Below are 54,008 nucleotides of genomic sequence, written 5' to 3'. Positions count from 1 at the left end.
GTTCGGGGCGCCGTTCTCGCGGATCCAGGCGGTGAGCGCCCGGGTGTCGATACCCGACAGACCAATAATGCCGCGCGCTGCCAGCCAGTCGTTGAGATGGCGGCCTGCACGGTAGTTCGAGGGATCGGTGATGTCGGCCTTGAAGATGACGCCGACCGCGCCGCGGCGGGCCGCCGGCGTCAGGTCCTCGATGTCTTCCTCATTGGTGCCGATATTGCCGATATGCGGGAAGGTGAAGGTCACGATCTGGCCGAGATAGGAGGGATCGGTCAGGATCTCCTCGTAACCGGTAAGCGCCGTGTTGAAGCAGACTTCTGCCGTTACCTTGCCCGTGGCGCCGATCCCGTGGCCTTCGATGACCGTTCCGTCGGCAAGGACAAGAACGGCGGTCGGCTTGCGGGTGGTCCAGGGTGCTGTCTCAGTCATGTCGGTTCGTCTCCGCCCTTTGCCCGTCCGCTTGAAGCGGCGGGATGCCGGGGCCATGTATGGTCGCAGAAAAGGAGGCGGCGAGATCGATCCCGCGCCTGTGTCCTGGTTAATTCTCGTGCAGGTGCCGGAAAATAACGGAAGCGACCCGGCGGGTCAATTGCAAGCCCTTGCGCAGGGGGAATTATCCCGCTCTGATGATCAGGGCCTTTTCGCGCCGATTGATCCGACCTGCCGGCTGGTCTAAGAGGGCGGCACAAAAGCTGATGGAAATGCGATAGTCCGTTCGGCGGACTTTGCCCGCGGCTTTCCCAAGGAGAACAATAAATATGATGCGCGACAAGCTTGCCAATGCGATGAAGGAAGCCATGAAGGCCAAGGAGGCCCGCCGGCTGTCCACCGTCCGTCTGATCCAGACGGCGATCAAGGATCGCGACATCGCCAATCGCGGCGTCGGCAAGGATGCTGTCAGCGATGACGACATCCTGCAGATCCTGCAGAAGATGATCAAGCAGCGCGAGGAATCGGCCAAGATCTATGACGAAGGCGGCCGCAGCGAACTCGCCGATCAGGAGCGTGAGGAAATCGCGATCATTCGTGGCTTCATGCCCGAGCAGATGAGTGACGAACAGGTGGTCGAGGCCTGCAAGGCGGTGATCGCCGAGATCGGCGCCCAGGGCCTGCGCGACATGGGCAAGTGCATCAGCCTGTTGAAGGAGCGCTATGCCGGCCAGATGGATTTCGCCCGCGCCTCCGCAATCGTGAAGGATCTCCTGAAGTAATCGGCATTCCATCTTCGGTCGAGTTTCGGGCGGCTGGCGCGGATCGCGTTTCAGCCGCCTTTGCGTTTCTGCTCGCTGACGAATGCGTGCTGGCGCATGGATGCTGGGTCGGATGGGTCATGTGAGGGTGCCCCTAAAACCAAGCGAGGCAGGACTGGGGGAAGTCCTGCCTCTGACGCCTGGACATTGCACGGCATCCGGGGGGAGGATGCCAGTGCCAGGGATGCGGTATGGGGGGGCGCATCCCCGTGCGTGTCGCTTCCTGTTAGAGAGAGTGGGACGTCAGGAAGCGACGATGAACACATACGCCCGCTGCGGACCCGGTTTCAAATTACAAAGACTTAATTTTTGGGGCTCGGCTGCTGCCTTAGTTTTGACGCAACGCAGCACGCTTGTTCACGGTTTTAGCCGGGACTCGCCCTGTGAATTGCGGGTGTGACGGGCGCGTGTGATGGTGTTTGCAGGCCAAGATGCCTATATGGACTGAGGTCCGTGAGGTGATGATGCGCTTTTCCAATACATTTCTCGATGAGATACGCGATCGCGTGCCGATTTCGGCCGTCATCGGCCGTCGGGTGACGTGGGATCGCAAGAAGACCAATGTCTCGCGTGGCGACTACTGGGCCTGTTGCCCCTTCCACGGGGAAAAGAGCCCGAGCTTCCATTGCGAGGATCGCAAGGGACGCTACCACTGCTTCGGCTGCGGCGTGTCCGGCGACCATTTCCGTTTCATGCAGGAAATCGAGGGGCTGAGCTTTCCGGAGGCCGTGCAGCAGCTGGCCGACATGGCGGGCGTTGCCATGCCGCAGCCGGATGTGCAGGCCGAGCGACGCGAGAAGGAACGCGCCACGCTGCTCGACGTCATGGAAATGGCAACCCAGTTCTTTCAGGACCAGTTGCAAAGTGCAGCGGGCGCGAAGGCGCGCGCCTACCTGCGCGACCGTGGCCTGACCGGCCGCACCATCGAAACCTTTCGTCTTGGCTATGCGCCGGAAAGCCGCAATGCGCTGAAGGAGCATCTGGCGGCCAAGGGCGTGCTGAAGGAGCAGATGGAGGCCTGCGGTCTGGTGGTGCACGAGAACGTGCCCGTCTCCTACGACCGGTTTCGCGACCGCATCATGTTTCCGATTCTCTCGTCACGCGACAAGGTGATTGCCTTCGGCGGCCGCGCCATGTCGCCGGATGCCATGGCGAAATATCTGAATTCGAACGAGACGGAACTCTTCCACAAGGGCAATGTGCTCTACAACTTCTCCCGCGCGCGGCGTGCCGTGCAGGCGCAGGCGAAAAGTCGCGATGGCGAGGACGCGACGGTGATTGCCGTCGAGGGCTACATGGATGTGATCGCCCTCTATCAGGCCGGCGTCGAGAATGCGGTGGCGCCGCTCGGCACTGCGCTGACCGAAAACCAGCTGGAACTTTTGTGGCGCATGTCGCCGCAGCCGGTGCTGTGCTTCGATGGCGACGGGGCGGGTCTGCGCGCCGCCAACCGTGCGGCCGATCTGGCATTGCCGCACATCAAGCCCGGGCGCTCCGTCAGCTTTGCGCTTTTGCCCGATGGCAAGGATCCGGATGATCTGGTGCGCCATGAGGGACGCGCGCCCTTCGACACGGTGATGGCGCAGGCCCGGCCGCTCGCCGAGATGATCTGGATGCGCGAGGCCGCCAATGGTTCCTTCGAGACGCCGGAGAAGCGCGCGGAGCTGGAGGCGCGGCTGAAGCAGATTGTTTCCGTCATTGCCGACGAGAATGTGCGCCGCCATTACCAGCAGGACGTGCGCGAGCGCCTCAATGCCTTCTTTTCCCCGCAGCGAGGCGGACGCGAGCCGCGCGCCGGCTTTCAGGCCAACAGCCGCGGGCCGGGTGGCATGGCAGGCCGCGGGCGCGGCGGCGGGCAGGGGGCCGGCTTTGCCGGCACTGCCGGCCGCGGCAGCCTTGGCGTCTCCGATCGGTTGGCCCGTTCCGGGCTCGTGCGTGGCCATCAGGAGTTGCCGGCTCTGCGCGAGGTGGTGCTGGCGATCACCATCGTCAACCACCCGCAGCTGCTGCTCGAGGATTATGACGAGATCGCCGCGATCGATTTCGAGAATCGCGATCTTCAGCGGCTCTGGTCGGCCGTGCTGCCGGCGGCTGCCACGGCCGGCGCCAATCTCTCGCGGGAGTATCTGGTGGGGCGGCTGTTTGCGGAAGGCTTCGAACCGCTCGTGACGGCGCTTGATCAGCAGGTGCGCAATGCCCGCCTGTGGACGGCAACCGAAAAGGCGGCTGCGGAAGATGCCCGCGAAGGTTACCGGCAGGCCTTGTCACTGCACAAGCGCACCAAGGCACTGCGCATTCAGAAGATGGAACTGGAGCGGGAAATCTCGGCCGCCACCGAGGAGGGCGACGGCGATACGGTTCAGCCGCTTCTGCGGGCCTTGTCCGAAGTGCAGGATGAAATCGTGCGGATGGAAAACCAGGAGGCGATCATCGATGGCTTCGGCGTGATGTCGGGCCGCGTGAAGGGCATTGCGGCGGGCCATGGCAGCTGATCAGCCAAGGGTTGTGCCAGGATGCGGGATGGAGAAGGCAAGGACGGTCTTTCCGGTCATTTCCGCTCTTGTCATGGCGGCGCGGCTTCCTAAATAACAGGCAGCCGACGCGACCAGGGCGTGGTGAGCCCGCGATACTCCTCTTTTTCCACGTTATATCTGCTCTTTGCCTCTGGAAAGGCTTGACGGGGAGTAAAATTGTGGGAATCACCGTTCCAGGCGGAACAGGGCGAAGTGGGACATGGCGGCTGCGAGAACGGATCTCGTGTGCCGAGGGCGAAACGATGCTTGCAGGGCCGGAACACTTTCTTGGTTAAGCGAGATTTAATGTCCAGCCAGTACGTGATTGAGTGCGATTCGGATCGCGTCCGCTCTGCAGGGTGCGGGTGCCGATCAGCAGAACGCCGCGGATGACGTCCAAGGAAAGACGAATAGATGGCAACTAAAGTCAAAGAAAACGAAGAAGCTGAAAACGAACGCGACGGCGCTACGGACGGTCCGCTTCTCGATCTTTCCGACGACGCGGTCAAGAAGATGATCAAGCTCGCCAAGAAGCGTGGCTATGTCACGATGGACGAGCTGAATGCGGTGCTGCCTTCCGAAGAAGTGACCTCCGAGCAGATCGAGGACACGATGGCCATGTTGTCCGACATGGGCATCAATGTCGTCGAGGACGAGGAAGTCGAGGAGCAGGCGGCCGAAGACGACGGCGACGACGAGGCCGAGAGCGAGGGTGGCGAACTGGCGCCTGCCGCCGGCACGGCTGTCGCGACCGCCAAGAAGAAGGAACCGACCGACCGCACGGACGACCCGGTGCGCATGTATCTGCGCGAAATGGGGTCCGTCGAGCTTTTGTCGCGCGAAGGCGAAATCGCGATTGCCAAGCGCATCGAGGCCGGCCGCGAAACGATGATCGCGGGTCTGTGTGAAAGCCCGCTGACCTTCCAGGCGCTGATCATCTGGCGCGACGAACTGAACGAAGGCACGACGCTGCTGCGCGAGATCATCGATCTCGAAACCACCTATTCCGGTCCGGAAGCCAAGGCTGCCCCGCAGTTCCAGAGCCCGGAAAAGATCGAGGCCGACCGCAAGGCGGCCGAGGAAAAGGAAAAGTCGCGCAAGCCGCGGGCGGCTGCCGGCGAGGACGACATCACCAATGTCGGTGGCGACCTGCCGCCCATGGAAGAGGAAGAGGAGGACGATGACGAATCGAGCCTGTCTCTCGCCGCAATGGAAGCGGAACTGCGCCCGCAGGTGATGGAGACGCTCGACACCATTGCCGATACCTACAAGAAGCTGCGCAAGCTGCAGGACCAGCAGGTGGAGGCGCGCCTCTCCTGCACCGGCACGCTGTCGTCCGGCCAGGAGCGCCGCTACAAGGAGCTGAAGGACCAGCTGATCACGGCGGTGAAGTCGCTGTCGCTCAATCAGAACCGTATCGACAGTCTTGTCGAGCAGCTCTACGACATCAACAAGCGCCTCGTGCAGAACGAAGGGCGCCTGCTGCGTCTGGCCGAATCCTATGGCGTGAAGCGCGACAGCTTCCTGGAGCAGTATCAGGGCGCCGAGCTTGATCCGCACTGGATGAAATCGATCTCCAACCTCGCCGCCCGCGGCTGGAAGGAATTTGCGCGCGCCGAGAACCAGACGATCCGCGACATCCGTCAGGAGATCCAGAATCTCGCAACGGAAACCGGCATTTCGGTCACCGAGTTCCGCCGCATCGTGCACATGGTGCAGAAGGGCGAGCGCGAGGCGCGCATCGCCAAGAAGGAAATGGTCGAGGCCAACCTGCGTCTCGTCATCTCGATCGCTAAGAAGTACACCAACCGCGGCCTGCAGTTCCTCGATCTCATCCAGGAAGGCAATATCGGCCTGATGAAGGCGGTCGACAAGTTCGAGTATCGCCGCGGCTACAAGTTCTCGACCTATGCCACCTGGTGGATCCGCCAAGCGATCACCCGCTCGATCGCCGACCAGGCCCGCACGATCCGCATTCCGGTGCACATGATCGAGACGATCAACAAGATCGTGCGCACCTCGCGCCAGATGCTGCACGAAATCGGCCGCGAGCCGACGCCGGAAGAACTGGCCGAAAAGCTGGCCATGCCGCTCGAAAAGGTCCGCAAGGTCCTGAAGATCGCCAAGGAGCCGATCTCGCTCGAAACGCCGGTCGGCGACGAGGAAGACAGCCACCTCGGCGATTTCATCGAGGACAAGAACGCGCTTCTGCCGATCGACGCCGCCATTCAGGCGAACCTGCGCGAGACGACCACCCGCGTGCTCGCCTCGCTGACGCCGCGTGAAGAACGTGTTCTTCGCATGCGCTTCGGCATCGGCATGAACACGGACCATACGCTGGAAGAAGTCGGCCAGCAGTTTTCCGTTACGCGCGAACGTATCCGCCAGATCGAGGCGAAGGCGCTCAGAAAGCTGAAGCATCCGAGCCGCAGCCGCAAGCTGCGCAGCTTCCTGGATAGCTGAGGCGATCAGGCATCGAAGACAATCAGAACCCGGCGGAAGCAGTTCCGCCGGGTTTTTTGTTTAGGGGCAGGGCCGCGTCCCTCATGCTCGCTCGACGAGCGAAAGCACGATGCGCCGTGCCAGCGGCAGGGCCAGGAGCAGGGTGGGAAACGCGATCAGCCAGGAGAGTCCCCAGGCAGACATCCATTTGCCGAGGAAGCCGGGAGCCGGCCCCATATTCGTCATCGTGGCAACGGCCGAGACGACGAAGGTCATCAGGATGGACAGGATGAACGGCATGAGTAGACTTGCCGTCCGGGCGGGAAGACGCTTGATCTTCATGGATTTTCTCTTTGGGAGAAGGAGCGGCACGGAACACAACATGGGCACCTCGCATCATTGTGCGTGACACCTTCGCCCCGTGACGGTCCGAAGGGTGGTGCGTTGCTTCTCGTGAGACGCTTACGGCCGATGACGATCGACATCCGTGTTGATAGCGGACAAGCCGGCACCTGGCAAGCCTTCGATGGGCTTCCGCCGGGCCGCTTTCCTTCCGGCTCCCTTCGGGTGTCGGCAGTTTTTTGCCGGTTCATGGCTTGCGCCTCTCGATCCCGCCGCCATTCCCGCCTACATCGGAACCATGCAGGATGATGCCGCACCGCAAGAGATGACAGAGGAAGGGGTGACAGGAGAGGCGCCGCTGGCAAGGCCGGCCCGCGCGTCACGTCGCGGCTGGATCGTCGCGGCCTCCCTTCTTCTGCATTTTGCCATCCTTCTCCCCTTCCTCATTCAGTTGCCGTCCAGCCCACCGCAGACGCCGCCGGAAGAGAGCGTTTCGGTTGAGATCGTGCCGCCGCCCGAACCACCGGAACCTGAACCGCCGAAGCCTGAACCCCCGAAGCCCGATCCGCCGCAGCCGGAACCACCCAAACCCGAGCCGCCGCCCGAGACAAAGCCGGAGGCGCAGCAGCCCGTATCACCACCGGTGCCCACCTTGCGGCCCGTGTTCCGGTTCGGGGAGGAAGCCGCCGGCCCGCAGCAATCGGTGGAAGGCAACAGCGCCGATGGCGACAAGGCGCCCGCTGAGGAGGCGCCGAAGCCCGAGACGCAGGCGAAGCCGGAACCGGCCCCGCAGCCGGCGGAGGCAGAGGCGACGCCGCCGATGCCCGAGCCGGAGCCTGCACCCGACGCCGCCCAGCCGCCGGCCCCGCCCGTGCTGTCTGCCCAGGCGAATGCGGAAGAGGGGGCCGCTCCGGAGGAGGATGGCGCACCGCAGATCACGCTACCGTCAAAGGTCGCGGTGCCGCAGCCGCGCCCGGTTGCCCCCACGCAAACCGCCACGGCCGAGCCAAAACCGGTCAAGCGGCTCTATTCCACGGAAAAGACCGGCAATGCCAAGGCCTCCACCGCCATGGCCGGAATTCCGCGTGGCGACCGTGCCGGCCAGCTCTGCGCCTCCGAACTGCAGGCGCAGCTGCTGCACGGTTCGCCCTCCTATCTGCCGGAACTGCTGCCGGCCTTCCGCTTGCCGGCCGGCACCAATGTGATGAACGTGCCGCGCGGCGCGTTCCGGGCGCAGGGCGCCTGGTACAATGTCAGTTTTCTCTGCACGCTGAATGCCGATGCCACGGAGGTGGAGGCTTTTTCCTATGCTGTGGGTGGGCGCATTCCCCGCAGCGAATGGCGCGAACGCGGCTTTCCCAGTTTCTGACACTCTGCTTGGTCCCAGAAAGGAGCCGGCCATGCCACAGACCGTGATTTCCATCCCGACGCGCGGCCAGGGACTTTATGCGTTCAGCGATCAGGCTGCCGCCTTCGTGCATGCCGCAGGCCAGGCGGAGGGGCTGCTGACCATCTTCGTGCGTCACACCTCCTGCTCGCTGCTGATCCAGGAAAATGCCGATCCCGACGTTCAGCGTGATCTCGGCGAATTCTTCCGTCGCCTCGTGCCACCGAGCAATGAGCCTTCCATGCGCTGGATGGTGCATACCACCGAAGGGCCGGATGACATGCCGGCGCATGTAAAGGCGGCCCTGACGGCCACCTCCATCGGCATTCCCGTGATGGGTGGTCGCCTGGCGCTTGGCACATGGCAGGGTATCTATCTGTTCGAGCACCGCGACCGGCCGCACCGGCGCGAGGTGGTGCTGCACCTTTCGCCCTGACGCGTGCACCAGCCTGAACGATGCCTGAACGAAAGGTTCGGCTAACATTCAGATCCGCGACATTAGGTTTTGCTTCAACGCCCGCAAAGGCGGGATGAAAGACGAGGAAGGAAAACCATGACGCAGTTCCTTGCGAAGGCCGCTCTGGCCACTCTGATCGCGGCATCCAGCCTGATGGGATCCCTGCCCGCTGCTTCGGCAGCCGAAGGGCCGGTGGTGAACGTGCAGTGGCGCGATGACGGTCGTTGGGATGGCCCGCGCCACCATCGTCCACCGCCGCGGGAAGGTTGCTCTCCCTGGTTTGCCCAGGAAAAGGCCTCCCGCATGGGCCTTCGCCGGGCCCGCGTGGTGGATGTGAACCGCCGTGTCGTGGTGGTGGCAGGTTTTGATCGCGGTGGCCGCGATCGCGTGGTCTTTGCCAATGTGCGCGGCTGCCCCGTCATTCGCCGCTGATCTGTCGCACCCGTGACGAAAGACGGACCCGCAGAGAGGGGAGCCCCTGCACATGGCTCCCGCTCATCTCTTCGGTGGCGTGCCTGATGACATCGCGCCGGAACGGGTGAGGGCCCGCACCGGCCTTGACGCGGCCTTGCAGCCGTTGCCGCCAATCCTGCAGGTCTGCCGGCCACGGACGGAACCTGCGCCATGGTCCGCTCCATCGCCCAATGGACGGAAGAGGCCGTCGCTCACGCCCCCCTAGCTTGTGAGCGGCGGCTTTTGTCGTTTGAAGCAGGCAAGAGCGGGCGCATTTGTGCGGCTTCGCTCCCCCGAGGGAACGCCTCCCGCCTCGGGCGGGAGGCGAGGGGGTCAGGGGGCCAGTTCGAACCGCATGAAGACGTTGACCGTATAGGTGTTCTCGCCGCCGGAGACGGGGACGGAATCGGCCTCCTTTGCCATCGCCATGCGCATCATCGGCGCCGGCCGGATCGGCATCGGGAGATCTGCATTTTCCTCCAGCGAGACAATGCGGCCCAGCTTGACGCCGGCTGCCTCCGCCAGTGTGCGCGCCTTTTCCACGGCATCCTCTACCGCGCGACGGCGCGCTTGCGTGAGCGGCACCTTCGTGTCGTCATTGGTGAAGCTGATCTGGCCGCCCTGGTTGACACCAAGCTTGACCGAGCGATCCAGCAGGCCGCCCAACTTCTGCAGGTCGCGGACCTTCACCGTCAATGTATTGGTGACCTGATAGCCGGTGGTCTTCGGTGGTGACGGTTCGTTGCTGCTGTCGCTGCTCTGCGGGCTGTAATGTGGATAGATGGAAAAGTCGCTGGTCTGGATATCCCGCTCGGCAATGCCGTCCGCCTTCAGTGCCGCCATCACCTCGCGCATGGCGGCATTGTTGGCCGCGAGTGCCGCATCAGCCGTTTCCGCCAGCCGCGTGACCGACAGCGACACGACCGCCATATCCGGTGCGACCTGTGCCATGCCCTGACCGGTCACGCTGATGACGGCGGGCTGCGGTGGGCCGTGCGGTGGACCGGGGGGAGGGGGCGGTGCCTGTGACAGTGCCACCGCCGGCGCCACCAGACTTCCGGCAAGAACCAGGCCGAGGGCCATGCCCTTGCGCCGCCTTGAGATGTTCATCATGCTCATCCTCCGCATCTTTTCGTCCGCGCGCACGCAGCGCATGACGGGACATTTCTGGTTGCAGCCCCTTGCTGCCTGCAGAATATGAAGCCAATGCGGCGGTGGCTTGTCGGCTGGCTCTTTTTGCGTTAGAGCCCACCCTTATGGCAGCGATGAACCATTGCATCCTTCCAACCTTCCTGACGGGAAGGCCGGGCCTGTAGCTCAATGGTTAGAGCCGGCGGCTCATAACCGCTTGGTTGGGGGTTCGAGTCCCTCCGGGCCCACCAAATTTCTTTAAAATCAATGTAGCTTGACGCGGATTTCCGGAATTTTGACACCTAAAGCCGGAATTTCGAATTTTCAGAATCGGAGCCGTTTCAATCGGGCTCCTCACCCAATTCCATGAGAAGATCGTGGACATTCTGAACCTCGGGCGCGAGGTCATCCAACGAAATGATCTCGTCATGATGAATACGAATAATCCTGGGCGCCCTCACAGAAGGCAATCTGAGCCGACGCGTTTCAGCAGTCTCAAAATCACAACTTAGATCCGCCAACTCCACGAATGCACCTTCGCGGTCGCCCACGGCATAGGCGTGATGGATGATAGAAAGCAGTACGCGTATTGTGTGGTCATCAAGCCGGCTACGGCGTGGGTATGGATACTGAAATATCAGTTCCTCTTCTCTTACGAGTTCCACTTGAAGCCCAATGGCGGCTTGACGACTCCGGCCCAGCGCCAAGTGCCTAGGTTCGTGATCGTAAGCGAGATAACCGCGCGGCCGGATTAGGTCGTAGAGAGTTAAGGCTGCTTCGACGTTCTTTGCCTCATCAATCCCGTTGCATGCAGCGCCGACATACTTCTTCAGTTCTTCCCTTCCGACCGGGGGAGATGGATCCAGCCCGCGTTTCACGCCGTAAATTGTTGGGATTGCATTTCTGAAGTAGCGGTAGCTTGGGAACTTTCCGCCTTTAAGCGCTCGTTGCAGATAAGCGCGCAACCATTCTCTTCGAGCCACCGGAGATTGGGTGACTGCTTGAGCAAGGTCGATGAATTGGATGCGGTTGAGAAGACCGACGGCCTTCTTCTTCTTAACGCCCAAACCAAACCTCTAAGCGGTAATGAACCCTTCGAAATAAGATACGATAAGTTCGTTTTTGATTCGCATGCCCACGTTAACACGGGTCAATGCTGCTTCCATAGTTCTCGACCATGGCGTGCCCGGCTTGTGGGTAATATCCACAAGAGTAAATGCTGGAATTTCTAGGTATTTTCCTAGGTGTTGTTCAATCGTGGAAATCGCGGCGTTGTCGGACAGGCGCGGAAATGGGCAGTGAGTTCTGCGAATTGGATCGAATTTTTGCGCTAATTCGGTGATAGGCTGGTCACCGAACCTTTTGAAGTCGTCGTAGACGGTCCGCTGCACTGGGCCGTATTCCCAAGCCTCAAACTCGGATTTCACGAGTGGCTTGCCATGTTCTAGAAGGTGGTGGCCATGGAGAAAATAGAGAATCTTCTGTATGTCGATCTGAGTCAATTCGAGCTCATCCTGCCAAGCGCGTAGCAGGATCTCATTCGCTATCATCCGAGCGTCAAACATTTTCACTATCTCCGACAGGCCGCGCTGGCGACGGCCGCCAACTGCCGAGCGTCCCACGCCGTCTTATTTTCAGCGCTCGAACCCTGTGGCAGAGGATATCTTGCATTGCGGATCCGAAGGTCATGCGCTGCGGTCTTCAAACAGGCATTTACTCCTAACATCCCTTATTGTGGTTTCTGAAGTCTTAAGTTGAGCGCCGCTTCGTTTGCCGTCGCGGAGTGCTGAAATGCAGCACTTTGCGGCGATAGACCGATCGTAGCCGCTGGGCAGTTGGCGCGTGCGGCTCGGTTTGCCAATGCGAACAGGCGGCACAAGCCCTCATGCCTCAATGACGCGTCGTTGGCGGCCCCAGCAAACGCGTCTGCTCTTCTGCTTCAAGAATGGCCATTGCAATGAGATAGACCAGAAGCGGCTGTTCGGCTTTCTCGGCGCGGGCTTTTGCCGCTTCGAGTTGCGCGAGGATCTCCTTCAGGTCGTTCATAGGCGCCCCCCATTCACCCGAACCAACGCCGCGACGGTAGCGTGAAAGCCGCCATATGAACAAGATCGAAGGGGCTTCGAAACGGTCTCAAAGCCCCTTCAAACACCCTTCAAAGGATGGCCTGTTCCTCTGCCGGGATGAAGCCATAGACGGCAAGATGGTCGACCGCCCTGGTCAGCAGTTCCAGCCCCATCGGCGCCAGTGCTCGTCGCCAGAGATCGGCCGGCGTTTCGTTCTCCTGGATGAAGCACCAGTCCTGAAACGCCACCGGACCACCGTCCATCTCGTCGGTCAGATGATAGACGGTGCCGCCGGTGATGCGCTCACCGGCTGCGATCACGTCGGCCACGGCGGTTCTGCCCCGGTGGAGCGGCAGAAGCGACGGATGAAACCCGATCGTATCGCGTGCCTGTTGCCGGACCCATGCCGGCACGAACACGAAGGCATTGGCACAGATGAGGAGATCGACGGAGATGCCCGCAAGTGCATCGAGCCCCGTCGATCCATAGAGGATGGCCGGCACATCGGCTGCCATGGCGAGGGCATAGAGGCGGTCGCTGGCGCGCGGCACGGCAACGAAGGCCATGTCGTGGTGATCGTTGAGGGCCTTGAACACTTCGGCCGCCAGCCATTTCTGACCAATCAGCCCGATCTTCATGCGCGCACCTCCGCGCCTTCGATATAGCGGAAGCCCTGAACGGCCCGGAAGTGGCCGCCGTATCGGCCCTTGACGCCGACGCTGCTCCTGCCGCCATGCAAGGTGCTTGACACCTGTGCCCAGAGCTTGTCCCGCCGGAGCGCTGCTGCGAGACCGGGATGGGAGGTATGGAACAGGGTCGGCATCGGCTTGCCGTAGCGGTTCTTCCCCCGGCGCCAGGCGCCGCAGACCGCATTCAGGAACCGTAAGCCCACGCCGGCGCCCTGCCATTCCGGCATGACGACCAGGCGGCAGGCACGGGCCTCGACAAGGCCCGGCCGGGTCGAGACGGCCACATGCGCCACCGGTTCTCCCTCGACAAAGGCGACGTAGCAGGTGGCGGCGATCATGTGCGGGAGCTTCAGATAGTGATGCGGCTCAAAATAGCGCCACCATCGCCAGCCGGTTTCGCGGATCTCCAGGGTGATCGGCGGCCGTCGTCGAAGATACCTCCCGGAATACTGCCCCGTCGCGGTGTCGTAGATCCAGTCCGGGTCGAGCCAGTCGATGATGTCGTAATGGCAGGAGAGCATGACCGCCTTGCCGCTGCCCCGCCGCCACGCCTTGCCGAAGGCGAGCGCGCCGATGCGGGCAATCTGCCGGTCCACCACGCTGGTGAACTCGTCGATCACCACCTCGGCCGGCCGTTCGCAGATGAGCCGGGCGAGATCGGCGCGGAAGCGCTCGCCATTCGAGAGGACCGAGTAGGGCCGAAGCCAGGAGGGCACCGAGCCCAGGCCGACCGAGGCAAGGGCTGCCGTCACATCGTCGAAACGCCCATCGGGTGCAATGGCGTCGATGATCGGCCGATCGTCTGGCCATGTCGCCGAGGCAATCCTGTCCTCGCCAAAAATCCGGCGGCCGAGCGAGGTCTTGCCGGAACCGGACGGACCGACGATCAGGCCGATCTGCCAGGCGTCGTCCTCGATCGGCAGGTCGGCTACTTTCTCGAACCGGCTGCCGTCCTCGACATTGAACAGGGATTTCACGCGGGCCGCACGGTAGCTGTCGAAGTCCGCGCAGGCGTTCTGGACCACGATCTTCATGTGCAGACCACCTTGATCTTGCAGGCCTTCAGCGCCTGCAAGGCCTCGAACAGTTGCTGTTGGGCCTGCTCGTCCGAGCAGACGAGAATGACGCCGTGTTGCTGACGGTGGACGTGGCCGTTGGCGCCCGGTGCGCCGCGTGGCAGGCGAGGGAGCTTATCGCTGGATTTCATGGAGGACCCGATCCGGTTGTCGCTCCTGGCGATCGGATGCGGGCTCAATCGGCCTCAGGTGGTTGAGGGTGCCGCAGCGGCGGCACTTGATCTCTATTACATTACTTATTGCGTCGTGCTCAGCCCTAAACAGCAGCGCCGAGCACTTTCCGCAGCGAATGTCTCTCATCTTTCCATATGCTCACGACTCAGTCACACCTCCTTCGCCCTGCAGGGTACGGGTGCGACAGTTATCGTGTATCGCTGTCGGACGGGTCAGGTCGCCAAACTTTGAGCCCGTCGTTCGGTGCGCATGATGCGCACCGGCCGCCCGGCTAAGCGCCGGACGAAACCCATGCTCAGTAGTAGGGAATGCGCCGCTGTTGGCCGTTGATGGCGAACTGCATATATCCTGCAGGCGTTGTCGGCAGGACGCCGGCTCCGCCTGGACCAGGTGCTGCTGTCGTGACCGCCTGATTGCGTAGCTCGATAATGTTGCCGAGCCGCAATCCCATCCCGGTGCCGTCCTTGTCAGAGATATCCAGACCGAAGTTGCCATACTGGGATAGCCGCATGACGTTGGCGGCCGTCGGATCTCCAAACCATAGTTCGCGAATGAATTTCAGGATGGCGCGATCCGGATCCCCGCCACCGTATGGCTGTACGAAGTCGATCGTCGGAGCGGCGTCACCGAGTGAATATCCACTCTTGGGAATACGGAAGGCGCTTGCCTTGACCTCACCTGCGGCGACATTGCGATAAACCTTGGTGCCGAAGGTTTCCAGGATGCCCAACTCCCCGTGCAACAACTGCGCCACAAAGCGGTTTGCCGGTTCGAGCGGGTGCGTGCCGTCGGTGATCCAGCCGAGGCGGACAAGTTCGGTGTAGTTGCGGCAGGCACGGTAGCCGTCGAAATAGGCGGCATAATTGGCCATCGCGTTGTCACGCCAGATCTTCTGGATCGCCAGCTGGGACGCTTCGGAGGTCACGTCGGGCAGAGAGCCGATTACCAGCAGGGAGCAGGCCGGCAGGCTGGCGAAACGGCTGAAAGTCGCCGGGATATTGACCGCAGCGTTCTCTTCCTTCGCCTGGATGAACATGAGCTTGCAGTTAAACTCGGCCATCAGATACGCGAAAATCGCGTTCGAGGAATAGTTGTTGTTGCTGAGAATGCTGCCGCCGCGGCCAAAGCCCAGCGGGACGATACCGTGCGAGCGAAAACCGCCACAAAATCCACTGAGGACGACGACTTGCCCGCTCGCGGTGATCACCATCTTGTACTTGACGCTGGCTGACACGTTCCATTGGACTTTTGCGCCGCCCAGCGCGCTGTCCGCCAGATTGATCGTCTGCGTGTCGATCACCGCATTGGTATCGCGATTGATCAACTGGACAGTCGCGGTGCCCATCCCAGGCCCCTTCGCGAAGTAGGCACGCATGGTGGCAAATCCGTTTTGCTGCCCCATGTCGATGGTCATTGTCGCTGCATCAAACAGCGTCAGATGTCCGCCGGAAGGAAGGTACGTGAAGTCCGCCTTGCCACCGGCGCCGTCGTTTGCGTACCAATCCACCACCGCGCTGCCGCTGTTAAAATAGGACCCCGTAAAGGTCGCTGGCGATGGGCCGGGGATTGAAAAGGAGGTGCCGCCGATCACGGCGCCCTGCGGGATCGCCTGGAAGATCTGCTGGACGAAAGACGCCCAGACATGGGGCGAGACGCTGTCGCCGTAGTAGCCAATCCCGATGAAGCCAGAGGGGGAAGCTCCCGGCGAAATGCCCGGATTGTAGGTGTAGAGGGCGTTATAGAAATCCCTCAGATTATGCTTGCCCTCAAGCAGTGATACGCCTTCCAGCCGGGATGCCACCGTCGTCCTTTGCCGCTCGTAGCCGATCATGCCGGCGCCCAGCGCCGTGCTGGACTGGCTGGCGAGATCGGCCAGCGCGGCGCCCTGGTAGATCTGCCAGCGAGGCGCGGCGAGATCCGTCGCAAAGGTGCCGGCCGTGTGCGCCACCGTGCAGATATACTGCACGCCGCCCTGCATCACGGTATCGCGCACCGCGTATGCGGTGCCTGTAGTCCAGGCGCCGCGATAATTGGTGATGATCGCTGTCGCGGCCTCGATGCGATCCTCGGTCGCCTCGATGGCCGTGCGATGCGCAAGCGCCTCGGAGGCGGCCGCCTGTGCCACGATCCGATCGGCATCCGCTGCCGCCGCCGCCGCCTCGGCCGCCGCCTGTCCGGTATCCGATGGCAGATCGGCAACGCGCACCCAGGCGCCTGACTGGCGCTCATAGATGCCACGGTCGGCGCCGACGAGGGCTATACCCGTCTGCCCGTTGGAGGCGCCGGTGACGGCATTCAGCGCGGCGTAGGAAACGCGGGCGTAATCCGCAGCCGAGACCAGCGCGATTGCGTTGAGTGCGGAGGCAATCGCGCCACTGCCGGCCAACTGCATGGCGAGATCCTGGATCGCCTGCAGGCCGGTCGAATTAGCCCTGTTGACGATGACTTCGTCGCTCATCGCAACGCGGTTCAGGTTGGTTGTTCTGGGGCCGTCTGCCATGGTTACCTCAGCGGATGTTAACGGTGAATGGACCCGACAAAGGCCCCGGAAGGCCGTCGGAGTTTTGGGGCTCAAGCCAGATGTGATGGCTGCCCTGGGCGAGACAGGTCGCGGTTTCGAGATAGGCGACGACATTGTCGATCGATCCGTCGAAGGTGCTGCTCGCCAGGAACGACAGCGTATCGTTGCCGGCGGTCGCCTGGATGCGATCCGCGAAGATCCCGTTGCTCGATTGGCTCGTGCCTGCGCGGGTGGAAACACCCGTCAGCCTGGGCGTCACCGTTCCGGCCGTGATGTCCGCCAGCAGCGCCGAGATGCGGTAGTATTTGCCGCTGACGGCTGCGAGCGGCTGACTGATCGCATCGGCTGTACCGGGCGTATGGCTTGCCTTGCCGTCAGCAATTGTCCAGCCCGCTGCAAGCGTCCATGTGCCGCTGTTGTCCATGCTGCCGTTGGTGAGCAGGTTTTCGCGCGTGGCGTCGCCGATCGGCTGCGAATAGGAACGCGACGGCACGACCTGGATCGGGCTGCCGACCGCATCTGTTGCCCGGTTAAGGATGGCGGAGGTGGAGCGGTAGATCTGCACCTGCGTCGTTGCGGTATCGTCCGAGGTCGACCACTGCACCACGGCGCCCCCGAGCAGCGGCCCGATCGAGATCATGCCGGCGTCGAGGGCGCCGGGTGCGGCCGCATCGCCATCACCCACCGTCACGCTGACCACGGCCGTATAGGCGCCGACCGTGCCATCCTGTGCAATTGCGGCCGCGCGAAGCTGCACCACATTCCCGGTGGCATAGCCGGTTATTGTCGCCCCGCCGTTGGATGCCGGGATGTCGATCGGCGTCCAGGTGCTGGCGCCCGACAGCCGATGCTGTAGGCGATAGCTCGCCGTGATCACGGAGCCGGTGCCAGGCGTGATCAAAAGCGTGATCGCGCCAACCTGGCCCGTGCCGCTGAAGCCGGTCGCAATCGAGGTAATGCGCGGCGTCGGCGGCACGGCCGAACCAAGATCGATTTCCGAACCGACGCGACCGTTCCAGGCCGGCGGCACCTCCTCGTCGGTCAGTTCGTCGATGATCGGGGCTGCATCCACCATCCGGTAATGCACCGACATGTTCTCTCCAGCTTCCGCGTCGAGAATAACGACGGGAAAGCTCTCGCTGGTCGATCGCCCGAAATGCACGATGTCGCCTACATCAGGCATGTCGCCACCTTCGTTCAGCAGCAGCAACCGCGTCTCGCCGGGGGACGTCGTGACGGTTCGCACGACGGACGTGCCGATCGTGTCCTCGGCATCGCCGAACACGCGAAACCGCACGGCATAGGTGACGCCGGCATCCATGGTGACCGCGTCCGAAAGCTCGATCAGCCTCCCCTCGACTGAGCGGACGCGTGCGGTTGCCTGGGTGCGATCCAGGATGTCCATCGACAGCATGACGAGGTCACCGCGCGTTGCCACCCGCACCGGGCTGTCCTGCGAGGCCTCGTAAATGTCCGGGCGATAGAGTGCCTCGTACATGCGCCGGCGGGCCTCGCGCCAGATCTCGGCGGGGTCGGTCTTGCCCGGCAGGTCGAGCGCTTCCGTCAGCGTGATCGGCCCGCTATGGCCCGGCCAGGGCACGAGCCGTTCGGCCGGCTTGTAGTCATTGGTGGCGTCGAGAAATTTTACCCGGAAGCCATGCGGGGGCCGGATATAGGTGCGGGTGGCGCGCATGTTATAGGCGTTGCGCGGGTTGATGTGATCGACGACCAGCGTCTGCGGCCGGTCGATCACGACGCCCCAGCGCATGCCGTCATGCCGCTTGGTGGCACGGCCGGCGGCGGCAACCTGTCTCAGCACGTCGCCGATCGACAGGGACGGATCGTCGATGACCGCATCGAACTTGAGACCCTTGACCCGGCAGAAGTCATGCCAGTCGGCCAGCTGATCGAGATCGATGCCGGCATCACTGGCGGGGCGCGGGTTGGCGGGTGATTGCAGCACGTAGCGATAGATCGATGCCGGATTGCTGGTCGCCCGTTCGATCCAGGAGCCTGTCGTGTGGTCGTAGTCGAGGCAGATGCGCGAGGCCACGGCGCTGAAATTGTCCAGCTGTCCGTTCAGTTGATGGGTGGCCTTGATGCGCAGGCCGACCAGGGCCAAAGGCTTGCCGAAGGCGATCGGATATTCCGGGCGGATGGTCTGCAGCGCTGCCCAGGTGGTGCGTTGCTGAACCTTGATGTCGGTCGCCTCCGGCGTCAGCATGATGACGCGGATCTCCCATCGGCCGCGCGTGGGGAATGTCCAGCTGTGCTGGCGATAGAAGGCTTCCAGTGACCGCGCGGTGACATTGAGCGTCGTCACATCCGTCCAGGCGGCGCCATCGTCCGGCGTGACCAGCCGGTGCTGGATCTTCAGCGAGACGGTCGTGGCATTGGTGCCGCCCTTGTCGTTGCTGGCATAGAGGCCGGCCGGCCAGCCAAAGATGATCGAGGCGCCGGAGGCGTCCGCACCGGTGGTGCGCGTTACCGGCGTCTCTTTTGCCGCGCTGCCGCTGATGATCTCGCCGAGGTCGTCGCGCGGATAGGGGCGCGTCAGTTCGGCGCCGATGGTTTCCTCGGCCACCTGGCGGGGGAACAGCGAGATTGGCGGATCACTGGAAAGACCTTCGGTCGCCTCGGTCGAAATCTCGTCATATTCCGAGATTGACGTTTCGCCGATCTGCATGCCGCTGAGAGGGACACGCCCGTATCCGAAATTGAACAGCGAGCGGATATAGAGCCAGTTGCCGACGATCTCGCTATGCGACAGCGCGCCGAAGGGCGGTGCATAGCGGATCCTGCCCAGCACGACCGGGACTGCGCCTTCACGGTCGAGGCGGTTGCGCCAGCCGCTGATCGCATAGCGGTTCTCGCGTTCCTGCGTTTGCGGCTTTTCCGGCGGGATGAGCGCGTTGATCAGGAGATTGCCGAGGACGGAAACGCCTATGCCGATCAGGCCGGACACCACCGAAAACCCGATGGTGCCGCTGACAAAGCCGAGGCTGGCCGCCCAGAACTGGCCGAGCGCGATGGCCGCAATCGAGACGACGATCTGCAGGATCGAGCGGAGCGCGTTCTTGCCGGGAATGACACGGATGATGACGCGCACGCCGGCATGCGGATAGGCCCGGTGCCAGATCGCCGGCGGCACGATCTGGACGCCGCGATCGTTGACCAGCGCCACGCGGATATATTCGCGGCCGATGGCCCGATCGGGCAGTACCTGGTCGACGATCTCGGCGATCGTCATGCCTTCGGGAAACTCTGCCGTGATGCGACCATGACCGGGATCGAGCGCCGGCGCGGCGAGGACGGAAACGAGGCCCTTCCGCTTACTCATCGAACTGCCCTCGAAACCCGTTCGATGTGCCTGTAAACGCCCGTCAAACGATGGCGCCACGGATGCGCCAGATAGCTCTCGACCTTGGCGCAATCCTCGCCGGCCGCATGTAGCATGAGGCCGTGCTGCACGACGATGCCGACATGGCTGTCGAGACGGCCGCGCCGGAAGACGGCGAGATCGAAGGGTTCGACCGGTCCGGTAACCGGCAGCCAGACCGGCGACGCCTTGGCATCGGCAACGAGCGCCGCAATCTCGGCATGTTCATCGACGGACGTGTAACCGAGGTAATCCGGAAGGCTGATCTGCAATTCCTCGCGATAGACGAGGCAGGCCAGCCCCCAGCAGTCGCAGCCGGAGCGGTCGCGGCCGAAGGCGGCAAACGGCAATCCGACGAAACGGTTCGTCCAATCGGTCATAGGTAAAGCCCCGGAAACCCGTCGCGGCTCATGCGGCCGCCCGGAAAATATTCGTTTTCGATTTCTTCGCGCGTGATCGACAGCTTGATCTCGCCGGCATCGATCTCGGCCGAGATGATTTCGAGGTCGGTGTATTCAAGCTCGATGAGGTTCGGCGACGAGGCCAGCACCACGGCCATGTGGATCGTTGCGATGTCGACAAAGGAGCGGACGAGGCGCGCCATGTCGGCATCCAGATTTTCGAGAATGAGCGTCGCCGAGGCCGGGGCGTCCTCCTGGTCGGATGGCAGCACCGTCGAGGCGACGACCCAGAGGAATGGTTCCGTGACAGGATTGGCGCCGCGCCAGGTGGAACGGGTGCCGTAATAGAGCGGATCGTCGGAGAGACGTTCGGTGTTGTCGGTGGACAGCCGGATCGGCTGGGTCAGTTGCGGATGGTTGATCTCGAACAGCACGACATAAAGCTCGGCCGTGGCTTCCGCATCCTGGGCAAGGCGGGCGTTCAGCGAAACGCGTCTCATGGCATCACCTCGACCGTGAAGGTCTTGCGGAAGTCGATCCCGACAATGGTTTCCGTGGGCAACTGGTCGCCGAAGGTGCATAGCCACATCGCCGCGATCAGCATCGGCTGGTCGTCACTGGTCAGCAGCAGCGAGCCGCCACTTGTGCGCAGCGCCCAGCCGTCCGTCGTCGGGTCCGGCATGCGAAACAGCAGCGAGCCCTTCTTCGTGTCATGTTCGAAGAAATTGTCGAACCGTGCCCGCTGATCGGCATCGAGCAGCACGGAGAGGGTGACAACCTTGGCAACGTTGGAGAAGCGGCGGCGGTAGCCGGCCGGTCCCGCGTCGGAGGCGCGGCGCAGCCGTGCCTCCTGCAGCAGCGACGACCAGGTGGCGCGTTCGGGCTTGGGCAGTTCGGCCGGCCAGGTGGCAATCGTCATCGGGCCACCCTCTGTGGCTTCACGCCGAACTCGGTCTGCAGCGAACGCCGCAGCGGGTTGCCACGCTGGGCCACGGCGGCCGAGGTGATCTGTCCGACCTGGATCACGGTCTGCCGGCGGCCCTGCGGGTCGGTCCGCTCCTCTGCCTGCACCTGGTCGCGGCCGTAATTGTGGATGACGATCGAGGAGCCACGATCGCTGGAACCGGACGAATAGGGATCAGCGGTGCGGGTGTTGCTGTTGGCGCTGGCATAGACCGGGGCGATCGAGCCGACATAGCCGCCGGTGTCGAAGCCGGTCTTCCCGCCGCCGCGCGCCATGCGCCGCAACGCATCAAGATTGTGGACGCCGATCGCGGCTGTAGACGCGGCATCGAAGACATATTCCTTCTCGTGCACGAGGCCGGCAACGCGTGCGGGATCGGAACCACCGGTCGCCCCGCCGCTGGAATACCCCCTGACCAGGAAGGAGCCGAGCGTGGTGTTGGCGGCCCAGGCCGAACTGGTCGGCGCGACGCCGCCGAACAGCCGGCCGATCCCGCCGAGCAGCGACGACCAGAAGCCGCCGCCAGCCGAGGCGCCGCCATTCGCTGCAATATTCCCGATCTGGCCAAGGCCTGTTGCGAGTTGCCCGAGCCCATTGCCGAAGACGCCGAGATTTTGCGTCGCCGCGCCTGAGGTGCCGGCAAGCGAGGCAAGGGACGATGCGGCTTCCGTTGCCCGGCGGATCTGCAGTTCGGACGCATTGATCCAGCTGGTCGTCACCGAATCCTGCTGATTGCCCGACAGCATCTGGAACTGCTGCTGACCGCCGAACAGGCGGCTGGCACCGGTGGCAAAGCCGACATGCCCGCCGGTGCTGCCAGCGTCGAGACCGCGCGTCTGCAGCAGGATGTCGCCCCGCATCAGCTGGGACGGATCGATCGCGCGGCCCCAGTTCTGGAAGGCATTCGCGGTCAGTGATCCCGTGCCGTCGATGCCGACCTGCTTGAGGGCCGAGTTGACGAAGCCGGCACACCAGGCCGTCGTCGCGGCATCGATGTCGACGCCGCCGGCGCGCAGGAAGGAATTGATATCGGTGCGCTGGCTGAGTTCGTTGGCGCCGATCAGGCCCATGGCCTTGTCAACCGCGCTCGATGCCAGCCCGCCGGCAACATTGCTGTTGGCTGCCCCGCCGATCAGGCTGCCGACGCCACCGAGCCCGGAGCCGAGGCCGCCATTGATGACGACGGTGCCTGCCATGACCGACATGGAGCCGACGCTGCGGCCCATGGCATTGGAGACGATGGCGCTCGGATCTGCAGGCGTCGCGCCGCCGAACAGGCGACCGATGATCCCGCCGATGCCGCCAACATCCGAGAGCGTGCCTTTGTCTGTCCGGAGCAGGGCATTCTTCAGCGGCGTCTTGATGCCGATATCGATCAGCGTCCCGGAAATATCCTTGGCGATGCCTTCGAGCGCGCCGGAGATGTCGCCGCTCGAAAGCCCGTCTACGATCCCGTCAATGGCGTTTTCGGCGCTGCCCTGCACCTTACCCCAGGCATCGGCCTGCTTTTCGATCTGCCGGTTCATCACCGCCATGGCATCCGCCTCGGCGCGGATCTGCGCTGCAAGGCCACTGTTTGATGCAAGACCGCGCCGGCGGATTTCCTGTTCGGCTTCCAAGAGGGCGATCGAGCGTTCCCGCACAGTGTCGTTTGCGCCGATCAGCGACTGTTCGACACGCAGCTTTTCCATGCGCTCGTTCTGGCCGCGCAGGTATTCCTGTGCGGACGCCAGCTTCTCCTGCTCGGCAAGACCGGCATATCCGGCGCGGAGATCAGCGATCTGCTGGTTGAGCCGCTGTTTCGCATCCCCTTCTGCTACGGCCGCTGCGGCAATCAGGGGCCGTAGCGTCAGTTCTTCCTGGAGCATCCGGTTCGCGTCGGCGGTTGTGATGGAGCCGGCATTCACGAGTCCATTCAGCCGAATGCGGGTTTCCAGTTCCGTCCGCATATCCTGTGCTTGGGTACGCGCATTGCCGATCGTTTCCGCGATCACGCGGTTGCGCGCCCGCGCCGCCTCGATCTCGATCGATGTTGCCGCATTCTCCTCGCCGGCCATCTCCAGGCGGGTGCGCCGCGCCTCAAGGTCGGCCCGCACCAACGGATTGCGTTCGGTCTGGATCTGGATGTCCAGTCGGTCCAGTTCGGCCAGGCGCTGCTGCCGGTTGACGAGACTGTCCAGCACCCGCTGCTTGGCCTCGAGCGTTGCGGTGCGTTCGTCCTCGTTGATGCCCGTGAGGCCGGCGCCGCTCTGAAGCGTGGCGATTTCGTTCTGCAGGGCCTGGATACGGCGGCGATCGGAACCGGCGCCGGACGTGTCGATCACGGATGTCACGGCACGGCTGCGGGCGATCTCTTCCGCCTGACGCCGGCGGGCGGCTTCCTGTGCGTCGCGCTGCCGGATTTGCTCTTCCAGTTCCTGCACGCGTGTCGCGGCGCGCGCCTGCAGCATGCCGCTGGGTGACAGGAGGCTGAGGACGCCGGACGGACCGGACTGCAGTTGCGCCAGGGCCTTTCGTGCTTCGGCGAGCTGCTCGTCAAGGGAGGGACCGGAAAGGGCGCGATCGACTGTTCGGCCGAGCGCGTCATAGGCATTGCCGGCAGCCGTCGAGACGGTCGACCACGCCCGGCCGAGCGCTGTCGTCGCCTCTGTCGCGCTGGCTAGGCGCTGCGGCAGGGCGTCGAGCAGCACCGCCTGTGCCTCCGAGGCCCGGTTCTGCTGGGCAAGGTTCGTCGCCTGGCGTGCGGTTGCCGCGCTGATCAGGCCGTATTGCTGGTAGAGCGTCTGGGCGGCCCTGGCCGGGTCGGCGAACATTTCTGCCAGCGCATCGCCGGCCGAGGCTGCATCGAGACCGATGGTCGCGCCAAAGTCCTTGCTGATGGCGATCAGCTTCTCGAAGTTTTCCGACCCGATGCGGCCGGTGCGCAGAAAGCCCGCTTCCATCGAGCGTGCGGCCGACACCGAGATCCCGGCGGCAGATGCCCCGGCGTGCGCCGAGGCTTCCATCTCGGCCGAGGTGCCCGCGACCGCCAGGCCAAGGCCCTTGGCGGCCGTTTCCACCTCTTTTGTCGACTGCAGATAGCTCGACCAGGCAGTGGCGCCTGTCACGGCAACAGCGGCGAGGCCGGCAATGCTGACCGTCAGTGGGGTGATGAGCCGGGCGGCTCCGGATGCGATACTGCCCAGATCCTTTAGGGCTGCATTCACGCCGCCCTGGCCGGCATAGATCTGCGCTATCTGCGGTCCCTGCTGGGCAAGCACCATGCCGATCGGCATGCCGCCGGCCAGCGACTGGCCAACGTCGAAGGCCTGATAGGTGAGGTTCTGGCGTCGAAACTGGGCAGCCCCGTCGCTTCCTCCGAGCGCCCTGTTGCGGCCCTTGATCACATCGATCGAGGCCAGCGCTGCCTGACGCTGGCGCGAAATGGCTGCCGTCATCTCGTCGGTGGAGAGGACGCCCTGCGCGTGCAGCGTCCGGATCTCGGTCAGCTGCGTCTTGTACTGGCTGATGACGGCAAACAGCGGATTGTATTTCGCGCGCAACTCGTCCAGCGAGCGGCCCTGCATGGCAAGCGCCCCGGTCCATTCCCGGACATTCTGGTTTGCTGCCGGCGCGCCGAGACCCATCTGCGCGTTGATCAGCGCCTGCAGTCTCGACGTCGCGGTCTGCGCTTCGGTTCCTATCCCCGCGATCTCGGCCCTGGTGGCGCGCGCACCAGCCGGAACCTGGCTGGCGTCGAGCGTCACGACGGCCTGGAGTTTCAGCGGGGTGGTCATCGGTCAGTCATCTCCACTGTTGAGGATGGCAAGCGCTGCATCCTCCATCACGCGCAGATCGGCGAAGACCCGATCCGGATCCGGATAGCCGCGGCGGCGAAGCACGACGTCGCAGGCGGTGTAGTCGAGCCCCACCCAGACCATGGCGCCGAAGCCGACGCCGACACGCCATTGGGTGGCGCAGTCCAGGAAGGCGAGGAGGCTGTCCCAGTTGCAGGCCGCGACGGGTTCGTCGGCCTCCTCGTCTTCAGGAACCGGGGCGAGCCTGACGCCCATCAGTTCCAGTTCGCGTCGCGTCTCGGCCGTGATCGGGGTCGCCCGTTCGCGGTCGATGCGACCGGTGCGGATCAGGGCCCAGCTGCGGGCAGCGTCACGGAGTTTCCCAGGCGCGCCCCGCCTTCGGAGATCGCCGCGTCATAGGCCACGCGCAGCGCGCGCCGGATGCGCTCATGATCGAGCGCCATGTCGAGAGCCTCGGCGCTGAACGGGATCGGCTGGTCGGCCTCGTCGACCACGCCGCGCCAGTCGGTGATGAGCCGATGGAACATGCCGTCGTCGTGGGTTTCGAGCGCGGTTTCCAGGTCGCGGACGTGGTCGGAGGCGGCAACCTTGTCGTCGGCCGTGGCCATGGCTTCGATCGCCTCGAGCAGCTTCTTTGCGAGCTGATCGCGTTCCTCGGCATAGCCGCGCATCTCGGCCTTGCCGACAATCAGGAAGCGGGCTTCGAAGCCAAATTCGGTAAAGGCGCCCGGCTGGTCGGGATCGGGCTGCAGCACGGTGACGGGCCACCAGGCGGCGAGGCGTGAAACGAGCTTGAACATGTTTTGAAGACCCTTCGAGACCTGTTTGAAAAACCTATTTGACGGTGATCGTGAACTCGTCATTGCCCGCTGTCGGCAGCAGCATCAGCGCCAGCTGATTGGTGACGATCTTCTGGTTCTCCTGATAGGAGGGCCGGCCGATCTGCACGCGGCCTGCGCCGAAGCCGACGATGTTGCCGGGCGTCACACCGTGCTGGCCGGCCAGCGCACCGGTTGTGTGGGCCTGGGCAAGCGCAAACCAGTTGATCGTCGCCAGTGCGGCAGCTTCGATCGTCGCGCTGCCGGTCATCATGCGGTCGACCTGCTTGATGCTCTCGTCATTGATCAGCAGGCGCGGCTGGATGTCATTGGCCAGATCGAACGAAAAGCTCTCCACCGCGCCTGTGTAGCCGTGCAGGCTGAACGACGTGTTGAGCTTGGAAACCGGGACGGGCTTGATGAACTTGGTCAGGTCACAGACCGGCATGGGCTGGTCGCTGATCGGACCGAGCAGTCCCGTGAACGTGAAGCTGAAGCGCGGGATCTGCGCCGGGGCGACGTTGAGGGTGAAGGTGCCTCGGGCGCCGGTGAGGATGTGGCGAATGCCGTCCATCACGTAGTAGATGGAGCATGCCTCCTGTCCCGAGGAAACAGGATTGTAGACGACCGAAACACCGGCCTGCACCGTCTCGGCGAGGCCACAGGCGCGCAGCAACGGCCCGTAGGCGGGCACTGTCCCGGCCGCACCCGCACCCGCGATCTCCACGTCGAATGACACGCGACCGTAATTGCCCGACAGGATCGCGCCCTGATGGCCCATGTAGGGAAACATCAGATCACGACTGACGTCCTGGCCGAGCAGCGGCTCCGCCCGAAAATTGTTGACCTGCATGGCGTTGGCCGCACCGGTCGGCACGGCATCGGTGCCATAGTTGGTTTCCAGCTTGACCAGGATCGCCTTGTTCCGCGCGTATTTCGACATCAGCTCTTCCTCTTGCCGGTGCTGCCGGCGTCGTTGGTTGCGGGCGTTTCCGAGGCCTCGGCCGTCGCAGCCTCAGTCCCGGCTGCGGTGTCCTGCACCAGCGCATCGGGGGGCTCGACGCGCACGAGGGTCCCGTCGTCATTGCGGCGGTAGGAACCGCCTGACTGCGGCAGGTCGTTCATGGGCGTTTCTCCAGCGTTCGGGTGGTCTTCCAGGTCTGTGCGTAGATCGTGGCGGCGGTGCCAAAGGCGCTGCTCTGGCCGGAGACCAGTTCGAACGGCTCTTCGGATGCGTCCCACTGCCAGCCGGCCAGCGCAGTCTCGATCTCGTCGCGGGTCTGTTCGTACTCGCTCGCCCGCTTGCCGCCCTTGGAATCGTCGTAGCGGCGGATCAGGAAGGCCACGATGATGTAGGCCTCGATCGACTGGCGGAAGCCGCCGGCGGCAAAGGCGTTCGGCTGTGCGAGATCACGGAAGGGCAGCACGAACACCGTCCGGTTCTTCGGCTGGGTGCCCTTCGACAGTGTCTCCAGATCCTCGGCCGGCAGAACGTCGGTGAGTGTCGTCTCGGCTTGCAGGCGGGCGATGACCGACGAGATCACGGGAAGCCTCCAAATCCGCCCCAGGCAGGTCGTTGCTTCACCAGGATGACGCGGCCGGCATCGTCGGCGGAAGGCTGCGCGCCGTCGCTCACTGGCAGGCTGACCAGCGATCGCGCCACATCCCGCAGGCCATCCATGGCGCTCTTCCAGTCGCGCACCACATGCTCCGGCGCGCCGTCCCGGTGCAGGTGATAGCGGGCGATCGAGACTGCCCAGGTGGTCACCAGGTCCGGGATGGTCGATAGCGGCAGCCTGTAGCGTGCGCCGATATAGCCGTTGATCTCGCTTTCGGCCGCTGCGATCGCGGAGGCGATCACGTCCTGGTCGGCCGCGCCGTCGCCATCGCGATCGGCCACCTGCAGGATCTCGTCTTCACCGGCGCGGGCCAGAAGATCCGCAAGTGTCGCATAGGCGGCCATCAGTCGCGCTCCCGCATGTCGATGATGCCCCTGGCGTCGAGGGACTGGATCAGGTCGTGTGGAACAGGCGCCGTGCTGTCAGGCATGAACTTGACGCCATTGATCCGCACCGGCCGCAGGATGGTGAGCAGGACGGTCTCGTCATCCTGGTCCACGGCAATGGTCTCCGGAGCGGATGCCGCGGAGCCGCCGGTTTCGGTTTCGGTGCTGGGTGGCGTGGCGGAATTTCGGGCCATGGGATTTGCCTTTCTGCGGAAGGGAACGGCGCGTGGCCGGCGGTGGAATGCCCGGCGGCCGAAGACGCCGGGCGAGGGGCATGTCGCGTCAGGCGACGACGTCTTCGAAGAGGTAGCCAAGCTCGGGCGAGGAGATGACTTCCTTGACGCTCTCGCCGGAGCGCACGCGGACTGAGCCCTTGAGGCCGATCTTCGGTTCGTCCATCGAACCCGAAACGCGGTCGCCATGCTGGGCAGTCCAGCCGTAGGTCGGCGTGGCGTCGATCGACGAGGCAAGCGGCGCCTTGTGGAACAGCAGCGCCTTGTCGCCCCAGGCACGCGACCGGCTGACCGGCTGGCCCTTCTTCGCGCGGTTTACCCAGCCTTCACCGACGATGATGTCGTCCAGTTCCAGCAGGTCGGCGACGGCACGCTTGTCGGCCAGGCCGTCGCCAGCACCGGAGACGGTCAGGGACCGCAGGACGGATGGATTGGTGCGCAGCGCCGTCCATTCGACACGCCCCAGCACCATGTTGTTCGGCCGCATGATCATGCTGTCGGCGGCTTCGGTGATCTGCACGATCGGCTTGCTGTCGGCGTGCGACCACTGGCTGGTGCCGGCCAGCGTTTCCTTGTTGCTGGCGCCGTACATCGCCGAATTGAAGACCTTGTTGGAGACGCGCACTTCGCGATCGAGCAGCACGAGGTCGATCAGCTTCTGCGCGGCAAAGGCACGCGGATCATAGCCGGCCGGCGCATTGTTGATGTCGTCGAGCGGGATGACGTCGTCGAGGCCGTAATCCTCGGTCTTGTCCTCGACGTCCTCGGCCTGGAATTCGACCTCGTTCGGGGCAGACTTGCGGCCAACCTTGGTATCGGGTGCGGTGATGAACTGGCCGAAGTCGAAGCGCCACCAGGTGAACTTCTTCTTCGGAAGGTTCGGCGTCAGGCGCGGCAGCACCTGGTCGGCGATCAGCGTGTTGTTCTTGTAGGCGATGATGATGCCGGTCAGCACCGGATCGATGGGGAACGGCGTGCCGCTCATGGAGGCTTTCCTTCAGAGGTTGCGGGCAATCAGCCCTGGATCCGGGAGGGAGTGACGAGGACGCGGGCGATGTCGCCCGAGACCGCGCCGATGGTCATGATGCCGCCGGTGCGGGCATTGACGCCGGCCGCCGGCGCGGCAGCCAAGCCCCTGCCGGCGGCGTCGGCGGTGAAGAAGGCGCCGAATGCGATCGTGCCGCCGATATCGAGTTCGGTTTCGCCGAGCAGGACGACGTCGACGCGGTCACCGATGACCGCCCCGCCGGGGCAGTCAGTCACGCCAAGGATGAGGTCGGTGGAGGCGGTTGCCAGCGCCACCTCGCCATCATTGGCGCCGGCTTTGACCTGCCGGCGATGCGGGATGGCGCTTGTGGCGAGGAAATTCTTGATCAGCTTCATGATGCTGCCCTTCGGTTAGCGGCGGCGCGTCAGGCGCATGCCAGCCTCGGCGGCCGACAGATGTTCGCCCCTGGCGCGTGCGGTCTCGATTTCGGTGGTGATGGCCGTCGCGACATGCGCCGGGTCGGAAAAGTCCGGACCGTCGCCGGTCGCCAGTTCGCCCTGGACGACCGGAAGCGGCAGGCGCTCGATCAGCTGGCGCAGCCCGTCACGGGGCGTAAGGCTGCGTTCCTCGCCGCCGTCCGCAAAGGACATGGTGTCGTCCGCGTCGAGATCGGCGAAGAGGGCGGTCGCGAGATCCTTCAGGCCGGCGGGCAGCCGGCCGGCTTCGACCATGGAGGCTACGAAGGTCGCGTCCTCGCCAGCGCGGATGCGTTTGCGGCTTTCCTGCTCGGTGCGCTGCTGGTCGGCGAACGTTGCCTCGCGGGCGGCAAGCTCGGCCTCCCGCCGCTTGATGTCGGCGAGCATCTCCTGGCTCATGTTGTTGTCCTCGTCGCTGTAGCTGGTGGTGGGGTCGCTGGCGTCGATCTCGTCGCGCAGCTGCTGGGCGGTCTCGGCGATCTGGTCGATCTGCCAGGCGGGCAGGATGCCGTCGGCAACGTCGATGCCCTTTTCGGCCACCACGAAGTCGCGGAACCCTCGAATGACCTTCGAAAGCAATTCAAAGCCCCAGGCGGCGCGGCCGATCGCCATGTCCTGGAATTCGAGAAGAGCCTCGTCGTCGCCGAACTCGACCGCCTTCAGTCCCTTGACGGCGGGTGCGGCCGCGCCAAGGAAACCGACATGGCGCAGGTAGTAGCGGCCGGGCGTCGGGTTGTTCGGATGGTCAGGCGCGAAGAAGGCGGCCGAGCGCTGGCGGAAACGGCCGGTGCGGACGAGGTCGGCGAACTGGCTTTCCAGATCCTCCGGTTCCACGACGAGGCGGCCGTCGCGGAAGGCGACGGACTTCACCCAGCCATAGGCGGGGTCATCCTGTTTCGGATGGCCGACGACGATCGGCGCATGCGAGAGCGCCGGATCGTAGCTTGAAGCGATGGCGGCAAGATCGTCATCCGAGAAGGCAAACGGCCTGCCTCGGCTGTCGGTGTGGGTGCCAGAACGGAAAATCTCGAACGGTTTCATGCCCGCCACACTGGATCAGCGTGGGCGGTCAAAACAGTCGCTAGGGTTTGTGGGACAGCCTCAGGGATACGTCGCGGGGCTGCCAAGTCTTAACGTGGGGGAGGCGAGGAGGGCAAGCATCGAATTTGAAGCCGTTTTGAAGCCCTTGGGCGCGCTTTCACCCTCGGGTGCGGGCCATGAGCCATCCGACAGGCTCACGCGCGTCTGTGGCGCCTCTATTCCGACCCGCCAGATGCGGCCAGCGCCTCCTCGAAATGGTCCTGGATGATCTCTTCAATCCGTGCCCGGTCCTCGTCGTTGATGCCGAGGAACCGGCGACGCGGGATGGTCACGCGCTTGACGCGGAAGGTCTGGCCTCCCATCGAGAAGACGAGGGCTGCTGCATTCTTCGGCACGATGTCACCACCCTCGTTGTGGATGCGGGCGTAGACCTCGTTCGAGCCGACAGCGACCGACGTGTCGGAGGCAAGCTGCCAGATGATCTGCGACAGGCTCCGCGTCTGGCCGGTGAGGATGCGCGGGCCTTTCTTGGTGAGCGCATAAAGCGGGTTCAGATCCTGCCAGCGCTGGCCGTCCGGATCGCGTTCGTCGCGAAAGCGGTCTCTGGTCGCCTCGGCTTCATATTGGCCGATGTTCTTCAGGACGGGCGCCAGGCTGCCGGCGGCATCCATGATGCGCTGCAGGCCCTGCTGAATCTCGAGGTCGTCGATCGTGATGGCGGCTGCGGTCATGATTGCATCGTCCTTGCTGTCGCTCTATCCTTGCCGGGCGCCGTGGTGGCTGTCCCGGTCACGATCCTTAAATCTCGGCGCAGGGACCATCCGGACCGGGAGGATGGCCCTTTTCATTGGGCGCGGTAGAGCAGGGCGCCTTTGCGATAGTTGCGGATGTAGCGCTCGTTCGTCTGGAAACCCGTCACGGCCACCCAGCCTCTCGCTGCCCATTCGAAGCGGATGAACAGCGACTTCTGGTCCGGCAGCGTATAGCGCTTCAGATAGGTCCGCTTCAGCACGACGCCGCTCGTCACGCTTGCCCAGTCGACCCAGATCTCGTGGGGATCGCGGATCGCGTCGGCCAGCAGGCGCATGTAGGGGCCACGGTCGGACTTGTTGGCCTTGCTGCCGACGATCGTTCCATCCGCCTCCCGCACATCGAACATCGCCTGCGACACGCTGATGATGCCGCCCGAGCGATCGCGGAAATATCCCGCCTCGCCGGGCAGAAGGTCGAACTCGTCGAGGAAGCCACGCACATAGTCCGCCTCTGGCAGTTCCTCCGGCATCAGGCGATCCCTGGCGACGGCGGTCGGTGGCGGCAGTGCCGGGAGAGTTGCGGGCGCATTCGGTTCGCTGAAGGCGGGCAAAGGCGCATGCAATTCCTTCGGCACGATGCCGCCCAGCCACTCCTTGCCGACATTGTAGTCCCAGCCTCGGTCGATGCCGCGATAGCGCAGTTCCGGCTCGCCGGTGCGACGGTCGAAGCCCTCATACGGGGTCAGGTCCGGCGCCTCATCCGGGCCGTCCTTGCCGAGCCGTGCCAGATCCCGCTTCGACAGCGCCTTGACGTCGCACCCGCAGCCCCAGCCGTTCGGCGGATACATCACGTTCCAGGCGGGATCGGTTGCGGCAAGCACCAGCCCGTTCCAGGCCAGATGCTGCAGGCGCGGATGTTCTGCGCCGGAATGCACATACTGCAGATAGGGGCGATAGCGCAGGACGTCCGGATCGGTCAGCTGCGCCCAGCGGCCGGCCATGTAGGAGGTGCGCATGTTGGTGGTGTAGATGATCCGGGCGCGCCAATCGCTGCGCTCCTCGTCGGAACCGCCGCGCCCTTTGAATGTCCAGCCGGTGCGCTCGACGATGGCGTCGAAATCCTTGCGGAATTCGTTGAAGCCGGTGCCTTCGATACGGGCCTTCTCGATCGCGGCGCGGAAATCCGAAAGCATGTCGTCGCGCGTGACGCCGGCAACAGTGAAGGCGCGCACCTGTCCCTGCCGCAGGACGTCGTCGTATTTCCGGGTCGGCAGGTTGACCTTGCCGCGCAGGAAGTCGATCGCCTCCTGGAACGGGAGCTTGTCAGCCATCGGCACTGACCCGACCTTCGAGGTCGGCGAGAACCGTGCCTTGCGCCATCAGCTGGGCCAGTTCGTCCACCGACAGATCCCCGGACAGCCGCGCCAGCCGTTCGATCAGATCCTCGTAGGACGTGGCATCGCTGAAGGCTCCCCGGATCTCTTCGATCATTGCGTCGATCACCGGCCGTCCCAGTTGCGCCATCTGGCTGGAGAGATCCGCGACGGTCTTTTCCGCCGGCGTCGCCTCTCGCACCGGATCGGCAAAGGCAAGACCGGCAGTCGGGTTGTCATCGGGCGATGGGGCTTCAGGCTCTGCCGGCGCCGTCGTCCGTTCGATCCAGTCGCCGCCATAGGTCTCGTTGATGTAATCCACCGAAGCCGGCTTGTAGCCCATCTGGTAGATTTTCTGGTCCCGGTCGACCTTGTCGCCGAGGTCTTCCGCCTCGGAGAAGTCGCGCCAGACTTCGGGCACGGCTTCGCCTGGATAATTGATCTCGACATACCAGCGCACGAGGCTTTGCTGGATCGTCTTGCAGACCAGGTCGGCATCCGCCTTGGCGATTGCCACACGGATCTCGTTGTGAATGTCGCCGAGCGAGCGGGCGCCGCGTTCGCCGGAATTGGTGGTGAGCGTCTCGCCGAGAACGGCTTCGCTCATCAGTTCGTCAAGATAGCGCGCCAGTTCCTCCGACTGACTGTTGCCGCCCTTGGCTTCCAGCAGCTCGACCTTGACGTTTTCCGGCACGATCAGGCTGTCGGACGCCTGCATGGCGACGAGCGCTTCCGCCAGCAGATCCTGCTTCGCCTTGTCATAGGCGCCCTGGTACTGGGCAAGGGTCGTGGGAGCGGCATGCTTGCGGGTGGCCTGCAGCCAGTTGGCCAGCACCTGCCGCTTGAACCAGGCCGGCCAGAACAGCACCGAGCCGAGGCCGACGCCATAGGGATCGTCATCGTCATCGTCGATCGAATGGCGATGCACGATGAACTTCCGGTCGGGCACGCTGACGCCGTCAACGGGCGCCGACCGCGTCAGCATCCGCAGGCCGCCATTCATGTCGAAGCGGAAGCGGTTCTGCTTCTTCACCTTGACGGCCGAAGGCGTCCAGACGTCGCCCTGCTGCGTCCAGACGATCTCGGCGACGGCAAAACCCTTCAGGATTGCACCCAGCAGGCCGCGCGTCAGCTGGTCAAAGTTGATGCTCCTGAGAAGCCGCTCGATGTCGGCCGCCACCTTTCTGTCATTGCGACGATCCGATGCGGCGATCACCTGCCATTCGCGGCTGATCACTTCCAGCTTGCGCTTCTGGAGGATGGCATGGGCATGCGGGTCGCGCCGGATCTCGTCATAGATCCGGTAGGCGCCGGCGCCGCCATGCGCCAGAAGCGTATCGTCGCTCGGCTGCAGCACGGTCTGAAACTGCGGAACGAAGGGATCGGAAGCATTGGTGGCGAGTTCGCCGGTCTGTGGAGCGGGCATCTCAATTCCTCAGGAAGCGCGACAGGTTGCCGAAAATGTTCTGGTTGATGAGGCCACCACGGAATTGCTCGAGCTTCGTCTGCCTCTCCTGGTCGCCGCCGGCCGTGCCGGCGCCGGTCGGCCCGCTCGCGCCGGATGCCGCTTCGATGGCAAGCGCCAGCGCCCAGAAATGGTCGGCGTGTCCATCGGGCGTGCGTTCGGCCGTGAAACGGATATTGCCGCTGGCGGTGACCTGCTTGGTCACCGAGCGCAGGTCGGCGCGGATGTACTTGTCGTAGGGGATGCGCAGCGTCCGGTCTTCCATGCGCGAGCGCACCGGATAGGCGAGCGCCTCCTTGACCTTGGCCGAGAAGGTGACGGGCTCCACGGCATAGGTGCCGAACTTCTTCTGCGCATCGTCCGCCCAGCCGATGCCAAGGCCGGTCGCGTCGATCGAGGTGCGATAGCAGCGCTCGATCCACGGCCACAACACCTTCTCCTGGTCGGGCTTGCTCATGTTGCGCAGCGCCTCGACATGGCGGGTGTAAAGGACGTCGCCGAGCTTCTCGACCACCCAGAGAACCGTCAGGTCCTTCTTGCGGCCGATGTCGATGCCCGCATAGAGCTGGCGGCCTTCCAAGGTACGCCAGTCAAAACCGGCCGGATATTCGCAATTGGCAATCAGGTCATATTCGAGGAAGGCCGTGTCGTCGTCGGCCGGCTGGCACATGTATTCCTGAAGGAAGCTTTCCTCGTCGGCGCAGCCGCTCTTCACCCAGTCGAAATAGTCCGCCTCCGTCATCTCCTGCCGTTCGTCGTCGTCCGGCAGGGACTGCTGAAGCTTGAACAGAAAGCCGTCGTTGAGTGCGTCGTCCAGCGTGACACGGTGCAGGCTGATCTTTTTCGGATTGCCGCCCTCCCGGTATTCCCGGACCAGCAGGTTGAAGAAGTTGTGTGAGCCGCGATGGGTGGAAATCACCTCCATCGAGCCGCCCCAGGTGATGCCGGGATAGGCGATCGACCAGAGTTTGCGCGGGTCCGGATGAAGCGCAAACTCGTCGAGGACACGGCCACCGCGCTTGCCCGCCTGCGCGTCCGGGTTCGAACTCATCGAATGGATACGCTTGTTATTGGCAAAGCGCAGCACATAGGCGCTGTGCTTGCCGTCCGGATCGAGCGCCACTTCGCCCATGTCGCGGGCGGCGAGGTCGAGATTGCCGGACCACAGCTTGCAGTCTTCCAGGAAAAGGCGCGCCTGGATGTCGTCGCGCGATGACACCCATTGATCATGCCGGGCCGAGGTAAGCGAGGTGCGCGAGACGGTGGCATAGGCCGTCGACCAGGACAGCCCGATCTGGCGGCCTTTCTCCATCAGCTTCAGGCGCGAATTGTCGGTGATCCACCGGCCCTGGTAGGGCAGGAAGATCGCCTCCCTGTTGGCCGGTATGATCGTCGCGCGGCCCATCAGATGATCCCCAGACGACGGTTGATCTCGTCCATGGTTTCCTGCGAGACGCCGGCCTTGCGCACCACGTTCGACACTTCGGCGACGGCCTTCTCCAGCTTTGCCCTGGCGATCGCCTCGGCCTTTTCGCGTAACTCGGCCGAATGGCGCTGCGCCATCACCGTGTCCTTGTAGGCGCGTGCCAGTTCCATGGCGCCCTTAGTGCCGATGCCGTCCTCATCGAGAAGTTCGTCCAGCAGCGTCTTCAGGAATTCGCCCAGCACCAGGTCGGCATTGCCGACTTCTTCCGGTGTCAGGCGTTCGGCGATGCCGGCGTAGATGTGCCGGCGCTCTTCCAGCTGCATGGTCCGCTTCGCAAGGCGCATGGACTTGCGATTGAAGGCCGAGCGGGAAATCGTCTCCAGCCCCTTGGCTTCCAGCCGGTCGTTCAGTTCGAAGAGGATGTCGGCCTGCGTGCGCTCGCGCTTGTTCAGTTCGGCGAGCGCCCAGTGCAGGTCGTCGCGCGCTTCTTCCGGCAGCAGGTCGAGGCTCGAAAGGCGTCCACGTCCGGCCATGGCTCAGACCCGCCCCGGACGCTGGACGCCGGCAATGGAGACATGCCCCGACAGATGCAGTTCGCCCCGTTCCGTAAGCCTGGCGATCTTGACCGTGCCCGCCGGGATCACGTCGACGGCCGCGAGATCGGCGAGGTACTGGAATTGCGCTTCCACCCATTCGCGCGGCTTGTCGATGAGCAGGAAGTCCAGCAGGAAGCGGCGGACGGCTTCCGAGGTCAGCGCCTTGTTGGGCTGTTTCATCAGTTCCTTCAGGATTGTGAGGCGCGCTTCTTCCTGAATGATCCTTTCGATGCTCATTTCTGGGCCTGCTCCAGCAAGAACTCTTGAAGTCGGCCGCTTGTCGCGGCGATGGGTTTGAGGCGTTCGTCCAGCGTGTCGAGGCGCCCGGAAATCTGTGCGAGCGCCAGTTCCAGCTTGTGGGCCGTCTCCCGGTCCGGCAGATGCTTGATCTCGCCTTCGAGCGCCTGGACGCGGCGGTCATGTTCGATGAGCTTGCCCTCGGCCTTTGTCAGACGCTCGTCGAGTTTCTTCTCGCCCGAGGACATGATGGTCCGGATGTGGGCGATCAGGTTGAAGATCGAAACGGCAAGCCCGACGAGGCCGCCGACCACGGCAAAATCAAAGGTCATCTGAGATAGGCTTCCCGTTCGGCGGCGGTCTGGCATTCCAGGCAACGCCGGGCGGAGGGATAGACGCGGCGCCGCGCCGGCGGGATCGTGGCGCCGCAGTCGATGCATTCCAGCGTGCCGATCTCCCGGAGCGCCTGGGTGGCCGCCTTGAGAGAGGCATCGCGTTCCTGGTCGGTGCGCGCCTGCGCCACTTCGCGGTCGAACTCACTCAGCATGGGCGCCTCCTGCCGTGGAGCGATTGGCGGCGACTTGTCGCGCCTTGCAGATGCGAAGGGAGGTACGGTCGCTTCCCCAGAGGCTTTGCACTTCTGCTGCGCCGAGATCCCGGTCGGGCAGGGGCACGGGGTCGGCGCACGGGATCTTTGCCTCGGGGGCAAGGTCGCGTTCCACCAGCACGGTTCTCACCACCGGTTCCGGCCTATCGCTTGTTGAGCAGGCGGACGCGATCGCGGCCAAGGCCGCAGGCGCCAGCATCCGGCAAAGCCGCATTCTCTTTCTCCAGCTGGATGGCGCGCGCCTCGACGGCCGCGATCTGGTCGCGGGCTGCGGCTTCCGCTGCCATGGTTTCTCTGAGGGTGTCGGCGATCCGCTTCTGTGTGGCGGCTTCGGACTTCTGGATCTCGGCCGTCCAGTGCGCGTCACGTTCGGCAATCGCGCCGGCGCGGGCGTCGTCGATCATGCCGTCGATCACGCGGAGCGTCAGCCAGCAGGAGAAGCCCGCCGCCGCCACGAGGGCTGCCGCGACGATCAGGGGCGTGGCGATCCTGGCGAGCAAGGCGAGGATCATCGTGCGTCCCCCGGCGTGTTGGCATCAGCGCTTGCGGCGCTGTCGGCCACCAGCATCTTGCCGGCCGTGCGGTAGTCCAGCGAGCCGAAGCCACGATGAATGCCGAGCAGGGCCGCGATCAGCATGACCATGGACGGCACGGCGATCGTGCCGAACTCGACCGACTGGCCGTTGATGGCGGCGCCGATCGACAGGATCAGGATGACCAGCCAGGCCATGATCGAGGAAAGCCAGAGCGCGCGCTTGGACGTGGAATAGCCGGGCTTGTGCATCGGCCTCATTCCCCTGCCAGCGCCGACCAGGTGTCGGGCGAAACGATGCCGGTCGGGACGATGCCCCGGCGCGCCTGGAAGGTCTTGACCGCCAGTTCCGTCGCCGGGCCGAAATCGCCATCCACGGCAACCTCTGCGCCCTGCTTGCGCAGGAAGAACTGCAGCCGCTCGACATTGCCGTCATTCATCAGCCCGCGATGCAGGACCGGAAACAGCCCGCGATCCGGCGTCCGGGTCTGGGCTGCCTGCAGCGCGGCGATGGCCGCCTTGGCGCGGGCAAGCTTTGCCTTGCGATCGTCCAGGCCGTTGCGTCCGCCATTGATGATGCGGGTAATTGCCAGCACATCGTCACGGTCGGCATAGCGGTTCAGGTTCTTGTCGACCCAGAAGTAGACCGCCGACCAGGGCACCCACTGGTCATCCAGCACCTGTTCCGGCTTCTCCTCGAAATCCGGCGTGCTGCCCGGAAGCTGGCGACGCAGCCAGCCGGTAAAGGCGCGGTAGTTGGCACGCCCCGTCAGCTGGATCGGGCCGCGTCCCTTGAAGCGCTTGCCGTCGCCCGGCCGGGTATTGCCGAGATCATCGCGCCCCTCATAGGCCGCGCCGCTCGCATATTCCTCGAAGGTCGAGAAGCTGTCGCTTTCATGCGCCAGCTGGGCGAGGAAATGCGCGACGCGGAGCGGCCGGTCAATCTCGTAGGTGTCCATCAGCGGCGGCAAAGCCAGCCGCAGGATAGAGGCGTTTACCTCCTGGCTGTTGCGCCGGTTGGACGGCACGGGGCCGGCAATCGCCAGGAAGGTCTGCAGGGTGAGCGCATGCGGGAGGCTGGCATCAGACATGAAAAAGCTCCGGTCGCCGGTGTGGCGGGTCGGAGCGAATGTCGCGTGCGCGGGGATTTCAAAACAGCCGCTACGGCTTGCGGGTCAGGGGCCGAAGAGGTCCAGCTGCCGGGCTTCGCCATCCGCCAGCCATTTGCGCACGGTCACGTCGGTGACATGCAGGCGGCGGGCAATCTCGTTGACCGTCAGCTGTTTATTATACCGCAGATGCGCGGCGATAAAGGGTTTGCCGGTGGGCACGCGCGCGCTTCCGACGCCCGCCTGTTCGGCCAGCGCGATGGCGGCCTCCTTGCCGAGTTCCTTCGCCACGGCCGAACGGTCCTGCGGACGGGTCGAGAGGTAGACGTAGGAACCACCGAAGGCCAGCAGGAAACGCACGGTCTTCTCGATGCCGACGGCCGTCACATAGGGCTGGATATGGGCGGGCACGCGGATTTCGCGCGTGCCGCCTTCGGTGGTGGTCCGGCTCATGACGCGGCCTCATCCGTGCGCCGTGCCCGGATGCGGCGGCCGAAGGCATTGTTGACGCTCTGCCAGTCCTTGGCCGTCAGTTGTGTCAGCATGCCCTTGGTAGCCGAATGGCTGAAGACCTCCGTGTCGAAGCCGCCCCGATCGAGCAGGGTGGCCTTCGGGTGCAGGATGCGCCATTGCGCCCAGGCGACCTTGGCGCCGTCGAGCCGCAGCCAGTCCTGGCCGTTGGTGTTGCCATACATCACGCTGGCCTCACGTTTCAGCCAGCCCTTCAGCGCCTCGATCACCTTGGCCGCATCATCGGCGTAATGGAGGAAGCGGGTGTGATCGATGCCGGTCTGTCGCTTGACGAAGGCGAGCAGCGCCGCGTCCCGCCGGTCGCGCACCAGGTCAAGGTTATGGGCCGCGATCCAGAGCGCCTGCAGTTTTTTGGCATACCGGCCGACGAGGACCTTGGACGGTTTCCCCGCCGGCGGCGTGAAGCCTTCGTTGTGGAAGGCGGAAAGGACCGTCTGCCGCTCGGCCTCGGTCATGTCGCGGGCAGAGGTCTTGCCGGTGATGTGGGCGAGCTTGGCCCGGTAGGTTTCGTCGTCCAGGCCGAACTGTTTCTTTGCGATGTGGAGAGAGGCGAGGGAGGAGGTCATGCGGCAGCCCTCGATTTATCAGCTTCGACATTTGCATCTAACGCATCTATCAGGCAGCTTTTCGCAGAAGATTCTGTGAAGGGTAGCGTATTATGAATAAGAGTATTTACGAGATACTGCGGACAGGGTTCAGGGCCCGGATTGTTGGCCGTCGCGAACTGGAAACTCGTAAATTCGCCGACGAGCAGATTGAAATCGGTGCGCAAATTCGACAGTTTGCCGCTGCAGGAAATGACAAAGTACCGATCCAAGTTATTAGTGCCTTGGAGAAAGCTGCGGCTGATGTATCTAACGCGTTTAGTGACAGCCAATTTTCCCTTCGGAATGTTCTGCCGGCAATGGATCCCAAGAATGTCAGAGAAATGCTGACAAAATTGGCCGGCCAGGACGATTTCCCTGAGGCTGTCACTGCGTTGACGGCAGGCTACATTTACGAGACGCAGCGAGTTCAGACGTCCATTGAACCCCGATATGCCCAACTTGAAATTGAATTTATAAGTTATTCTGTGTGGCGTCAGTTTGACCTGGGATTTCCTGGAGCCCTTGAGCGAGCCGAAGAAGTCCAAGCCAAATACGCCGAGTTCCTCGAAACGGGCGCTGGATCTTTGAATGCGAAAGTGCAGCAGGTCAGCGACACAGTGATCGAGTTGCAAGCAGCGGGCAACGAAGCTTTGAAACTCACCGCTACAGCCAAAGCTATGCTGGGCGAAATTGAGGCAAAAGTGCACATTGCTACCGCTCACTTTGAGCAAGCCTCTTCGGGGATCGAGCAAAATGTATTGGCTGCAGACTTTCGTTTGGTGGCGCTGCAGGAGGGGCTTGCGACCATCTCGGCAAAAACGTTGTGGGATGAACGAGCGACTGCCGCCCGCAGGGCATTCATTGGATCTGCGATGCTGCTCGGAATCCTGTTGCTTATGGTGCCTGCGCTGGCGCTGTGGCAATTGGATGTAACGCTGAGCGTCCTGCGTCACATCAGCGAAGCAAGCATGCAAGGACTGCCGCCTAATCCCACAGACACTCAGCTGGCGCTCGCTGCCATCAGCCGACTGGTCGTCGTCACCCTGCCCATTTTGCTTTATGTCTGGGTGGTACGACTGGTGGTCCGTTTTAATTCGCGTTCTTTGTTGCTGCTCGATGATGCCCGGCAGCGTCACACTATGATGGACACTTATTTTCATCTCATCGAGAAGCAGGCGGCAGTTAAAGAGGACCGAGCTTTGATGCTCGCTGCCCTCTTTAGGCCATCTCCTGGGCAAGGCCCGGATAATGTCGAACCGCCGAATTTCACGGAACTGATGGACAAGGCTATTGGAAAGTGAATGTTTCATGGCCAGCCTTCACGCCCTCGCCAGATCGATGGTAACCGCCTGCCAGCCGGCGTCCGGCTGGTCGCGCAGATAGAAGCGCACATATTCCTTTGAACCGGTCACCCGCATGGCGTCGCGAATGGCGTCCATGGCGCGTTTCCAGCGGTCGTCCTCGATCGACTGGCGCAGCAGCATGAAGATCTTCGAGCGGTTGATCTTGCCTTCCTTGTCGGTGTCGAAGGCATCGCTGACCAGCGTCTGGATTTCCGGTCGGCTGTCGGCCGACCATTCATTCAGGCATTCGTCGACGAGCTTCTTGGCCACCTGCAGTTCCGGGCCGAAGTCGATGAGATCGGCCACCTGCACCTGGACGCGCATCAGCCCGTCAATGGTCTGATAGGTGCGGTTGCCCTTGGCGCCGCCGATGCGGGCGCCGTATTCCTCTTCCAGCAGGGCGTCGAAGGTGCCGAGGTCGACCATGGTGTGGTCGCGGAAGCGCCGGATCTGGGCGTTGAGGTCCAGCGCGAACTTCATGATCTTGCGCACGGTCTGGTCTTCCAGCCGGTGCTGCGGCTTCAGCATGTCGAGGGGCGTCAGCTTGCCCTTGGCGTCCGGCATGTACTGGCGGCCGTTGAAGGTGATGATGCCGTCGTCGTTGGCGGTGTCGAGGTTCGGGGTCATGGGGCTGTCTTTCTGTTCGGTCTGAAGGGCTTGGGGCGGCCGTCCGGTCATGCCGGCGGCGCTCCGGTCTGGCGGACGAGCTGCAGGCGAGGGCGGCCGACATGGCGGGCCTGCAGGGCAAGCTCGATGATCCGCTTCTCGTCTTCGGTTTCGCGCACCAGTTCGATCGTGGTGTTCAGTTGGCGGACGAGGGCGGCGGTGTCTTCGCTGGAGAGCCGCAGGCCGCCATGGATGGCCGGCTTGATCCGGTCGCGGATCGCTGTGAGTTCCTGAATGGCCGAGATCATTTGCGGCTTCCCTTCGTGAAATCCGGACGAACGACATTGCCTTCGGCGGCGAGGATGAGATCGCCGGCGATGTCGGTGGTCACCTGTTCCAGGGCGTCCGCCTGGGCGCGGCCGTCTTCTGCCAGCCGGTGGATGGAAAGTTCCGTCTCCAGGCTGCGGGAAAGGCGGATGAGAAGGTTCAACCGGCCGGTCAGGCGCTTCACCTCGCCGCCGTTCAGGCTGAGGCCGGTCTTGGTGAAGGGCTGGAATTGGCGCTTCAGCAGATCGAGTTCGTGGGTGAGAGACGGCGCCGACATCATGCCATGTCCTCGATGTCGCGGTTCTTCCAGGCGGCCTCGATGTCGCGCACCGTCACCTCCCGGTCGTCGCCCATGGCAAACATCGTCGCGAGCTTCATGGTCTTCTCGATCTGCCCGAGCGCGCCGGCCTTGAGGCCGATGCCCGTCAACAGCTTGACGCTGTCCGGGTCGGTGACGCCCCAGGCGCGGATGTAGGCCGCAATATCCTCCGTGTAGGGCTTCTGGCGCTTGAGGTGCTTGCTGACGCGGCGCTTCAGCTGGGCGTAGGAACGCCCCTTCACCTGGGCGACGAAGCGGGAATAAACCTCCTCATTGCCGACCAGCGCGATGCCGCACTGGTTGATGTCGGAGAAATGCCGCAGCTGGTTGATCGCATCGTCGACAAGGTTCTGGGCCTCGTCCACGATCAGCAGCGAGCCGCCGCCGGTGCGGCCGAGCTTGGCGCCGATGGCGCGGGTAAGGCGGGCCGGGTTGTTTTCGTGGATACCGAGTTCGGCCGCCAGTTCGACCAGCATGCCGTGAACGGTCTTGGTGTGGGGGCTGATCGTGGCGTGGAAGACGTTCGGATGGGTGGCCTTGTAGTGCCGGCAGGTGCAGGTTTTTCCGTTGCCGGCGGCCACGGTGATGATGACCAGATCGGCCGTCAGCTGCGCCCATTGCAGGGTGTGGGCGATCTCGGCCGCGATGCGGGTCTTGATGAAGGTTGGCGAGGAGGGGATGGCCGGCATGGCGGCGGCCTCGACCACGGCCGAGACCCATGACCGCATCTGGCGGTTCATGTTGTCCAGGCGGCCGAGATAGGTGCCGGAGAACCATTGGGAGAAGGTGCCTTCCTTCATGCCGCTGCGGCGGGTGACTTCCGCCTTCGACCAGCTGTTGGCGATGGCGATCTCGACCACCTGGCCGCGGATCTGGCGCCACTCGTCGATGTCGTCGGCATGCTTCTCAAGGAAGGCGCTGTCGGGTTCGGGCTGTTCCCAGCCAGTAAAAGGTCTTGCGTCGATATGCTTGTTCATGCGAAGGTTCCGTTTGTGTGAGCCCCGCGAGGGGCGTTTTGAGTGGGCGGGTTTCCCCGCCCATTTTTTTGTGGAACCGGACTCGGTACTTCACGGCTCTGCTATGCGGTCCCGACGCACTACTTCCGGGACCGATCCCCTTGCGGGAATGGGATGACCGCAGGCGTCCCGGAAATCAGGGAAAGCGCGCGGGAAAAGCTGTCTTCGACCTCACGGTCTTCCATCAGCGGCGCCGGCTTGGGCGCCACATTGCTGCGGGCGATGCGGGTCACGCGGGGCGGTTTCGGCTTTGGCGCTGGCGGCTCGGCCGCGCGTTCGGCCCGCGTGTAGAGGTCTGCAAGGTCCTGTGCCTTCAGGCGGACATGCGCGTCGCGTTCAGCGGCGAGCGCCTTCTCCAGATCCTTCTTCGTGCGGGCGTGCTGGCGCGCCGCCACGGTGTCATGGAAGCCGGTGTCGTCCAGGCAGGCGGCATCGCAGATCAGAACATTGTTCAGGTCATAGACCTTGATGCTCTGGTGCAGCCGGTCCGGATCGAAGCGCACGACGACCTTCTTGCCGACATAGCCGGTGAGCGCCGGCGCCCAGTATCGATTGCGGTGCAGTTCGATATGGCCGTCCGGCTTGCGGGCGGTGATGCCTTCGGCGGCCAGCAGCCAGAGGGAACGTTGCGCGGCGGTGGCATACCGCACGACCGTGCCCGGTTCGGCCATGCTCTGGTTGAAGGTTTCGTCAAAGCTGCGGCCGTTGCAGTTGCCGCCGGTGCGGCCCGGCCGGGCGTTGTGTTCGGCGATTTCCCGGTTCACCAGATCCACGAAGGTGGCGAGCGGAACGGCCTTCGTCCGGTAGTTTTCCGGCTTCGCATCGGGCTTGTTGCCGGTATAGGCGCCGGCGCAGACCGGATGGCGGGCGATGGTGTCGGTGAGGTCGAGGAAGGCGCGTTCGATCGGCTTCGACTGGCCGGAATAGGGCTTGGTGAACTGCAGTTCGATGCCGAGCGTGACCAGCAGGCCCTTCGGATCCTCGTCGCGGATCTTGAAGCGATAGCGGGTCTTGGCGCCGCCCGTCAGCCACTTGCTGGTGAAGGCACGGCCGTTGTCGAGCGTGATCTGGTCCGGGATGCCGAAGTTCTCGACCATGTCGCCGATGACGAGCCGCACCGCATCCTTGTTCTCGCTGTCGGAGAGGCGCCAGGCAACGAACTTGCCTGAATAGAGATCCTGCAGGGCGATGAGGTGGATGCGGTCGATGCGGCCGTCCGGGAATTCCACGAAGACGTCGAAGCGATGCCCGTCCATGTTGACGGCCTGCATGGCGTGCAGATGGGAGCGGGTGCGGCGCTGGGAGGGAAAGAGGAACTTTGCCTTTTCCTTGCCCTGGCGCGCCAGAACCTGCACGGCTTCCGGCACTTCATGGTCGAAGCGGCGGCGCAGCGCCCGTTCGGTCGGGATGGGATGCCACTTCTTTGCCTTTGCGAGCTTCACCATGCGGCGATAGCAGGCGGAAAAGGTCGGTCGTTCCGGGCGCAGGTAATCGCTTTTCAGAACGTCCCAGGCCTCCTCGTGGCATTCGGCCCAGCGGCTGTCGGTGCGGTAGGACGGGGCAAGCGCCGCCAGCCAATCTTCCCGGTCATGGCCTTCCACCTGCTTGCGCCATTCGTAGAAGGCGGATTTGGTCACGCCGGCGCGCCGGCAGGCCATGGTGATCGAAGCGACCGCCAGCATGCCGCCGCGTTCCAGATCCTCGGCGATTTGAAGGGCCTTCAAACGCGCTTCACAGATGATTTTCTGTTCGGCGGAAAGCGCCTCATACTCGGCCCACAGCTTGGATTTGCGTTCGCGGTTCAGGTTGCGGTCGTCATTGGCGGGGCCTGTGTGCACCACGAGCAGCCGCGTCTGGGCGATCTGCGGCAGAAGGGAATAGTGATATTCCCAGACGGGTTTTGTCTTGCCGGGCACGCGGCGCGCCAGCCGCTCGTCGCCGCGCCAGCGGGCGCGGGCGATCTTGTCGATGGCGGACATATCGCGCGGCAGGCCCGGCAGGTTGGCTTCGGCCAGTTCGGCGACGGAATAGAATTCCTTCTCCACCTTCGGCATCTGCAATTTGGAGGAACGCTTGCCCGCCATCACAGCCCCCGCCGCTTGATGTTGATCGGCGTGGCGCGCAGCGTCTTCAGGCGCTGCTGCAGTTCGCGCTGTTCCTGTTGCAGGCGGGCGATCTCGGCAAGCCGCGCCTCGTCGCCTTCGAGCAGGGTCAGGCCATCTTCCGAGACGACGAAATCCCACAGCCAGACGGCGCCGGTGGCGCGCACGAAGGCCTTGAAGCGCACGAGGCTCACATCATGCGTTGCCTTGCTCTCGGCCGTATAGGCATCGAGCGTCATCTTCGAGAGGTTGGGCAGGCCGAGATAATGCGCCATGCGGGCGGCAATCACTTCGCGGGAATGCGGGCATTCGCGGATGGCACGGGCCATTTCCCGCTTCAGGCGGGCGCGGAAGCGGTCGAGGTCGATCGTGGTGACCGGCGAGCGCACCGGAAACAGCGGTTCCAGGAAGAAATCGAGTTGCGCGGGGTTCTTGCTCATCACGCGGCCTCGCTCTTCAGGTCGGCCATCAGCTGCGAAAGCTCGGCGCTGCCTTCCATGCCGATATGTTCGAGGAACTGGCGGCGGGTCTCTTCGCTGGCATCTTCCCAGGCGGTGACGAGGCGGGAGAGCAGCAGGGCCTGTTCCGCCTGCGCCTTGGGCAGGCGCGGGGCGGGGTCGACGATGGCGAGCGCCTTCTTCACATCCGGCTCCGCCTTCAGCGCCACGGCCATCTGCCGCTGCTTCTGCGGTTCCATCTTGGCGAGCGCCAGCAGCTGCGACTGGTTGTCGGCGGCCGGAGAGGTTTGCAGGACGGCGCGGAGATCGGGGTGAAGCTGGCTGCTGATTTTGTTCAACCGCTGGGCTGAACGCACCGTCAGGCCTAATTTGTCCGCGACTGCCTGCGAGTAGCAGGATGCCCCTTCTGCCGAGAATAGCGACAGCTTGTCGCTATTCTCTCTGCCCGGGGAAATTTTTCCGTACTTGCTCTCCCAAAGGTCGCGGTACGCCTGCACGAAATAGGCGCGGTCGAGAACCGAGAGATCCCGGCGGTGCAGGTTTTCCGCCAGTTCCAGCATCTGCGCATCGGCGCTGTTGGCTTTCACCACGATGGCATCGAGCATCTCGATGCCGTGGATCTCGGCGCCGGTGCAGCGATGGCCGCCGATCACCAGCGTGTAAGGGCATTGGGCGGCCGGCGTGGCGCGCACCACGATGGGCTGCAACTGGCCGTGTTCCTTCATGGAGGCGCCGATCACTGCGGCATAATCGCGGTCGATCGGGCGCTGGCGCGGGCCGATCAGGATCTGCGAGAGGGAAAGCTGCTTGTAATCCGGCATCAGGCCACTCCTCTTTCCTCTTCCGTCTGCAGGAAGGCGAGGGTATGGGCGCGGGCCGCGATGCTGCGGTAATGCGTGTTGAAACGCGGCGTTTCCAGCCGGGTGTCGATGGTGCGCAGCGCCCGGTTGACTGCTTCGCGCGAGCGATCCTCCATCTCCACGACGCGGCGCTTCGGCCAGCGGAATTCCGTGACCATCAGGTGAATGACCACCTGGCGGGCAAGCGCCGCATCGAACCACTGGTGCGGAGGCTCGACGATGTCGCGGATGGCAAGATGCGGAAAGCCTTCCCGCACGGCGGCATAGCAGGCGTGCAGCTGGGCTTCGTAAAGGGCCTTGGCATTGTAGATGTCGATCATGCCATCACCTGCGAGAGGAGAGCGGCGATCACGGCGACGAGGCCGGCTATCGCGAGGCCAAAGATCATCAGCCAATCCGCCACGCGGCAGATGGGGGAACGGGAGGGGATGAAGGGGTTTTTCATGTCTAAGCCCTCGCTTCGATTTGGCGTTGCGCCATCGTGGCGGGGCGGACATAGTTTTCAGCGGGTTGAGGCGATTTCCGCAGACCGGAGGCGTGGTAACGCGTCCGCCAGAGCAGTTCTGGCCGTGTGCCGAGAGCTGCGGCAATCGCCCGCTCGCCCTTCACATTGGGCTCCCGCAGGGTGGTTCCTGCGGTGCCTCTGGGGAGGTCGTAAGTGCGGTCGATTTCAAGAAGCGTGAGACCTGCCCTGTAGAGCTTGCTCTTGATGGTGGTGATCTCGGAAATCTTCCTGTCGACTGCGGTTGTGGTCTGCTTGTCGGCTTGGCTGGGCCGGTGCATAGTGGATCCTCGTTGTGGAGAGGGAGACCCTGGCCGGTCTCCCTTTTCATGGTTGTTTTGGTCCGTATTTATGGAAAGGTTATCGCAGAAAATTGTGACAGTCAAATCTGTATCGCAAAAATCTGCGCCACCGCGCATGGTCGTATCATTTGACTACGAGGGCGTCATTTCGCGGCTTCTCACCCTTAAAGGTGAGGCAAGTGAGGGCGAATTTGCTGCAAAATTGGGGATCTCACCCAATACCTGGACGGCTTATAAAAAAGGCCGGCAGTCATTCGGCCTGCATGAGATCGCAAAAATTTGTGATATTCTCGGGGTGGAGCCGCAATGGTTGCTTTTCGGCGGTCAAGCTGCTTCCCAAGCGCTCCCCGATCTGGCTGCGACAGATCTGGTTCGCCTGCCTCGCTTCAATGCACGCGCATCCGCCGGAAACGGACTGATTGCAGTTGACCAAATGCCGGTAGGGGAGGTGAGCTTTGGTCGGGAATTTTTGCGAAATCTCGGTGCTCAACCGGAGTATTGCTACATCTTGGAAGCGCGCGGGGACTCCATGTGGCCGACTATTCCAGACGGCGCACTTCTCATTGTCGACGCCTCCAAGACCGAGGTCGACGACGGCCGGATCTATCACTTCAACGTCATGGACAAAGTCCTGGTGAAACGCGCCAGATGGTCCATGGACGGCAAGCTTTACCTCACCTCAGACAACCAGGCTGCCGGCTATCCGCCCGAGGTGTTCGCGGCGGATAGGGTGCACGAGCTGAGCGTGGGGGGCAGGGTGATGTTTACGGGGCATGCGCCTATGCCGGTGCGGTAGTCTTCGATTTTGGAGGAATTGTCAGTGGATGCGATAATCAAGAAGAAGCCCGGATCAGCATTACGCGATAAAGTGGCAGCTATTTTAAGTATTGTTCATAGAAAAGTGGAATTAGAGTACCCTATCGGTCCTACGACGGCTGACGTATACTTCATCGACCAGAAAAGCTCCAAATTTCAGATGAAGGTTGCGGTGGAATGCAAGGATTGGGCAAAGTCTCTCAATTCCACAGATCTTGCTGAAATCGAGATTAAATATTATAGAGCAATTGATGCCGGTGACATAAATTATCTTTGGATCATTTCTAATCACGAATTGAGTCAACAGCCCTACGATACATTAAAAAAAATGAAGAACGTCGTGCATTCGACGTACCAAGAATTCTTGTCTGAAATTATGAATTTCTCGTTCTTGCTCGAAGACAACATCGCGTCCTTCAAGAATGACAAATCCTACAAAAATTTTCTTCATTTGAACGCGATCGATCGAGAAGGCACCTTGGAGGAGTGTACGCGAAAATGGATCGCATCTGAGGGAAGAGCGCTCCTCATCTATGGTGGTTACGGCTTAGGGAAGACAAGCTTTAGTCTCTACCTGGCATCCACACTGTCATCAGAATATCAAAACGGCACCTTCCCTCGTATACCCATTCGCATATCGCTGGGAAAACTATTTACCAAACAAGATCTGATGGGCCTCGTTTGTTCAGTTCTGACTGGTTCAGAAGGGGGTGCGAGCGTCGGGAATTTTAATTACAATCTGTTTTTACGGATGGTTGAGGAAGGGCTATTTCTCATCATTTTAGATGGCTTCGACGAGATGCGTCACGCTATGTCGATTGCGGAATTCGCCTTCACATTTGAGAAGATGGCTCCGCTTTTCGAGGGTAATTCCAAAACAATTATTCTTGGCAGGCCAGATTCATTCTTCTCTGAAGAAGAGGAGGAGCGCGTATTTGCAGATCTTCTTTCTTCTATAGGAAGTTCGGATGCAGATTTAGAGAAAATCCAAGTATCTCCTCTTTCTGAGGCGCAGATTATATCTTATCTTGGGAATCTCTGCGTAGATAATTCGAGGTCTGGGTTTCCGAAGTACGAAAAAAGAGAGATTGATATTCTATCACGTCCCGTGCAGTTATGGATGTATGCGAAAATTCTGAAAAAATACAATAATTTGCCGGGGGAGCTCACTAGATATCGGCTTTACAGCGAGTTCATCTATGAATTCGTAAAGCGTGAGCAATCCAAGCCGGCGCGAATGATCGATATAGGGGAATCTTCGGTCGGGTACAGTGATCCGCGATCCGTTTTCATGCAGAACGTAGCTTGGTGGGTATTGGTAGATAAGCGCGAAAACAGATTTACTCCATCGGAATTACCTCGTGACCTCATTCCAGAATCGCTCAACATCGAGGGCCGCTCCGAAGGATCGCTGAGAGAAGCCTTGGTGGGGTCGGTTATAGAGCGATTAGCGCAATATACTGAGGCTGTTGGAACAAAGGGAGGGGCAATATACTACTTTCCTCACAAGAGCTACCTTGAGTTTTTGGTCGCCGGCTATTTCGTCCAGCAGACATTTTCTCGCGAGCGATTTGCGCAATTTTTCCGGCATGCAAACAAGGACATTCTCTCGTTCGTAATGGACGGTCCGCCTGAAGGGGCAAGCAAAATCGCTCAAGGTATAGAATTCGTGAGAGGCCCCACTTTAAGAGAATTCTTTAGAGCTGCCTCACTGCATGAGGATTTTGATGTCAGTGGCGCTCCGCAACCTCTGTCGAGGCCAACGGCACCACAGATTTTTGCGCTCTATGAGCGCCATCTTCGGGAAGGCAGCGATGCGCAGACGATTGACGATTTCATATTTGAGGCATTCCGGACAGCCACAAAAATTAGCACTGTCTACGCGGTTTCATTGATTGCTTCAGAGCACCTGAATCGGCAGGATAGATCTGCTTTGGCAAAGCGTCTTCTGGTTTTTGCATTTAATAGTTTGGATCAAATTTCGCTTTCTAAATTGTATAAAGAAAAGCGGTCTGATAAAATAAATCATATTTCTGATGAAAGCATTTCTTCTATTAGAAGCATATTTATTTCTAATTGCATTTCTGTGGAAGCTTTAAAAATACGTATAAGCGTCAATGGCGTTTGGGCTTTTGCACATGATGTTGGCATGCGGAGCTTTATGGTCAGCGATTATGATTTGGATCAGTCTGGATGTCTTTCCTATGAGTTTGGGGTAGACGAATGCGCGGAGCTTGGCGAAGTAGCGAAATCGGTGATTTCGAAGGGTGACGTAGCTCGATCTTCAATCCTAGTGACTGGACCACTAGAGCGATACTTCGGGCGCATCTAGGGTATATCATTTAGAAGCGCACGCGCCGCCTGTGAGACGTTCCAGACTCTCCGAATTTATGCGGCCCAAGGCTGGGAGAAGGCGGGAAACGACATTTTTTCCCCGGATGTTGGTTTGAAGTTGATCACGGAAGCAGCATGGCGGCAATCGGCTGCACGGCTCGAAAACCGTGATCAAAGAATATGAAGAAGTTGTCACCGGCCTTGCGTAGGTGAAGCCATCGTCGTGGCTGTTCTGGGCCGCCCTTGAGCCCTTCATTACTTCAGCCTCCTGGGGCCTGGGGCTCGCGTTGATGATTCCGCCGCATTGGTGGCGCAAGAAATGATGTCTTTGAAGATGTTCGCCGCTGATTGCTTACGAGGTTTGGAGGCTGGGTCCGGTGTGATCGCTAGATGCCGAAGGCTAGCGAAGGATGTCGAGATTTCCGATAAACTGACGGTATCGAATTCTTGACGATTGTGCGGGAGGTTGCCCTCAATCTACAGGAGGTATCCATGATTGAAACGCTCGCCCGTATCGTAGAACTTCAACAGGAATGGTCAGCCGACAACACGCCCGCGATGCAGGAGAGAGGGACGCTTGTGCGAGACGATCTCCGAGTCGAACTGGGTGAACTTTCGGATGCGTTCTCGGCGATCCTGAATATTCCAAAGGACGATCTCGGTATCATCGGCAGCGATGGCTCCGGCCTCAAGACCGCGATTCCGTGGATCCGCATTTATTCGAAGAAAAGGTCGCCCAATCCCCAGACGGGTTGGTATATGGTCATTCTCTTCCATTCTGAAGGGAAAAAGCTCTATCTCGCTATCAATCACGGAGCGACCACGTGGACCGGCACGGGTTTTGAGAAGAAACCTAAAGAGCAGATGCGGCGGCTCACCTCCTGGGCTCGCGGCGTCCTCTCAAATTCTTTCGGTGAGCATCCTGATCTCCTTCCGGAAATCGAGCTGGGTGCGAATGGCAAGCTCGGAAGCGCCTATGAGGCCTCCGCGCCGGTTGCCAAAGTCTATCATGCTGATGCGCTTCCGTCCGAGGATGAATTCCGTAGTGACTTGCTGTTGTTTGCGGGCCTTCTCCACCGGATTTACAATGAAGATGACCTCGGCCGATCCCCTGATGCTGACGAGTTGGAATTTGCTATCGGTCAGGAGGAAATCGTCACTGCCATGCGCGGCAGGCGTTCTGGTTCGGGGCAAGGGTTTGGCCTGACGGCTGATGAGCGCAAAGCTGTTGAAGTTCACGCCATGAATGTCGTTGAACGCCACTTTGGAAGCCAGGGGTACGTTTGCGAGAATAAGAGTGCGTCACGCCCGTATGACTTCGTCCTTAAGAAGGATGACGAACTGATCATCGTCGAGGTGAAGGGCACCACCTCGTCTGGTGACCACATCCTGATGACCTCCAATGAGGTGGCGGCGCATGAAGCGTATTTCCCGAATAATGCTCTGTGTCTGGTGCGCGATATCGATCTGGTCCGCCAACGCAATGGCGCCAAACCCGTTGCCTCCGGCGGCTCGTTGACCGTGTACCACGCGTGGGATGTGAAGAGTTGCGAGCGTAAGGCAATCGCCTATCAGGTGAAGCTCTGACCCGCCAAACTCACGGGGAGGGACGTCGGAAATCTCTCCTCGTAGGCCTGTTTGTCAACGCTTTGATTTTGCATTATTTTCTGTATTTCTCACGCGTTTGTCGCTGAAGGCGGATTTCTCAATTGAGAAGTCCGCCCCGAAGGCGCCCTGCAGACCGAAAGCGCTGCAACGGTGTGCCGCGCACGTCGCTCAAGAAATCAAGGGCTTGAAGCCATTTGAAGGGCAGGGGAGCCGGTTTTGAAGACCGCTTGAAGGCTCGGCGGCCTTCGAGCAAAGTTTGCCGCATAAGCTCCATTATGAATTTGGTCCGGCTGCGGCCATCCCGACTGCACCTCTGCTTCGCAGCGGCAAAATCCCTTCGAAATAGGACGCTTCCGCGCATTCCCGTCCGACCCCGGAAATTCCCGCAAATTCCGTCTCGGTTTGTCGAACAACAATCAATGACCTATGGATAGTGTAGCTTGACGCGGTGTAGCTTGACGCGGATTTCCGGAATTTTGACACCTAAATCCGGAAAAATAAAAGTCTTGCATATTATATGCGAAGCCAAGTTCCGCAGGTCGGCGACAGCAATGCACGACGTTTCTTTCTAGACGGTGACCACCTGACCATGTGAGCTTTATTAAGTTTCCGGAAAATTGTATGCTTTCTTCCTACATATTTGGGGGAGAATTGGATGGCGAAATTTTCAAAGGGAGATGAATTGGGAGCGCGCATCTTAAAAACGCCAGTCGTTCCGGCGTGCCGACTCCCTCATTCCGACCGCCACTAGCAGTCGGTGATCCAAGATCAACAAAAGAATCGTTTCAAGCTGGCTTCGTCGGAATTCACATCAGAAACAACGTTGATGTTCCACCTTTGACCGTAGACGATCTAACATATTTACAACCCAGCGATCTACCGGCCACGATTACCCGCCACATCCACCCGAAGTATCTTGATCGCGTTCTTAAAGGATATTTTCGCTTCGGGACGACGGGTAGCTATCGTGCTAAAGAGGAGAGCGTCAGAGGGCGATTTAGTGATCTTTCAGAGGGTAGGGTCCGTCAGACTTTCCAGACGGCCACCGGAAAAGTCGAAGACATTCAACTCGGAAAAGCCCATTTCCAAAACGTCTTATTCGATCCTGGCATGAATGCGATTGTTCGCGAATACGTGATTAATGACTACTGCAGCTGCTCCACTATAGGAGATTTCGACGTCGAAAGAGCCAAACTCATTCGCTCCAAAGATAACTTTGAACTTGCAGCATTCGTTAGCTATGACTTGAAGCGTCTGCTCGATGCGCTGGAAACTGTGATTCGAGCGAGAGAGGATATCGCTCAATTTGTTTTTCTTGGCCGTCGAATTGAGTACGGGCATAAGGACGAAAGATTCACGGTGCCCGAGCGTTTTGTTTTAGAAGAAAATACTTCAGAGATTACAAGATGGTTGTCGGCTTCGTTTATTAAGCCTCGAGACTTCGTACACGAGTCCGAACTTCGAATTCTGCTTTTGGATCCGGCAAAGCCAGGAGGTCTTGCGGATACGACGACACCCCTTGAGCTGCTAGACGCTCTAATTGCAAGCGCGATTGTGGACCACGGGCAATTTTAAATTCTTGGCCTGCTGCCGGTTTCTT

General features: G+C 62.1%; 61 protein-coding genes and 1 tRNA gene (1 of these 62 running past the window's edge). 13 read left to right on the top strand and 49 right to left on the bottom strand.

The window, feature by feature from the left end:
• Positions 1-426 carry the beginning of a glutamine-hydrolyzing carbamoyl-phosphate synthase small subunit gene (carA, locus tag FNA46_RS13705; protein ID WP_143125766.1) on the bottom strand. It extends 780 nt beyond the left edge of the window, so the window shows 426 of its 1,206 coding nt (coding positions 1-426); its start codon is at positions 424-426; its stop codon lies off the left edge, out of view.
• Between the two features lie 55 nt (positions 427-481).
• Between carA and FNA46_RS13700 the strand changes: the two genes are divergently transcribed.
• The 4 genes from FNA46_RS13700 (at position 482) to rpoD (ending at position 6,223) form a co-directional block, all read left to right on the top strand.
• Complete coding sequence (locus FNA46_RS13700; RefSeq protein WP_143125765.1) at positions 482-673, top strand: hypothetical protein; 192 nt, start codon at positions 482-484, stop codon at positions 671-673.
• 85 nt (positions 674-758) lie between these two features.
• Positions 759-1,208, top strand: coding sequence for a GatB/YqeY domain-containing protein (locus FNA46_RS13695; RefSeq protein WP_185969856.1), 450 nt, complete (start codon positions 759-761; stop codon positions 1,206-1,208).
• Positions 1,209-1,711: 503 nt separating this feature from the next.
• On the top strand, positions 1,712-3,739 hold the full coding sequence (dnaG, locus tag FNA46_RS13690; protein WP_143125818.1) for a DNA primase: 2,028 nt from the start codon (positions 1,712-1,714) through the stop codon (positions 3,737-3,739).
• A 435-nt stretch (positions 3,740-4,174) separates the two neighbouring features.
• Entirely contained in the window at positions 4,175-6,223 is a 2,049-nt protein-coding gene (rpoD, locus tag FNA46_RS13685; RefSeq protein WP_143125763.1) for an RNA polymerase sigma factor RpoD, read from the top strand.
• 81 nt (positions 6,224-6,304) lie between these two features.
• On the opposite strand, the gene FNA46_RS13680 is transcribed toward rpoD, so the two are convergent.
• Complete coding sequence (locus FNA46_RS13680) at positions 6,305-6,544, bottom strand: DUF2798 domain-containing protein (RefSeq protein ID WP_143125762.1); 240 nt, start codon at positions 6,542-6,544, stop codon at positions 6,305-6,307.
• Between the two features lie 325 nt (positions 6,545-6,869).
• Between FNA46_RS13680 and FNA46_RS13675 the strand changes: the two genes are divergently transcribed.
• From FNA46_RS13675 to FNA46_RS13665, 3 genes are all read left to right on the top strand, one after another.
• Positions 6,870-7,913 (top strand): DUF930 domain-containing protein, encoded by a 1,044-nt coding sequence (locus tag FNA46_RS13675; RefSeq protein WP_143125761.1) that lies wholly within the window; start codon positions 6,870-6,872, stop codon positions 7,911-7,913.
• Positions 7,914-7,944: 31 nt separating this feature from the next.
• On the top strand, positions 7,945-8,367 hold the full coding sequence (locus FNA46_RS13670) for a secondary thiamine-phosphate synthase enzyme YjbQ (protein WP_143125760.1): 423 nt from the start codon (positions 7,945-7,947) through the stop codon (positions 8,365-8,367).
• Between the two features lie 117 nt (positions 8,368-8,484).
• Positions 8,485-8,820, top strand: coding sequence for a hypothetical protein (locus FNA46_RS13665; protein WP_143125759.1), 336 nt, complete (start codon positions 8,485-8,487; stop codon positions 8,818-8,820).
• A 354-nt stretch (positions 8,821-9,174) separates the two neighbouring features.
• Here the strand turns inward: FNA46_RS13665 and FNA46_RS13660 are convergent, their stop codons facing one another.
• Positions 9,175-9,954 carry an SIMPL domain-containing protein gene (locus FNA46_RS13660; RefSeq protein WP_246103082.1) on the bottom strand — a complete coding sequence of 260 codons (780 nt, stop codon included), beginning with the start codon at positions 9,952-9,954 and terminating at the stop codon, positions 9,175-9,177.
• Positions 9,955-10,147: 193 nt separating this feature from the next.
• Between FNA46_RS13660 and FNA46_RS13655 the strand changes: the two genes are divergently transcribed.
• Positions 10,148-10,223 (top strand) — tRNA-Ile (locus tag FNA46_RS13655).
• 90 nt (positions 10,224-10,313) lie between these two features.
• Here the strand turns inward: FNA46_RS13655 and FNA46_RS13650 are convergent.
• The 36 genes from FNA46_RS13650 to FNA46_RS13480 form a co-directional block, all read right to left on the bottom strand.
• Positions 10,314-11,039 carry a hypothetical protein gene (locus tag FNA46_RS13650; protein WP_143125758.1) on the bottom strand — a complete coding sequence of 242 codons (726 nt, stop codon included), beginning with the start codon at positions 11,037-11,039 and terminating at the stop codon, positions 10,314-10,316.
• 9 nt (positions 11,040-11,048) lie between these two features.
• A complete protein-coding gene (locus FNA46_RS13645) occupies positions 11,049-11,594 on the bottom strand; it encodes a Panacea domain-containing protein (protein ID WP_210245879.1) in 546 nt (181 codons plus the stop codon).
• 268 nt (positions 11,595-11,862) lie between these two features.
• Complete coding sequence (locus tag FNA46_RS26070) at positions 11,863-12,018, bottom strand: hypothetical protein (protein ID WP_185969852.1); 156 nt, start codon at positions 12,016-12,018, stop codon at positions 11,863-11,865.
• A gap of 109 nt (positions 12,019-12,127) precedes the next feature.
• Positions 12,128-12,676, bottom strand: coding sequence for a formyltransferase family protein (locus FNA46_RS13640; protein WP_143125757.1), 549 nt, complete (start codon positions 12,674-12,676; stop codon positions 12,128-12,130).
• Positions 12,673-13,761, bottom strand: a complete 1,089-nt coding sequence (locus FNA46_RS13635) for a GNAT family N-acetyltransferase (protein ID WP_143125756.1) — start codon at positions 13,759-13,761, stop codon at positions 12,673-12,675. Before FNA46_RS13635 ends, FNA46_RS13640 begins: the two co-directional genes overlap by 4 nt.
• Positions 13,758-13,934, bottom strand: a complete 177-nt coding sequence (locus tag FNA46_RS26065) for a hypothetical protein (protein ID WP_185969851.1) — start codon at positions 13,932-13,934, stop codon at positions 13,758-13,760. Before FNA46_RS26065 ends, FNA46_RS13635 begins: the two co-directional genes overlap by 4 nt.
• A complete protein-coding gene (locus tag FNA46_RS26640; RefSeq protein WP_143125755.1) occupies positions 13,918-14,103 on the bottom strand; it encodes a Com family DNA-binding transcriptional regulator in 186 nt (61 codons plus the stop codon). The genes FNA46_RS26065 and FNA46_RS26640 overlap by 17 nt, the downstream gene beginning before the upstream one ends.
• Positions 14,104-14,272: 169 nt before the next feature.
• Complete coding sequence (locus tag FNA46_RS13625) at positions 14,273-16,477, bottom strand: carbohydrate-binding protein (RefSeq protein WP_143125754.1); 2,205 nt, start codon at positions 16,475-16,477, stop codon at positions 14,273-14,275.
• Between the two features lie 7 nt (positions 16,478-16,484).
• The gene (locus FNA46_RS13620; protein WP_210245878.1) at positions 16,485-19,838 is read right to left on the bottom strand and encodes a TipJ family phage tail tip protein; all 3,354 of its coding nucleotides are present in this window, start codon (positions 19,836-19,838) and stop codon (positions 16,485-16,487) included.
• Entirely contained in the window at positions 19,835-20,257 is a 423-nt protein-coding gene (locus tag FNA46_RS13615; protein WP_143125753.1) for a C40 family peptidase, read from the bottom strand. The genes FNA46_RS13620 and FNA46_RS13615 overlap by 4 nt, the downstream gene beginning before the upstream one ends.
• Positions 20,254-20,778 carry a hypothetical protein gene (locus FNA46_RS13610; protein ID WP_143125752.1) on the bottom strand — a complete coding sequence of 175 codons (525 nt, stop codon included), beginning with the start codon at positions 20,776-20,778 and terminating at the stop codon, positions 20,254-20,256. The genes FNA46_RS13615 and FNA46_RS13610 overlap by 4 nt, the downstream gene beginning before the upstream one ends.
• A complete protein-coding gene (locus tag FNA46_RS13605; RefSeq protein ID WP_143125751.1) occupies positions 20,775-21,197 on the bottom strand; it encodes a hypothetical protein in 423 nt (140 codons plus the stop codon). The genes FNA46_RS13610 and FNA46_RS13605 overlap by 4 nt, the downstream gene beginning before the upstream one ends.
• Complete coding sequence (locus FNA46_RS13600; protein WP_143125750.1) at positions 21,194-25,018, bottom strand: phage tail length tape measure family protein; 3,825 nt, start codon at positions 25,016-25,018, stop codon at positions 21,194-21,196. Before FNA46_RS13600 ends, FNA46_RS13605 begins: the two co-directional genes overlap by 4 nt.
• A gap of 3 nt (positions 25,019-25,021) precedes the next feature.
• Entirely contained in the window at positions 25,022-25,294 is a 273-nt protein-coding gene (locus FNA46_RS13595) for a DUF1799 domain-containing protein (protein ID WP_143125749.1), read from the bottom strand.
• Positions 25,295-25,365: 71 nt separating this feature from the next.
• Positions 25,366-25,839: a hypothetical protein gene (locus FNA46_RS13590; RefSeq protein WP_143125748.1), complete on the bottom strand. Its 474-nt coding sequence runs from the start codon at positions 25,837-25,839 to the stop codon at positions 25,366-25,368.
• A gap of 34 nt (positions 25,840-25,873) precedes the next feature.
• On the bottom strand, positions 25,874-26,800 hold the full coding sequence (locus FNA46_RS13585; protein ID WP_143125747.1) for a phage tail tube protein: 927 nt from the start codon (positions 26,798-26,800) through the stop codon (positions 25,874-25,876).
• Entirely contained in the window at positions 26,800-26,982 is a 183-nt protein-coding gene (locus FNA46_RS13580; protein ID WP_143125746.1) for a hypothetical protein, read from the bottom strand. Before FNA46_RS13580 ends, FNA46_RS13585 begins: the two co-directional genes overlap by 1 nt.
• Entirely contained in the window at positions 26,979-27,401 is a 423-nt protein-coding gene (locus FNA46_RS13575) for a phage tail terminator protein (protein WP_143125745.1), read from the bottom strand. The genes FNA46_RS13580 and FNA46_RS13575 overlap by 4 nt, the downstream gene beginning before the upstream one ends.
• Complete coding sequence (locus tag FNA46_RS13570; protein WP_143125744.1) at positions 27,398-27,820, bottom strand: gp436 family protein; 423 nt, start codon at positions 27,818-27,820, stop codon at positions 27,398-27,400. Before FNA46_RS13570 ends, FNA46_RS13575 begins: the two co-directional genes overlap by 4 nt.
• Positions 27,820-28,056: a hypothetical protein gene (locus FNA46_RS13565; protein ID WP_143125743.1), complete on the bottom strand. Its 237-nt coding sequence runs from the start codon at positions 28,054-28,056 to the stop codon at positions 27,820-27,822. The genes FNA46_RS13570 and FNA46_RS13565 overlap by 1 nt, the downstream gene beginning before the upstream one ends.
• 88 nt (positions 28,057-28,144) lie before the next feature.
• Positions 28,145-29,080 carry a major capsid protein gene (locus FNA46_RS13560; RefSeq protein WP_143125742.1) on the bottom strand — a complete coding sequence of 312 codons (936 nt, stop codon included), beginning with the start codon at positions 29,078-29,080 and terminating at the stop codon, positions 28,145-28,147.
• Positions 29,081-29,109: 29 nt separating this feature from the next.
• A complete protein-coding gene (locus FNA46_RS13555; protein WP_246103075.1) occupies positions 29,110-29,478 on the bottom strand; it encodes a hypothetical protein in 369 nt (122 codons plus the stop codon).
• 15 nt (positions 29,479-29,493) lie between these two features.
• Positions 29,494-30,600 carry a peptidase gene (locus tag FNA46_RS13550; RefSeq protein ID WP_143125740.1) on the bottom strand — a complete coding sequence of 369 codons (1,107 nt, stop codon included), beginning with the start codon at positions 30,598-30,600 and terminating at the stop codon, positions 29,494-29,496.
• 215 nt (positions 30,601-30,815) lie between these two features.
• On the bottom strand, positions 30,816-31,331 hold the full coding sequence (locus tag FNA46_RS13545) for a phage virion morphogenesis protein (RefSeq protein ID WP_143125739.1): 516 nt from the start codon (positions 31,329-31,331) through the stop codon (positions 30,816-30,818).
• A gap of 113 nt (positions 31,332-31,444) precedes the next feature.
• Positions 31,445-32,683, bottom strand: coding sequence for a PBECR2 nuclease fold domain-containing protein (locus tag FNA46_RS13540; RefSeq protein ID WP_143125738.1), 1,239 nt, complete (start codon positions 32,681-32,683; stop codon positions 31,445-31,447).
• On the bottom strand, positions 32,676-34,151 hold the full coding sequence (locus tag FNA46_RS13535; protein ID WP_143125737.1) for a DUF935 domain-containing protein: 1,476 nt from the start codon (positions 34,149-34,151) through the stop codon (positions 32,676-32,678). The genes FNA46_RS13540 and FNA46_RS13535 overlap by 8 nt, the downstream gene beginning before the upstream one ends.
• Position 34,152: 1 nt before the next feature.
• On the bottom strand, positions 34,153-35,595 hold the full coding sequence (locus FNA46_RS13530) for a phage terminase large subunit family protein (RefSeq protein WP_143125736.1): 1,443 nt from the start codon (positions 35,593-35,595) through the stop codon (positions 34,153-34,155).
• Positions 35,595-36,149, bottom strand: a complete 555-nt coding sequence (locus FNA46_RS13525; protein ID WP_143125735.1) for a DUF3486 family protein — start codon at positions 36,147-36,149, stop codon at positions 35,595-35,597. The genes FNA46_RS13530 and FNA46_RS13525 overlap by 1 nt, the downstream gene beginning before the upstream one ends.
• A 3-nt stretch (positions 36,150-36,152) precedes the next feature.
• Positions 36,153-36,449, bottom strand: a complete 297-nt coding sequence (locus FNA46_RS13520; RefSeq protein ID WP_143125734.1) for a hypothetical protein — start codon at positions 36,447-36,449, stop codon at positions 36,153-36,155.
• Positions 36,446-36,781: a DUF2730 family protein gene (locus tag FNA46_RS13515; RefSeq protein WP_143125733.1), complete on the bottom strand. Its 336-nt coding sequence runs from the start codon at positions 36,779-36,781 to the stop codon at positions 36,446-36,448. Before FNA46_RS13515 ends, FNA46_RS13520 begins: the two co-directional genes overlap by 4 nt.
• Positions 36,778-36,996: a TraR/DksA C4-type zinc finger protein gene (locus FNA46_RS13510; protein WP_143125732.1), complete on the bottom strand. Its 219-nt coding sequence runs from the start codon at positions 36,994-36,996 to the stop codon at positions 36,778-36,780. The genes FNA46_RS13515 and FNA46_RS13510 overlap by 4 nt, the downstream gene beginning before the upstream one ends.
• Before the next feature lie 203 nt (positions 36,997-37,199).
• The gene (locus FNA46_RS13500; protein WP_143125730.1) at positions 37,200-37,568 is read right to left on the bottom strand and encodes a hypothetical protein; all 369 of its coding nucleotides are present in this window, start codon (positions 37,566-37,568) and stop codon (positions 37,200-37,202) included.
• Positions 37,565-37,840 (bottom strand): NAD(P)+ transhydrogenase beta chain, encoded by a 276-nt coding sequence (locus FNA46_RS13495; RefSeq protein ID WP_185969850.1) that lies wholly within the window; start codon positions 37,838-37,840, stop codon positions 37,565-37,567. Before FNA46_RS13495 ends, FNA46_RS13500 begins: the two co-directional genes overlap by 4 nt.
• A gap of 5 nt (positions 37,841-37,845) precedes the next feature.
• Positions 37,846-38,679 carry a peptidoglycan-binding protein gene (locus FNA46_RS13490; RefSeq protein ID WP_143125729.1) on the bottom strand — a complete coding sequence of 278 codons (834 nt, stop codon included), beginning with the start codon at positions 38,677-38,679 and terminating at the stop codon, positions 37,846-37,848.
• Between the two features lie 84 nt (positions 38,680-38,763).
• A complete protein-coding gene (locus FNA46_RS13485) occupies positions 38,764-39,150 on the bottom strand; it encodes a helix-turn-helix domain-containing protein (RefSeq protein ID WP_143125728.1) in 387 nt (128 codons plus the stop codon).
• Positions 39,147-39,794 carry a regulatory protein GemA gene (locus FNA46_RS13480; protein WP_143125727.1) on the bottom strand — a complete coding sequence of 216 codons (648 nt, stop codon included), beginning with the start codon at positions 39,792-39,794 and terminating at the stop codon, positions 39,147-39,149. The genes FNA46_RS13485 and FNA46_RS13480 overlap by 4 nt, the downstream gene beginning before the upstream one ends.
• Before the next feature lie 92 nt (positions 39,795-39,886).
• Here FNA46_RS13480 and FNA46_RS13475 point away from each other — a divergent pair, with 92 nt between their 5' ends.
• Positions 39,887-41,116 carry a DUF6161 domain-containing protein gene (locus FNA46_RS13475; RefSeq protein WP_143125726.1) on the top strand — a complete coding sequence of 410 codons (1,230 nt, stop codon included), beginning with the start codon at positions 39,887-39,889 and terminating at the stop codon, positions 41,114-41,116.
• A gap of 18 nt (positions 41,117-41,134) precedes the next feature.
• On the opposite strand, the gene FNA46_RS13470 is transcribed toward FNA46_RS13475, so the two are convergent.
• The 10 genes from FNA46_RS13470 to FNA46_RS13430 form a co-directional block, all read right to left on the bottom strand.
• On the bottom strand, positions 41,135-41,785 hold the full coding sequence (locus tag FNA46_RS13470; protein ID WP_143125725.1) for a DUF3164 family protein: 651 nt from the start codon (positions 41,783-41,785) through the stop codon (positions 41,135-41,137).
• 47 nt (positions 41,786-41,832) lie between these two features.
• Positions 41,833-42,072, bottom strand: a complete 240-nt coding sequence (locus FNA46_RS13465) for a hypothetical protein (protein ID WP_143125724.1) — start codon at positions 42,070-42,072, stop codon at positions 41,833-41,835.
• On the bottom strand, positions 42,069-42,371 hold the full coding sequence (locus tag FNA46_RS13460) for a hypothetical protein (protein WP_143125723.1): 303 nt from the start codon (positions 42,369-42,371) through the stop codon (positions 42,069-42,071). The genes FNA46_RS13465 and FNA46_RS13460 overlap by 4 nt, the downstream gene beginning before the upstream one ends.
• Positions 42,368-43,387, bottom strand: coding sequence for an AAA family ATPase (locus tag FNA46_RS13455; RefSeq protein WP_143125722.1), 1,020 nt, complete (start codon positions 43,385-43,387; stop codon positions 42,368-42,370). Before FNA46_RS13455 ends, FNA46_RS13460 begins: the two co-directional genes overlap by 4 nt.
• Positions 43,388-43,506: 119 nt before the next feature.
• Entirely contained in the window at positions 43,507-45,510 is a 2,004-nt protein-coding gene (locus FNA46_RS13450; RefSeq protein ID WP_246103073.1) for a transposase domain-containing protein, read from the bottom strand.
• Complete coding sequence (locus tag FNA46_RS13445; protein ID WP_143125721.1) at positions 45,510-45,968, bottom strand: hypothetical protein; 459 nt, start codon at positions 45,966-45,968, stop codon at positions 45,510-45,512. Before FNA46_RS13445 ends, FNA46_RS13450 begins: the two co-directional genes overlap by 1 nt.
• On the bottom strand, positions 45,968-46,807 hold the full coding sequence (locus FNA46_RS13440; protein WP_143125720.1) for a ParB/RepB/Spo0J family partition protein: 840 nt from the start codon (positions 46,805-46,807) through the stop codon (positions 45,968-45,970). Before FNA46_RS13440 ends, FNA46_RS13445 begins: the two co-directional genes overlap by 1 nt.
• Positions 46,807-47,166 (bottom strand): hypothetical protein, encoded by a 360-nt coding sequence (locus FNA46_RS13435; RefSeq protein WP_143125719.1) that lies wholly within the window; start codon positions 47,164-47,166, stop codon positions 46,807-46,809. The genes FNA46_RS13440 and FNA46_RS13435 overlap by 1 nt, the downstream gene beginning before the upstream one ends.
• Complete coding sequence (locus FNA46_RS26540) at positions 47,163-47,291, bottom strand: hypothetical protein (protein WP_281288946.1); 129 nt, start codon at positions 47,289-47,291, stop codon at positions 47,163-47,165. The genes FNA46_RS13435 and FNA46_RS26540 overlap by 4 nt, the downstream gene beginning before the upstream one ends.
• Before the next feature lie 2 nt (positions 47,292-47,293).
• Complete coding sequence (locus FNA46_RS13430) at positions 47,294-47,629, bottom strand: helix-turn-helix domain-containing protein (protein ID WP_143125718.1); 336 nt, start codon at positions 47,627-47,629, stop codon at positions 47,294-47,296.
• Positions 47,630-47,723: 94 nt separating this feature from the next.
• Here FNA46_RS13430 and FNA46_RS13425 point away from each other — a divergent pair, with 94 nt between their 5' ends.
• The 4 genes from FNA46_RS13425 to FNA46_RS13410 all read left to right on the top strand — a co-directional run bounded on the left by FNA46_RS13425 (position 47,724) and on the right by FNA46_RS13410 (position 53,983).
• Positions 47,724-48,446, top strand: coding sequence for a LexA family transcriptional regulator (locus FNA46_RS13425; protein WP_246103071.1), 723 nt, complete (start codon positions 47,724-47,726; stop codon positions 48,444-48,446).
• Positions 48,447-48,470: 24 nt separating this feature from the next.
• A complete protein-coding gene (locus FNA46_RS13420) occupies positions 48,471-50,798 on the top strand; it encodes an NACHT domain-containing protein (RefSeq protein WP_143125717.1) in 2,328 nt (775 codons plus the stop codon).
• 494 nt (positions 50,799-51,292) lie between these two features.
• Positions 51,293-52,387, top strand: coding sequence for an MrcB family domain-containing protein (locus tag FNA46_RS13415; protein ID WP_143125716.1), 1,095 nt, complete (start codon positions 51,293-51,295; stop codon positions 52,385-52,387).
• 858 nt (positions 52,388-53,245) lie between these two features.
• Positions 53,246-53,983, top strand: coding sequence for a DUF2971 domain-containing protein (locus tag FNA46_RS13410; protein ID WP_143125715.1), 738 nt, complete (start codon positions 53,246-53,248; stop codon positions 53,981-53,983).
• The last annotated feature ends 25 nt before the right edge of the window (positions 53,984-54,008 follow it).

The organism is Affinirhizobium straminoryzae (assembly GCF_007004135.1).
Taxonomy (GTDB): Bacteria; Pseudomonadota; Alphaproteobacteria; order Rhizobiales; family Rhizobiaceae; genus Neorhizobium; species Neorhizobium straminoryzae.
This window is presented reverse-complemented; position numbering and strand designations above follow the sequence as displayed.

What these genes read in the sequence shown, in the direction of transcription:
- FNA46_RS13700 (WP_143125765.1), top strand. Translation starts at nt 482, where the DNA reads ATGTATGGTCGCAGAAAAGGAGGCGGCGAGATCGATCCCGCGCCTGTG.
- FNA46_RS13695 (WP_185969856.1), top strand. Translation starts at nt 759, where the DNA reads ATGCGCGACAAGCTTGCCAATGCGATGAAGGAAGCCATGAAGGCCAAG.
- dnaG (WP_143125818.1), top strand. Translation starts at nt 1,712, where the DNA reads ATGCGCTTTTCCAATACATTTCTCGATGAGATACGCGATCGCGTGCCG.
- rpoD (WP_143125763.1), top strand. Translation starts at nt 4,175, where the DNA reads ATGGCAACTAAAGTCAAAGAAAACGAAGAAGCTGAAAACGAACGCGAC.
- FNA46_RS13680 (WP_143125762.1), bottom strand. Translation starts at nt 6,544, where the DNA reads ATGAAGATCAAGCGTCTTCCCGCCCGGACGGCAAGTCTACTCATGCCG.
- FNA46_RS13675 (WP_143125761.1), top strand. Translation starts at nt 6,870, where the DNA reads ATGACAGAGGAAGGGGTGACAGGAGAGGCGCCGCTGGCAAGGCCGGCC.
- FNA46_RS13670 (WP_143125760.1), top strand. Translation starts at nt 7,945, where the DNA reads ATGCCACAGACCGTGATTTCCATCCCGACGCGCGGCCAGGGACTTTAT.
- FNA46_RS13665 (WP_143125759.1), top strand. Translation starts at nt 8,485, where the DNA reads ATGACGCAGTTCCTTGCGAAGGCCGCTCTGGCCACTCTGATCGCGGCA.
- FNA46_RS13660 (WP_246103082.1), bottom strand. Translation starts at nt 9,954, where the DNA reads ATGATGAACATCTCAAGGCGGCGCAAGGGCATGGCCCTCGGCCTGGTT.
- FNA46_RS26070 (WP_185969852.1), bottom strand. Translation starts at nt 12,018, where the DNA reads ATGAACGACCTGAAGGAGATCCTCGCGCAACTCGAAGCGGCAAAAGCC.
- FNA46_RS13640 (WP_143125757.1), bottom strand. Translation starts at nt 12,676, where the DNA reads ATGAAGATCGGGCTGATTGGTCAGAAATGGCTGGCGGCCGAAGTGTTC.
- FNA46_RS13635 (WP_143125756.1), bottom strand. Translation starts at nt 13,761, where the DNA reads ATGAAGATCGTGGTCCAGAACGCCTGCGCGGACTTCGACAGCTACCGT.
- FNA46_RS26065 (WP_185969851.1), bottom strand. Translation starts at nt 13,934, where the DNA reads ATGAAATCCAGCGATAAGCTCCCTCGCCTGCCACGCGGCGCACCGGGC.
- FNA46_RS26640 (WP_143125755.1), bottom strand. Translation starts at nt 14,103, where the DNA reads ATGAGAGACATTCGCTGCGGAAAGTGCTCGGCGCTGCTGTTTAGGGCT.
- FNA46_RS13625 (WP_143125754.1), bottom strand. Translation starts at nt 16,477, where the DNA reads ATGGCAGACGGCCCCAGAACAACCAACCTGAACCGCGTTGCGATGAGC.
- FNA46_RS13620 (WP_210245878.1), bottom strand. Translation starts at nt 19,838, where the DNA reads ATGAGTAAGCGGAAGGGCCTCGTTTCCGTCCTCGCCGCGCCGGCGCTC.
- FNA46_RS13615 (WP_143125753.1), bottom strand. Translation starts at nt 20,257, where the DNA reads ATGACCGATTGGACGAACCGTTTCGTCGGATTGCCGTTTGCCGCCTTC.
- FNA46_RS13610 (WP_143125752.1), bottom strand. Translation starts at nt 20,778, where the DNA reads ATGAGACGCGTTTCGCTGAACGCCCGCCTTGCCCAGGATGCGGAAGCC.
- FNA46_RS13605 (WP_143125751.1), bottom strand. Translation starts at nt 21,197, where the DNA reads ATGACGATTGCCACCTGGCCGGCCGAACTGCCCAAGCCCGAACGCGCC.
- FNA46_RS13600 (WP_143125750.1), bottom strand. Translation starts at nt 25,018, where the DNA reads ATGACCACCCCGCTGAAACTCCAGGCCGTCGTGACGCTCGACGCCAGC.
- FNA46_RS13595 (WP_143125749.1), bottom strand. Translation starts at nt 25,294, where the DNA reads ATGGGCGTCAGGCTCGCCCCGGTTCCTGAAGACGAGGAGGCCGACGAA.
- FNA46_RS13590 (WP_143125748.1), bottom strand. Translation starts at nt 25,839, where the DNA reads ATGTTCAAGCTCGTTTCACGCCTCGCCGCCTGGTGGCCCGTCACCGTG.
- FNA46_RS13585 (WP_143125747.1), bottom strand. Translation starts at nt 26,800, where the DNA reads ATGTCGAAATACGCGCGGAACAAGGCGATCCTGGTCAAGCTGGAAACC.
- FNA46_RS13580 (WP_143125746.1), bottom strand. Translation starts at nt 26,982, where the DNA reads ATGAACGACCTGCCGCAGTCAGGCGGTTCCTACCGCCGCAATGACGAC.
- FNA46_RS13570 (WP_143125744.1), bottom strand. Translation starts at nt 27,820, where the DNA reads ATGGCCGCCTATGCGACACTTGCGGATCTTCTGGCCCGCGCCGGTGAA.
- FNA46_RS13565 (WP_143125743.1), bottom strand. Translation starts at nt 28,056, where the DNA reads ATGGCCCGAAATTCCGCCACGCCACCCAGCACCGAAACCGAAACCGGC.
- FNA46_RS13560 (WP_143125742.1), bottom strand. Translation starts at nt 29,080, where the DNA reads ATGAGCGGCACGCCGTTCCCCATCGATCCGGTGCTGACCGGCATCATC.
- FNA46_RS13555 (WP_246103075.1), bottom strand. Translation starts at nt 29,478, where the DNA reads ATGAAGCTGATCAAGAATTTCCTCGCCACAAGCGCCATCCCGCATCGC.
- FNA46_RS13550 (WP_143125740.1), bottom strand. Translation starts at nt 30,600, where the DNA reads ATGAAACCGTTCGAGATTTTCCGTTCTGGCACCCACACCGACAGCCGA.
- FNA46_RS13545 (WP_143125739.1), bottom strand. Translation starts at nt 31,331, where the DNA reads ATGACCGCAGCCGCCATCACGATCGACGACCTCGAGATTCAGCAGGGC.
- FNA46_RS13540 (WP_143125738.1), bottom strand. Translation starts at nt 32,683, where the DNA reads ATGGCTGACAAGCTCCCGTTCCAGGAGGCGATCGACTTCCTGCGCGGC.
- FNA46_RS13535 (WP_143125737.1), bottom strand. Translation starts at nt 34,151, where the DNA reads ATGCCCGCTCCACAGACCGGCGAACTCGCCACCAATGCTTCCGATCCC.
- FNA46_RS13530 (WP_143125736.1), bottom strand. Translation starts at nt 35,595, where the DNA reads ATGGGCCGCGCGACGATCATACCGGCCAACAGGGAGGCGATCTTCCTG.
- FNA46_RS13525 (WP_143125735.1), bottom strand. Translation starts at nt 36,149, where the DNA reads ATGGCCGGACGTGGACGCCTTTCGAGCCTCGACCTGCTGCCGGAAGAA.
- FNA46_RS13520 (WP_143125734.1), bottom strand. Translation starts at nt 36,449, where the DNA reads ATGAGCATCGAAAGGATCATTCAGGAAGAAGCGCGCCTCACAATCCTG.
- FNA46_RS13515 (WP_143125733.1), bottom strand. Translation starts at nt 36,781, where the DNA reads ATGACCTTTGATTTTGCCGTGGTCGGCGGCCTCGTCGGGCTTGCCGTT.
- FNA46_RS13510 (WP_143125732.1), bottom strand. Translation starts at nt 36,996, where the DNA reads ATGCTGAGTGAGTTCGACCGCGAAGTGGCGCAGGCGCGCACCGACCAG.
- FNA46_RS13500 (WP_143125730.1), bottom strand. Translation starts at nt 37,568, where the DNA reads ATGATCCTCGCCTTGCTCGCCAGGATCGCCACGCCCCTGATCGTCGCG.
- FNA46_RS13495 (WP_185969850.1), bottom strand. Translation starts at nt 37,840, where the DNA reads ATGCACAAGCCCGGCTATTCCACGTCCAAGCGCGCGCTCTGGCTTTCC.
- FNA46_RS13490 (WP_143125729.1), bottom strand. Translation starts at nt 38,679, where the DNA reads ATGTCTGATGCCAGCCTCCCGCATGCGCTCACCCTGCAGACCTTCCTG.
- FNA46_RS13485 (WP_143125728.1), bottom strand. Translation starts at nt 39,150, where the DNA reads ATGAGCCGGACCACCACCGAAGGCGGCACGCGCGAAATCCGCGTGCCC.
- FNA46_RS13480 (WP_143125727.1), bottom strand. Translation starts at nt 39,794, where the DNA reads ATGACCTCCTCCCTCGCCTCTCTCCACATCGCAAAGAAACAGTTCGGC.
- FNA46_RS13475 (WP_143125726.1), top strand. Translation starts at nt 39,887, where the DNA reads ATGAATAAGAGTATTTACGAGATACTGCGGACAGGGTTCAGGGCCCGG.
- FNA46_RS13470 (WP_143125725.1), bottom strand. Translation starts at nt 41,785, where the DNA reads ATGACCCCGAACCTCGACACCGCCAACGACGACGGCATCATCACCTTC.
- FNA46_RS13465 (WP_143125724.1), bottom strand. Translation starts at nt 42,072, where the DNA reads ATGATCTCGGCCATTCAGGAACTCACAGCGATCCGCGACCGGATCAAG.
- FNA46_RS13460 (WP_143125723.1), bottom strand. Translation starts at nt 42,371, where the DNA reads ATGATGTCGGCGCCGTCTCTCACCCACGAACTCGATCTGCTGAAGCGC.
- FNA46_RS13455 (WP_143125722.1), bottom strand. Translation starts at nt 43,387, where the DNA reads ATGAACAAGCATATCGACGCAAGACCTTTTACTGGCTGGGAACAGCCC.
- FNA46_RS13450 (WP_246103073.1), bottom strand. Translation starts at nt 45,510, where the DNA reads ATGGCGGGCAAGCGTTCCTCCAAATTGCAGATGCCGAAGGTGGAGAAG.
- FNA46_RS13445 (WP_143125721.1), bottom strand. Translation starts at nt 45,968, where the DNA reads ATGAGCAAGAACCCCGCGCAACTCGATTTCTTCCTGGAACCGCTGTTT.
- FNA46_RS13440 (WP_143125720.1), bottom strand. Translation starts at nt 46,807, where the DNA reads ATGCCGGATTACAAGCAGCTTTCCCTCTCGCAGATCCTGATCGGCCCG.
- FNA46_RS13435 (WP_143125719.1), bottom strand. Translation starts at nt 47,166, where the DNA reads ATGATCGACATCTACAATGCCAAGGCCCTTTACGAAGCCCAGCTGCAC.
- FNA46_RS26540 (WP_281288946.1), bottom strand. Translation starts at nt 47,291, where the DNA reads ATGAAAAACCCCTTCATCCCCTCCCGTTCCCCCATCTGCCGCGTGGCG.
- FNA46_RS13430 (WP_143125718.1), bottom strand. Translation starts at nt 47,629, where the DNA reads ATGCACCGGCCCAGCCAAGCCGACAAGCAGACCACAACCGCAGTCGAC.
- FNA46_RS13415 (WP_143125716.1), top strand. Translation starts at nt 51,293, where the DNA reads ATGATTGAAACGCTCGCCCGTATCGTAGAACTTCAACAGGAATGGTCA.